Here is a 57281-nt window from a genome sequence, read left to right as displayed (position 1 = left end):
TCTCAAGGCGCCGGACAAAAGGTTGATCAAGGTCGACTTTCCGGCGCCGTTCTCGCCGAGCAGCGCATGCACGCGGCCCGGCTGGAGAGCGATTGAAACGTCGCGCAGGACGGGGTTGCCGAAGAAAGACTTCGACACACCCCGCGCCGCGAGCAGCGGAGCCATGGTTGTCAACGCTACAACCCTTCAGGCTTATTTCTGAGCCAGCAGCTTCTTGAACAGCTCCTCATCGTAAGGAGAAAAGATGTAGCCGTCAGCCGGGAAGTCCTTGGCCCGGGCGAGGTATTCGTCGATGTTGGAATTGTCGATTACCGGCAGCGGAATCTTGACGAAAGCCGGCACATCCTTGCCTTCCAGCGCCTGGACGGCAGTGTAGGTGGCGAAGGCGCCGAGCCAGTTCGGCTGCATCGTCGCCCAGCTCTTCAAGCCCTTTTCTTTCCAGAGTTCCAAAAACTGCCGGGCGTTCTCACCGGTGATCGGCACCTGTTCACGGCCCTGCTTGTCGAGGGCCAGCACGGCGCCTGCCGACAGAGCGCCGCCGAGCGACAGGATGCCGTCGATCTCGGGGTTGGCGAAGAGGAGGCTGGTGACGGCTTCCTGTGCCGGCGCGACGTTGTAGGGCGTGTTGGTCTCGGCAAGCACCGTCACGTCGGGATGGGCCTTGAGCTCAGCGTCGGCGCCTTTGCGCCTGTCATCGCTGACCGAAACCCCGGCGGGGCCATTGAGGATCAGGATCTTGCCCTTGCCGCCGATGGCGTCGATCAGGAACTTGGCGGCCTGGTCGCCCCACTGCGAAGAATCGGTGTTGACCTTGGCGGTGACCTTGTCGGTGTCGACGAGGCTGTCGAAGTTGATGATGGCGATGCCCTTGGCGCAGGCGTCGGCCAGAACGCGTGCCGGTGCGGTCGACGAACCGGCGATCAGGATGATGGCGTCGACATCGGAATCGATCATCGACTGAATCTGCTGGATCTGGACGTTGGCATCGCCCTGAGCGTCGGTGACGACGAGCTTGTCGACCAGTCCCTGCTTCTTCAGGGTCTCGACTTCGGCTTCGATCGTGCCTTGGGTCTGCTTCATCCAGGTCGGCACGGAATAGATGTTGGCCCAGCCGATCGTGTACGGCGCCTTGCGGTCGCCCTTGATGCAGTTGGCGGCGGCATTGGCCTGCGAGGCGACGCCAAAGCTCAGCACGAGACCGAGGCAAAGCGCGCTGGCGGATGCGAAAAACGGTGATTTCATCATGACTGTTCCCTTCAGAGGTTGTGGCCTCGACGTGCAGAACAAGGGCGAGGAAACCCGTCGGTCGCCGGGTCTTGGAAACCGTGTGTCCTCTCGGGATTTGTCTGCGTCAGGCTCGTTAGTTTGTCTGGTATTTCAGACAATGTGTCTGTATATCGGACAAATTGGATGCTAGACCGAGCCTTGACATCTTTCAAGCGCCTTGAGACGAGAACCGAAATGATTTTGGCGGATGGTCATGAGCGACGGCACTAACGATGCGATCGGGAAGGAAGCCGGCGCGGAGCCGCGCAACGGCGAACGACGACGCGGCATTGACCGCGTCATCATGCTGCTCGAGGCGTTGCTGCGGCACCGCGCGCCAATGCGCGTCGGCGACATCGCCAAAATGATCGGCGCGCCGCGTTCGACCACCTACGAGATCGTCAACAGCCTGCTCGACGCCGAAATGCTCGAAAACGTCGGCGGTGAAGGTTACGTCTATTTCGGACGCGCCATGCATCTGTTCGGCTGGGCCTACTCACATCACAATGCCCATTACCGTCGCATCATCGAGACCTTGGATAAGTTGGCCGCCGAGACAGGCGAGACGGTCCAGCTATGCGGCCTGCGTGGCAACAAATACGTCGTTCTTGACTGCCGAGATTCCCCAGGCCCGTTCCGGATCTCAAGCGATGTTGGGGTTGAGGTGCCGATCCCATGGACGGCATCCGGACGGCTGCTCCTCGGCCATATGAACGAGCAAGAGTTGAGGGATTTCATCCCATCTGGCGACTACAGGCTTCCCGACGGCCGCATCATTGCACCAGCCGAATTCTTTGCCGATGTTGCCTTGGCCCACCGGCAGGGTTTCAGCGAGACCACAGCCTTGGCCGACCGTTTCACCTGGTGCATGGCGGCCCCCATCCGTGACGGCCACGGCGCCATCAAAAGGACCTTGTGTTTGGTGTTACCCGTCGACACGCCGGAGCCACGGCGCGACGAACTGCTTGCGTTGCTGCGCGAGCGCGCCCGTGGACTGTCTCTGGCGGGAGGCTGACGATCAGCCGTCGTGCCCTCTGGTTGAAGCCTCTTAAAGGCACATGGATTCCGCTCTTCCCCATTGGTTCCATTTAGGTTCGGGACCTTAGTCCCATAGTCGGTGGATAAGGTCCGAACCAGGGAACACGCAACCGGAAGCCACATTAGGAGAAGACCGTCGATCAAAGTCCCTTCATCGCCGGTTGAGGATCCCGCCGCTCTTACTGTCGAGAGCGCGGCGGGATCCTTACGCGCGGAGCGAGCACATGAGATTTGTCGAAATTTTCACAGATGTGCTTACGGCCCTGCTTCTCGCTTTATTCGTGTGCGGGATATTCGCTGTTTTCGGAGGCCATCTGGTTCCTCCACGCTACGCAAAGATGGTGTTGCTGCCGGACCTGGATAAGATGACGACTGCATCATCTACACCCAGCTTGCCCGATTCCATCGACTTGCAACTCCAAAAGCGCCCAGAGGTGCAAAGGTCTGCCGGCGTGACACAGCGCGCAGTCGGTCTGGAGCCGCCAGTGCCATCCAGCAAGCGGTAAGAATCAGCGGAGGTTTTGTGGCTCCCCAGCTATCAGAGAGCGCCGGCGATTATTGACAGACCTACCCGGCTCTTGAAATTGGCTGAAATCGCCGCTCCACATTTCCGCATCTGTTTGAATTGTGTTTATCAACTAGTGCGAACGCTATGGCGAAGCAGGTTGAGCTGGCGGCGTTCCTGGCTGATCCCCGCCAGTGCTTGATCGCGGCGTGGGATCCTTGTCGAGCTTGGGATTTCGGTCCACCGGTTCGCCATTCACATCATCGGCCTTGGAGTTTGCAGGGTCCGTTTGGCCAGGATTTGGGCTGTAAGTATCTGGCGATGGAACCCGGCTGTTTTGCTGTGTCGCCGGTGTCTTAGCCTGCTCGCCATAGATTTCAGCGATCCCCCAGGCAACGAGCGCCAAGACAAGGCCTGCCAAGAGCACGCCAAGGACCGGTCGCCCCAAGCCACCCTGCCTGGCCCGCTTTTCCGGAATGTTTCTGCTCATGATCGCAACCTTGGGCTAAGAGGAGTGGCCCGCGCTCCAGGAGCGAAGACGCGGGCAGTCAAGAGCTCCGGATGTTGGCCATGCGGCGAACAGGGAACTCGCTGCACATACCGAACTCGCTGGCGCTGTTGATGTTCCCATGGAATCCAAACAGCGCGCCGCCGGGAGCCGGACTGGCAATTTGGGTTGGAGTGGCTGGAACGAGCCAGCTCAAGGTCAACGAGCGGCGGTGTGCGTAAGCGGGCATTGCGAGCCAGACTGGAACTTTGCCGAATTTGCCGCGCTGCCGACCATGGCCGATTACAACGAGACCACCAATCCGGTGCTGACTGGTTGCAAGGCCCGCGTTGCCACCAGGGACATCTGTTTGAAGGCTATCTGAAATTTGCTCCTGGTTGTTGGCGATTCCGCCCGATGGAACATCCTGATCCGCTCGCGGTTGGGGAAGCCCGGGCCAGCGGCAGGAGCATCATCATGAACGTCGAACGTAACCCGGCCGAAGACAGAGGCGATATTCAGTCTGGGGTGACAGAGGACAAGACGCCGGGATTCGACCCGGCGGCGGCGCCTATGGAAACCGATGCCGAAGCGGCAGACACCGGCGCCGTGCCGGTTCCCGCAGCGACGGGCACGCCGGCTTTCGCTAATCAAGCAAGCTTCGCCAATGCAATGCGGCGGCCGGACGACGAGCGCGCTCCGGCCCCGAGTAAAAACGGCCCGGTGCTGGCCATTGTCGCGCTTGTCGTCGTTGCCGCCGTCGTGTTCGTTGTCGCCGCGATGCTGGCGCGATAGCAGATCCTGCGCTTGCGCCAAACCTCTGCCCTGCGAAGCGATCAGGGATGCGGTCGTGGCAGCAGGCGATCAGCGGCTGGAAAAACAAGCTGCAGGTTGCAGCGGCGCATGGAACGCCGGCCGGCACCCTGGCCGAGCAGCATTGCGGCATGGCCGAACCCGGCTCGGCCGCCAAGGGTTGAGGCCGGATGCTCGTTCGAAGCGGGAACATTTCACATCAAGCCAAGTTCGGGCTTGCAGAGCTTGTCGTCAAGGAACAGCACATGCAGGCCCTCACATGGCACGGCAAAGGCGACATACGCTGCGATCAGGTGGCCGATCCGACGATCCAGGATGAACGCGACATCGCTGCAGAAAGTTCACAACAGCGATATCGACCCGTCATTCGTGATCACCCATCCGGCTGGCCTCGAGGCCGGGCCCGAGCTTTACAAAACCTTCCGCGACAAGGAGGACGGCTGCATCAAAGTGGTGATGCGCCCGCACGGCTGACCGTTCTATCCAATGGCCCGACTTTGTTGTCCGGCCGTCTGCATGCTGAAAAGGCGAGAGTTGAAAATGGCCAAGGATAAACCCGCATCGACAAACCCGGCCGCCACACCCCCGGTCAGGTCGCCTGACGCCGCCGGCCTGCCACATCCCCGTCGCGATGCTGAAGACAGCGATTCCGGCGCCAAGCCGACGGCACCCAAGACCGCTGGCGCCCAGCAAGCGTCCAGATCGCCGCTCGACAGCCGTATTGCAAATCGCAATGCCGGCCGTCCTCGTCAGGCAGGCACGACGCCTCGGCCGACCGACGAACCGCTGGAGTAAGATGAAACCTAAGCTGCGGCGCGGGTATCCGCACCGCGGTGTGTGTGTGCAGTCAGGGTCTTCCTGCCCTGCCGACAGCGCCATACAGGTCTTGATCTCCCGTGGATCGCCGGGATCGGCAATCAAGACTTTAGCGGGAAATTCGATGGTACCGTTGGCTGGATCGGCTTCGGCTCTACACGATTGTATTTACTATGTTTTTTTCGTAACGGTGGGCAATTTGTATCACAATAGGTATCGTAACGCGTAACACATTTTCTGCTACTTCATGGTACATAACCACACGCGGTTAAAGCCGGCGCTACGATGCCGCTTCTCGGCCGCTTTCATCAATTGATCTGCCAAGTCGCTGGCGGCGATCGGATCGTCTCGCGCCGCAATGGGGAGTTGCTCGGCAACCCACCCTGTCCAAAAACTTCAGTCCGGGAACACTCAAAATTCCAAGCGGGGTGCGCACCGGGCTGAAAGTCCGGCGTTTTTGTCCATATCTCGTCGTACCAACGACAGAGATACATTGATGCCGAAATTCTTATCACCGGTGCTTCGTCGGGTTTCGGTCTCGCCACGGCAGAACTCTTCCTTGCTCGGGGTTGGGAGGTCGTCGCGACCATGCGCACCCCCACGCACACACACTTCAGCCTCGGCGAATGCGTTGGCGATGCTATTTCCAACGCTTTCCATAACCCGCGACCTGATCGTGAACGACCTCGTTTCGGAGTCAGCCCTTGCGCTCCTGAAGACTGTTGCCGCCGTCGACCACCAACAGGGCGCCGTTGACGTAACTCGCGCCTTCCGATGCCAGGAACACCACCGCTGCGGCAACCTCGTCCGGTCGCCCGGCCCGCGCCGGTGGCGTGTGCAGGGCAGCTTGCCGCTCCATTGCGCTAGACGAGCCCGTTTCGATCCAGCCGGGGGCCACGGCATTGGCCGTGATGCCGCTTTTTGCCACTTCGAGCGCCAGCGTGCGCGTCAGGCCGACCATGCCGGCCTTGGCGGCGGAATAGGCTGCTGTGCCTTCGAAAGACACCAGCGGCCCGGTAACCGACGCCACATTGACGATGCGCCCATAGCCTGCCTCTACCATCGCCGGCAAAAACGCGCGGGTGACCAGGAATACGGTCTTCAGGCTGACGTCGATCCCTTGGTCCCAGTCTGCCTCGGTCATGGCAAGAAACGCCTTATCGGACGAGGGCGATGCCAGCGAACCCATGCCGGCATTGTTGACCAGGATGTCGACAGCGCCGACATCAGCCCGCAGCCGCGCGACTTCGGCCGCGATGGTGAGATCGGCGACCGCAGCTTTGGCATTGATGCCCTCGGCGCAAAGTTCGGCGGCGCGATCGAGTACACGCGCGCTGGCACCGTTCAGGAAAACGGCATGACCGGCAAGACCGAGCTGCCGCGCTATGGCAAAGCCGATGCCGTCGGCAGCACCCGCCCCGGTGATCAGTGCTCGCTTGATGATAGAAGAAGGCATGGTCAAATCAGAACTCCGCTGGTTGCTACGAGGATGAGCCCATAGGCCCAAGTATGCGAGATGGCCGGACAGTGGCCTCGACCTTTGTTCCTCGTCCAACACCTGTGTAGCGTTCTAAATGCCGATTGCGCAGCCGTCCTTGCGTGGGTCTGAACCGCCCTGCAGCGTTCCATTCATCCAGTCGATCATGATCGCTTGGGCGCCCCCGATCGGCTCTGCCGCCGGGACGATGCGGAATCCGCGACCGGCCAGTTCCTCCTGAATCGCGACTGGAAGCGTGCTCTCGACCTCCACGTCCATCGTGCCAGGAATTGGAAAGATGCGGGGCAGATCAATGGCTTGCTGAAGGTCGAGGCCAAAATCAAGAACTTTTGACAGGAAGTGCGCGTGACCCATGGCCTGATACGCTCCACCCATCACACCGAAAGGCATAACAACGCGCCCATCCTTCACCAGCATGCCCGGAATGATCGTGTTCAGCGGGCGCTTGCCTGGTTCGATAACGTTTGGATGGTTGGGATCCAGCGAAAAACTTATACCGCGATTGTTGAGTATCACGCCCGAGCGCGCCCCGACGATGCCGGAGCCAAAACCATAATAGATCGAGTTGATGAAACTGACGGCGTTGCGATCCTTGTCGACGACGGAAATATAGACCGTGTCGCGATGCACCGGCATATCGAATGAAGGAAGATCCGCGCGCGCGCGCCCAAGATCAATCATCCCCGCCAGACGATCCGCCGTTGCGCTTGAAAGCAGTTGCTCGACCGGCACCGCCACCTTCGCCGGGTCGGCGAGCAAAGCATCGCGCGCTGCATAAGCAAGTCGCGTCGCCTCGATCTCGATGTGCAGCCGGTCGGCGGATTGAGGGTCACCCTTGGCCTCGAAGCGCGACAGGATATTGAGGATCATGAGCGCTATGACGCCTTGGCCATTTGGCGGACATTCGTAGACGTCGTGGCCGCGGAAACTTGTCTTTATCGGCGCCACATACTCGCCCCTGGCGCCCATGAAATCATCCAGTGTGTGCAAACCGCCGAGGCTTCGCAGGCGCGAAACCATGTCCTCGGCGACCTCCCCCATGTAGAAGGCGTTGCGTCCGTCCGTCGCGATCTTGCGGAATGTTGCGGCGAGTTCTGGTTGCCGGTGCACCTCGCCGATCCTCGGCGCCCGCCCCCCGGGGAGAAAGATGCTTCTCGTGGCAGGATCGGCGGAAAGCAGCGCCGCCTCCTGTTCCCAGTCGAAATGCACGCGTGGGGAGATGGCGTAACCGCTTTCGGCGAACTCGATCGCAGGAGCGAAAAGCTTGCCCAGCGCCAGTTTTCCATGATCGGCGTTGAGCTGGGTCCAGGCGTCAACCGCACCGGGAACCGTTACCGCATGCGGTGAGTGACGCTCGATTTCTGTGATGCCCTGAGATGCATACCAATCGGCTGTTGCAGCCGCAGGGGCACGGCCGGATCCGTTGTAGGCGATGATCTCGCTGGAGCCTTCCTTCGACATCAGTACGAAACAATCTCCGCCGATGCCGGTCGATCCCGGTTCGACCACGCACTGGACGGCGCTGGCGGCGATGGCCGCGTCGAGTGCGTTGCCGCCCGCCTCCAGGATCCGGATGGCCGCAAGCGTGGCCGACGGATGGGACGTCGCGGCCATGCCATGCTGTGCGACTACGACCGACCGGTTTGGCTTCTCGAAATCCCTCATATGCAAAAAAACTCCCTAAAACGAATGCTGTGAGCGCCAGCCATCACGTTGGACCGGTCGAAAGGCCCGATGCAGGGCGCAGATGCCGTGACAGATTGTATTCGAGCCGGCCCAGCGTCCGGGTGATGATGAAATTGAGGATCAGGTAGATAGCGCCGGCGCAGACGAAAACTTCCATGGCCCGGTAGGTTTGCGAGATGATGCCCTGGGCGATGCCGGTGATTTCCATCAGCGTAACGATGGATGCAAGTGAGGTTCCCTTGACCATCAAAATGATTTCGTTGCCGTAGCTTGGCAAAGCCTGGCGCAGTGCGATCGGCAGGACGATGCGGCGCAAGGTCATCAGTCGCGTCATGCCAAAGGCCTGCGCCGCCTCAATCTGGCCGGACGGGACCGACTGCATGGCGCCGCGGAGGATTTCACTGCCATAGGCTGCGGTGTTGAGGGTTAGCGCGAGGATGGCACACCAATAAGGGTCGCGGAAAAGGCCCCACAAACCAAGTTCCTGCAATGTCGGCCGAAACTGGCCAAGGCCGTAGTAAATCAGGAATATCTGGACCAACAGGGGCGTGCCGCGAAACACCGCGACGAAGCCCTTGATTGGCCAGTCAATCAAGGGCTGGCGGAGGCGCTGGGCGAGCGCCAAAGCCAAGGCGAGGATGGCGCCGAGCAGGATGGACGTGCCGGCCAGCTCAAGCGTCAGCGGCAGGCCGGCAAGCAGCTTCGGTAGTATTTCGGCGAAAAAGGCGAAATCCATCACACTCTCCGAATGCCCCGAAGCGCGCGGCGTTCAGCGCGCTTGAACAGCAACCCTGTCGCTGAGGCGATGGCCAGGTAAAGCGCGGCGGCAGCTGTGTAGAAGAGAAACGGCTCGCGAGTCGATCCGGCCCCGATCTGTGCCTGACGCATCAGTTCGACAAGCCCGATTACCGAAATCAGCGCTGAATCCTTGAGCACCAGTTGCCACACATTCCCTAGGCCCGGGATGGCGTAGCGCATAAGCTGGGGTGCGATCACCCGGCGCAACATGAGCGCAGGCGGCATGCCATAGGCGCGCGCTGCTTCGATCTGGCCGCGGTCGATGGCGATGTAGGCACCGCGAAACACCTCCGCCTGATAGGCACCCGAAATTATGCCGATTGCCGTGGTGCCTGTGGCGAAAGCCGGCAATCCAAGGAATCCTTGGGCGCCAAACCAATGGCCGACCGCAGTCAGCGCCATGCTACCGCCGAAATACAGGAGATAGATGGTCAAGAGGTCGGGAACGCCCCTGAATACCGTGGAATAGGCATCGGCGAGCAGGCGGAGGGAGCGCGACCCGCTGACCCGGGCCGCAGCTGCCAAGGCGCCGATCACCGAGCCGACCATAAATCCGGCGACCGAAAGCAGAAGCGTTACTAACGCAGCGCTGAGCAGCGCCACCGCCCAGCCGCCGTCGCCAAACCCTAGCAGACGAACGCTATCCAGCATCGGCTAGTTCGCGCTCCGGGAAGGGCTTCTCACTTGGGCGGCGTGACGTCGGCCTTCAGCCATTTCAGCGAAAGCTTTTTGATGGTGCCGTCGGCAATGGCTTCATCGATCGCCTTGTTGAACATCGCCTTGAGCACGGTATCCTGCTTGCGCAGCCCTGCCCCAGTGCCCCGTCCGAAAACCCCGCCGAGAAAGCCGGGACCAGCGACCGTGTAGCCTGAGAATTCCGGCTTGGCCAAGGTTGCCGCCAAAGCGGTCTGCTGTGCAAACAGGGCATCCACACGGCCGGCCGCGAGATCGAGGTCGTGCTGTTCCGTGGTTTTGTACTCGCGGATTTCGACGGCGCCGTCGAAATACTTTTTCAGGAACTCCAAGTTCGCCGTCGCAGCCTGGACGCCGACGATCTTGCCGGCGATCAGCGGCTTGATCTTGTCGATTGCCGCCTTGGCAGGGGCCTCGTCTTCCAGTTTTATCTTCTCGGTCGAACCGGCCAACGCACCGAGCGCGCTGTCCTTCGCCACGGCGAACCCGGAAGGATCGATCGCATAGGGTTGAGTGAAGTCTATGACTTCAAGTCGTTTGTCGGTGATAAACATGCTCGCCATGATGACGTCGAACTTGCCAACTGTCAGCGCCGGGATGAGCCCATCCCAGTCCTGCGTAATGATGGTGCATTCAATTTTCATACGCTCACAGAGATTGCGCGCGAGCTCGACCTCCATGCCGTCAGGCTTTCCATCAGCGGTGGTAAAGTTCCAGGGCGCATAGGCGCCCTCCGTCGCTATGGTGATCTTCTTTGGCGCATCCTCGGCCGAAGCCGACAAAGCGGCAGCTAAGCTCAATCCGGCCGCAAGACATGCAATGGGCAATAGTTTCATGGTTCTGTTCCCCTTTTTTTCGGCCCTGCGAGGGCACTTTGTAGAAATCGAATATCCCTCTTGCCCGACTACCTCAACGTCGGCTCGGGCTCGCGAACTCGGCCAGCAGCGGCGCCGTGTCGAGAATGTGTCTGCGCATCACGGCTTCGGCAGCTTCGGCATCGCCGCCGCGTAGCGAATCGATCACTGCCGAATGCTCCTCCGCGGCGCTGAGCGGTTTTTCGACATAGTCGAACCAGATGCGCAGATAGGGTTCGATGGTCACATGCAGTGATGCGATTTGCCGAATAAGCTTCGGGCGGCCGCTTAGATTGCAAATGTAGCCGTGAAATTCCTGGTGCCGTGTCACCCAATCGGCGCCGCCGGCAGCGCCACTGCGCTCCATACGGGCCAAAAGGCGCTCAAGTTCGGCAATGGTTTCGGCGTTCATCCGAGGCATTGCCAGGCGAACGGCAAGCCCCTCAAGCACCGAGCGGATCTCGAACGTCTCGTAGATCTCGTCCAGCGTCAGACCAGCGACGATACAGCCACGATTGGGGCGGATCACCACCAGCCCATCGACTGCCAGCCGCTGGAAGGCCTCCCGCACAGGCATCCGGCTCATGCCGATCTCGGCCGCGATCTCTTCCGGGATGAGCCGGTCGCCTGCACGGTAACGCCCGAGGCGTATTGCAGATTGCAGATGCAGAAAAGCTTCCTGCTCCGCAGTGGCCGGCGTCTGGGCGTAGGGAATTGCCGAATGGCTCATCTGGGGATCTTTTTTGCTGAATTTTCTGATCAACGCAAAATTGGATTTTTGTATCCACAAATACAATAGAATTCTGTCGCGCAGTCAAGGCAAATCGTCAAGAGCCCTTAGAGGCCGGCGCGGTCCCCTGATACCGCCTCGTATCGCGCGCCCGAACTTGGCGCAAACGCGGCACGGCTTCTCATCGAAAGGATTAAGGGACGTACGAAAAGCGTGTTCGTGACGGTCGCGCTGAAAGTCGTGGCACGTGGCAACACAAAGATGCCTGGAGCGTTTCCCAAGGCCTCGCGCCAATATCCCTAGTCGAGTTCGATGATGCTGCAGCCATAGGCCGGGAGCGACAGCCTACCGCCGCGTAGTTTGCCATCGCCGAGCAAATCCTTGCCCGCGGGGACATTGCCGATGCTTGCCGGCTCGCCCAGCGTGTTGAGGATGAACAGCAGGCGGCGGTCCTTGCTCTCGCGGATGGTCGCTTCGACGCCGGCCGGCATGTCTGCGATGAGCGGCACGATACCGGCGGGCGCCAGCACTTGATCGGCCAGCACCTCGACCAGAGCGTCGCTGAGGTACGTGCCGAGGTAGATCACCTTGCCCTTGCCGACTTTGCGCGAAGTTATCGCGGCTTGGCCCTCGGCGAAGCGGCTGGCCCAGCTGCCGATAACCTCCGTGCCGGGCGCGACGTTAAGCAGCTCATAAAGATGCGCCGCCGTCACCTGCGCATTCCCGATCTTGAGCTCGTATTGGCGGCTCGCCGACGTCGCTGGCAGCTTCTTGCGCACCGTATTGGCGCCGAAGCGGCCGCCATGCTCGAACAGGCCCTCGCCGCCGATCGGCGTCAGCAACCCGAACTCCTCGACCGTGATCCCGGCCAGCGCCGAGAGCGTCTTGCCCGGCGAGGTGTCGCGGATGACGTGGTTGTTAACGTCGCGTGATCCGGTGCGGCCGCCCAGGATTACCGTTCCACCCGCCTTGGCGAAGGCCTCGATCCGCGCCGTCCACGCATCGGTCCATTTCAGCCAATGCGGCACGTAGAGCGCCTTGAGCTTGCTGAGATCATCCTCGGGATGGATGAAGCCGCAGGCGATGTTGTGGCGGTAGCAATAGCGGTGCAGCAGCGTCGCATCGTCCTGCGGGCTCGGCATGCCGATGGGGCAGGAGCGGTGCATCTCTTGATTGTCGAAATCTGATCCGGCGATGCCCAAATCCATGCGCACATGCGTGCCGAGGATCTTGTCCTTGAGCGCCGTGACCTCGCCCGCAAACTGCTTGGCCTCGTCATAGCGCCGCCGCGGGATGTCGTCGTGATCGATGATGCCCATCCAATAGATCTCGGCGCCGAAATGCGCCGGCCGCCAGCGGAAGAACATCACGCCATCGGCGCCGCGCGCTACTGACGTATAGGCCATGCGGCGCATCTCGCCGGGTTCGGGCGTCAGCGTCGAGAAGTTCGGCTGCGCACCGAAACCCGATTGCTGCTCAGGCACGATGAAGTTGCCGGTGAAGCCGCGGCAGATGTCGAGACGCAACGCCTGTACCTCGCCGACGCTGCCGACCCGCTGCATCTCGTCATCGAGATGCGGGTAGATGTCGAAGCCGAGAAAATCGAGATCGGTCGAGAACTCGCCGCGGAAGTCGATGTCGTCGATCCGCCCCAGATTGTGGAAGACGAACCAGTCTGGATTGGTCTCGCGCAGGATCAGCACCTGATCGTGCTGGAACCGCGCCGTGACGAAGGCGAGGAAGCGGTGATAGTCGACCACATGGGTCGGCCCGACCGGGGCAGGCGCGTAGTCGAGGGGCAGCACCACTTGATCGAAATCGTCGTAGGCGGTGGCCCAGAAATGCCCGCCCCACGCATCGTTGAGCGCGGCGATGGTCTCGTACTTGTCCTTGAGGAAGGCCTGGAACTCGGCCAGCGTCACCTGACCGTAGGACAGCGATCCAGAGGTATTGAGCTCATTGTCCGTCTGCCAGCCGATGATGTGCGAATTGCCGCGATAATGCTGGGCCATCGCTTTGGTGATGCGCTTCGAATGCTCGCGGAACACTCCGCTCGCAAGATTGCTGTGCTGGCGCGAGCCATGGCTCATGGCGCGGCCATTGGCATCGACGCGCAACACTTCGGGATAACGCGCCGTCAGCCAGCGCGGCGGCGTCGCCGTCGGCGTGCACATGATGGTCTTGATGCCAGCCTTGCCCAGCACATCTATGGCGCGGTCGAACAAAACGAAGTCGAACGTCCCCTCACGCGGCTCGATAATATGCCAGGCGAATTCCGCAAGTCGCACCGCGTTGAAGCCCGCGGCTGCCATGCGGTCGGCGTCGCGCTGCCAATAGCTCTCATCGACATGCTCCGGGTAATGCGGGGTACCGACGAGGAAAGTGTCGGTCGCGATCGGCCGCCAGACAGAGAGCGGCGCGGATTTCGAGGCAGTCGTCATAGTCGGAAAACTCCAGGCGATAGTCTACTTGATGGCGCCGGCGGTGAGGCCGCCCTGCCAGAACCGCTGCAGCAGCAGGAATACCACGATGACCGGGATGATGCTGACCAGAGCGCCGGTTATGATGATCGAGAACAGCACCTGTCCTCCGCCACCGCCCTGCTGCGCGAGCTGATACCAGGTCGCAAGGCCCACCGTGATCGGCTGATATTCCGGCGTGCGCAGCACGATGAGCGGCAGGAAGTAATTGTTCCAGGTCCCGACGAATGAGAGCAGCGCCACGGTCACCATGCCCGGTGCCACCAGCCGCAGCACGATGGCGCGGAAGATCACGAACTCGCCGGCGCCATCGAGACGCGCTGCGTCGAGCAGTTCGTCGTCGACGCCCTGCTCGATATAGACGCGCATCAGATAGACGCCGATCGGCGAGATCATCGAGGGCAGGATCACGCCCAGCGGGTTGTCGCTGAGTCCCGAAAGCGCCAGCAGCAGGAAGGTCGGCACGACGAGGGCCGTCTGCGGGATCATCACAGCGCCCAAGACCAGCGCAAACAGCAGATTGCGGCCGACGAATTTGAATTTGGCTAACGCATAGCCTGCCGCGGTAGCCAAGATCGCGGCACCGAGCCCGGCGACGCTCGAATAGAGCACGCTGTTGAACATCCAGCGCATGAAGACGCCGTTGTCGCGCGCCAGAAGATCGCTCAGATTCCGCCAGAGGTTGAACTCCGTGCCGAAGCCGAAGCCGAACGTGGTGAACAGGTCGCCATTCGTCTTCGTTGCCGACAGGACCAGATAGGCCAGCGGCATGAAGCTGTAGAGGAGGAACAGTGACAGCAGCAGCGTGAGCATGATCCGCGAGCGCCGCCGTTCGCCGGGCCGGCGCTTGGCAGCCTCGAAAGTGGCGATGTCGGTGGTCGCAGTCATCATTGCTCCGACCGACGGCGGTTGGCGATCAGGGTGAAGATGTAGGAGGCACCGGCGATCACGATGCCAAGCACGAACGAAACGGCGGCCGCATAGCCATACTGCTGGTTCTTAGTCGCCAGAGAATAGGCATAGAGGTTCGGCGTGTAGCTCGAATTGATGGTGTTACTGGCGAGCGCGCGCATCAAATACGGCTCATTGAACAGCTGCAGTGTGCCGTTGATCGAAAAGATGATGGTGAGCAGGATCGCCGGCCACAGCAGCGGCAGCTGGATCAGCCGGGCAAATTGCCAGGGCGAGGCGCCGTCCATCCGCGCGGCCTCGGCGAGGTCCGACGGGATCGCCTTCAGCGCGGCGTAGTAGATCACCATATTGTAGCCGACATATTCCCACGTCACGATATTGGCCAATGAGAAGATCATCGCGCCCGGCGATAGGAAGTCCGGCGGCGGCAGGTTGAACGCCTTGGCAATCTGCGTGAACGGGCCGAAGGTGGGGCCGTAGAGATAACCCCAGATGATCGTCGCGATCACGCTCGGCACAGCGTAGGGGAGGAAGAAGCCGAGCCGGAAGACGCCCTTGGCATAGACCTGGCCACGATCGAGCACGATGGCGAACAACAACGCCAGGGCCAGCATGATCGGCACCTGCACGATGCCGAACAAAACGAGGTTCCACACGCCGCCCCAGAATTTGGCGTCGTCCGCGACCTTGATGTAGCTGGCTGCACCCGCGAACTGCCGTCCGCCCACCAGCGTGTCGCGGTAGAGGCTCATGTAGAACGCATAGACCAGCGGCGCGACGATGAAGGCGATAAACAGCAGCATGAAGGGCGCCAGGAACAGATAGGGCGCCAGCTTTCGTGACGTAAAACCGCCCGATCGCGCTCGGCGCGTCGCTGCGGCTGGCGAGTTCGACAATGCCCTGGTCCCCATCCTGCAAGATAAAGAGATCGGGCGCGCCGATCAAGGCGCGCCCGGCCGGTGCCCGGGAGGAGTTAGGCCACGGTGAAGCCTTGGTCCTTCGCGTAGGTGACCACGGCATCCTGGACACGGTCGAACGCATCCGACAGCGTGCCGTTGCCGCTGATCGAAGCGCCGAATTCATCGGACATCGACTGGTAGAGGAAGCCCTGGAACGGGCTCCACTCAAACGGCGCCACGGCACTCGCTGATTTGGCAAACACTTTGTTCACCTCCTGGCCGCCAAAGAATTCCGGCTTGGCGCTCGCCCATTCCGGGCTCGACAGCAGCGCGTTGGTGCAGGGAAAGAAGTTTTGCTTGGTGGTGTAGAGCTTTGTGGCTTCGGGATTCGTATTCAGCCAGATCGCGACTTCGGCGGCCTCGGGCAGATGCTGGGTCGCTTTCATCACGGCCAGCGCTGAGCCACCCCAAGCGCCAGTCACGAACTTGCTCGCGTCCCACTGCGGCAGATCGGCGGCACGCCACTTGCCCACGCTGGTCTTGGCGACCGAGGTCAGGAACAGCGGACCCCAGCCCGCAGCAAGCCAGGTGGCATAGCGACCCGAGTCGAGGCCGGTGTACCACTCATTGTTGAAGCCCGGCTTGGTCTCGATAACACCCGCGGTGATAAGGTCCTGCCAATAGGCGGCGAAGTCCTTAGCAATCTTGTCGTTGATCCTGATCACGAGCTTGTCGCCATCGCGGCTGACCGGCTTCCAGCCCATCGGCCACAACAGACCCAAGACCCAGTCGGCGTTGGCTCCGAACGGCGCGTCGGTCATGAACACATTCGGATCGGCCGCATGGATCTTCTTGCCCGCATCGGCAAACTCGGCCCAGGTGGTGGGCGGCGTGATCCCATGCTCGTCGAAGACGTCCTTGCGATAGAGCATCGCCATCGGACCGTAATCCTGCGGCGTGGCGTTGACCACATCGCCCATGGCGACCTGCGCCCATAGGCCTTCGGGGAACTCGCCCTGATGGGCATTGGCGTACTGGCCGATGTCTGCGAGGGCGTCGACCTGGCGGAAGCTCTCGAGGTGCTGGTATTCGATCTGGGCGACGTCCGGAAGGCCGCTGCCCGCCTGCAGGCCCGCGCGGAGCGCGTTATACAACGGGTCCCCCTGGCCGGGATTCACGAGTTCGATCTGGATGCCTGGATGCGCGGCGTTGAACATGTCTACCTCAAGCTGGAGATTCGGCACCCAAGACCACACAAGCACCTTGACGGGCTCGGCACCGCGAACTGCGGCAGGCAGACCCGCTACCGCAACGCTCGCGCCCGCAACTTTCAAGAAGTCACGACGCTGCATCATCCGCCCAAGCGGATTGAAAATCTTCGTCATTGAAGTCCTCCCACGAAAGATACGCTCCCACACGACGCAGGGCGCGGTTTTTCTTTCAGTCAGAAACTTAATGCCGACATACAGTCGCTGTCAATCGCGATCGATTGATCTTCAGTCGGCCATCACCAGGCTGTCGGCAGGGTTGAGCGTCGTCGCATCAAGCACCAGACGCACCGCGCCCAGGACGATATCGCGGTGCCCCAGCGCGCCTATCACGAGGCGCGGCGGGTCGTACACATTCCCCTTGAGGCGATGTCGCAGCACATCGAGCACCAGATCACCACCGCCGACGACCCGGCCCGCCAGTACGATGATTTCGGGGTTCATGAAGGCAGCAACACTGCCCACCGCCATCGTCGCATAGTCCAGCAACTCGGTGACAACCGGCGCGATTTTGTCCGCCTGCCGGTCGGTGACAGCGGCCAGGGTGAGCTTTCCCGCCGCATACTGGGTGTTGGCCTCTTCGAGCATCTTGGTCGCCTGTTCGGGGATGCCGAAAAAGCGCAGCGATTGCTTGTCGCCCAGATATTCGAACGGCCGCCCGGTAAGGAGGGGGTCGTCGAGATACCAGCCGAGCTCGCCCGCCGCATGCGAATGCCCGCCATAGAGCTTGCCGTCGATCACGACGCCCGCGCCCGCGCCGGGCCCGATCGAAAGGCTCACGACGCTGTCGGCGCCACGCCCGGCCCCGAATCCCCATTCGCCCACGGCGGCGAGGTTGCGCCCGTTTTCGACGACGATAGGTATCTGAATATGCTCGCTGAGCCGCGCCCGCAACGGCATGTCGCGCCAGCCGAGCCCGAGCGTCAGCACCACTTCGCCCTCCGGCTGCCTGACGATCGAGGGCACGCCAATGCCGATGCCGCGAATAGTCTGGCCGCGCGGGCGGGGGGCCGCCATAAGCCGGCGGATCAGGCCGACCAGCTTTTCGAAATTGCGCTCGCCATCATCGTCGGCGGTCTCGTGCATTTCTGTCTGCACGACGCCTTCGAGATTGGCCACGGCGCCGTAGAACTCGCCCTTGCCGGCCTCGATGCCAATGATCGCATGCGCCGCACCGCGGAACTTGATGCGCGCCCGCGGCCGGCCCCGGACATTGGCCTCGTCAAACCCGTCATACGCAACCAAATCCTCGGCAATCAGATCCTCGATCACCCGCATCACCGTCGGCAGGCTGATGTTCAGCCGCTCGGCGAGGCTCGATGGCGAAATCACTCCTTGGGTGCGGATCAAATCCACCACGGCCGAACGATTGAGTCGGCGTAACAGGCTCGACGTCGTGGGCTGGCGCTTCATTCATGGACCAGTTGCAAAAGGCCGGCGGACCGGCAACGAGCGTCGGCATAGACCAGAACCGTGCCAGAGTCCGCCTTTTTCTGATGACGCCGAACGTCAGTTGTCGCTCGGCAGGGAAAGCTACGCGGTAGCCCGTTCGATGATTACGGCGCTCCGTGGCGGGCGCCCAAGCCCTCTGAAGTCACTGCGCTACTTGTGCAAATAACTGACGCCGGTCGCTTCAATCGGTTACGAGCTCGTCCGCCCAACATCAATGACCGCTTTTGGCGGCGGGTTCAACCGATCGCTCCGCTAGGGTCTGATAGAGCAAGGTCTTTCTGGGGCGTTCGTTGAGTTGCCGCGCGATGGCGCTGAGCTTTGCCTGGCTGTGCAGGGACAGGTCGGTGCCACGTGGCAGATATTGGCGCAGCAGTCGGTTGGTGTTTTCATTCGAGCCGCGCTGCCAGGGTGATCGAGGATCGCAGAAGTAGACCTCGACGTCCGTGGCCAGTGTCAATCGCTGGTGCTCGGCAAGCTCTTTGCCTCGGTCCCAGCGCTGCCATGAAAGGCGCTGTCTTTGTCCCGTGCTTTATCGATGCGTTTTGTCCAGGACGGCATTGCGACGCTCGAATTGCTGGAGCGCCTGAGTCTCGACGTGGACTATCTGAAGAGCAGACCTGCTGCGGTCAGCCGATGGCCAACAGCGGCGCGCACAAGGAGGCGGCAGGGGCCGAGGCGGTCTTCGTCGCCAATTTTGCCGGCGACGATATATCGTTGGACCTTCGGCGAGCTGCATCCACCATGTCCGCTCCCAGCCAGCGTTCTGGAATCGACAGATCAGGCTCTCGCTCGCCGGAAGATTGTCGGTCCCACACACGCGTGGTGGACACGAATCCGGCGAGCCCGGCGACGTCTTTCATGGCCTGTACGAAATGCACCCCTCGAGGTGTTCGATGAGGCGGAAGACGTCCCCCTTCCCGTCCGACAGCGGATCGAACCAACGCATCGCGCCGAAATTTCATCGCTCGCGCGTGCTCTCCTTGACGTCGAGCGCGAATCCGGCGCGCTCGAGCACCGCGGCGCAGTGCACCTTGTCCTTCAGCTCTTCCAGCTCTGCTTTTTTCATCTTCGCCTGCGCCTCGTCGCGCTCCCTCCCTCGATTCCGCCCCGGATTTTTCAGTGCAGGAACCGGATGCCGCGAAGAGCAGGGCGGGCAAGGGCGCGGCCAGCAAGCCGGCGTTTGTGCCGGGTGGCGCGAACGATGCCCATGTCGGTCATCAAGCCGCGCCCCGCCGCTTCGCCGGCATGGCGGTTGCCCGCGACCATGATTGTCAGTCCCAAAAAGCTGGCACCTAGGGCGCGGTCGCTCTTGAGATAATCATCGCGCCGGCAACATGCCTGTTATCGCGTCGGCGACAAAGGCTGGATCTTCCCAATGCGGGTTGTGGCCGCAATCCTGCGCCCACACCAGACGCGATCCGACGAGTGCATCGGTCAGCGTGCGCTGGTGCGCCGCGCCGAAAAGCGGATCGCGCCCGCCGGCGATGATCAGCGTCGGGGCCTCCACCGCCCGCGCCGCGGCGGTCAGATCGGTGCGGCGGACTTCTTCGAGAATGGCGCGCCAGCGCGCAGCCGGGATCGCGGACGCGTCCTTCGCGAGGCCGGCGAGAAAAGCCCGCGGCACGCCCGGTCGACAGGCATGCCACCAGTCGTAGAACGGATCGGACGGCGAGATCGGGTCGCGCAAGGCTGCAACGCCGTCGATCAGCTGATGATCCGATCCGAAATCGGGCTTCAGCGTGCTGGCCAGGATCACCAGCCCACCGATCAGCTCCGGACGACGCGCGGCCAGCATGATCGACACCATGCCGCCCAGCGAATGGCCGACAACGATCGGCCGGCCGAGCCGCAGGCGTTGGATCAGCCCGGCCATATCCTCGGCAAAATCGGCGGCGCGATAACCCTCGCCCGCCTGCGAACCGCCGTGGCCACGCAGGTCCGGCATGATAAGCCGGCGCCCGGTAAGATGCGGCGCCAGCAGCAAAAAACTGCGGCTGGTGTCGGTGAAGCCATGAACCAAGAGCAACGGCGGCTCCGAACCGGCGATCTCGACATAGGTAAGCTCGAGACTGCCGACATCGACGATGCGCTTACGTCCGGCCCAAGACGCCTGTTCGGCCTCCTGATCCGTCAGCTCCAAAACTGCCGGCCTCACAGTCCGAGCTTTTCCTTGACCGCGGCAAGGCCGGGTTTGCCATCGAAGGTGGCGACGCCGGCAAGCCAGGCATCGAGCCGATCCTTGTGCAGGGCGATCGACTTCAGAGCCCCGTCCTCCGGCTTCATGCCGTCGTTAATGAGGTAGCCCATGCCGACATTTTCCATGTCGATGTCGAAGGCGAGGTTTTTCAGGAACTGCGCCACATTCGGGCATTCCTGCAGAAAACCCTTGCGAACCTGCGTGGTCACGGTGGCGGCGCCGAAATTCGGACCGAAGAACTTGTCACCGCCAGTCAGGTACTTGAAGTCGTACATCGTGTTCATCGGGTGCGGCGCCCAGCCCTGGAAGACGATGAACTGCTTCTCCTTGATCTCGTAGCCGACCTCCGAGAGCATGCCGGCCTCGCTCAATTCGACCACCTGCCAGCCGTCGAGGCCGAAATTGGGATCGGCAATGGCGTCCATCATCAGCTGATTGGATCCGGGCTCGATCCCGTACATCTTCTTGCCGAACTTGTCGGCGAATTTGTGCAGGTCCGACAGGTCCTTGACGCCGGCGTCCCAGACATAGGTCGGCACGGCAAAGGTGTATTTGGCGCCGACCAGATTGACGCGCACATTCTCGATGGAGCCGTCCTTCTTGTAGGGCTCGTAATAGGTGACCATGGCCGGATCCCAGTAGCCGAGGAACAGGTCGAGGTCTTTGTTCTTCATCCCCTCGTAGATGACGTTGATGCCGAGCACCTCGCTCTGCGGCTCGTAGTCGAGCGCCTGAAGCAATACCTTGGCCACGCCGGTGGTGAAGGCGAGATCGTTCCAGCCGGGCTCGGCCATGCGGACCGTTTTGCAGCTTTCGACTTCGGCGGCCCGGGCCGCCTGCGAAGCCAGCGTCAGGGCCGCGACACAGACGCCATTCGCAAGCATGCGCAACATTCCGGTTCTCCTCTTTCCGACTTTGACCTATTGGTCACTTTATTGTCCTGCTGGTCAATTGTTGATCTGAACGGACGAAGATGTCAACATGGATTCGCAATGGATGGGTCGACCCAGTGAAGCTCACGCGTCTCAGCGACATTCGCCGGAAGGAATTGCGCCAGGCGGCGTTCGCCGTTCTGGAGCGCGAAGGCATCGCCGGTGCGACGCTGGAAAAGGTCGCGGCCCAGGCCGGCGCCTCCAAGGGCATCGTGCTGCATTATTTCCGCAACAAGCAGGAGTTGTTCGAGCACGCCATGCGCGAGGCGAACGCCGTGCTCTGCCACGCCGTGGTCGCCCGGCTGCAGCGGGCGCGCACGCCGATGGAACGGCTGGACGCGGTGATCGAGGGCAATTTCGAGGAGCATCTGTTCCTGCCGCCGCTCTGCCATGCCTGGCTGTCGCTCTGCGCCGAAGTGCCCCGCGACGAGCAGCTGGCGCGCATCCAGAAGGTCATCCATGCGCGCATGCGCTCGAACCTCTTGTCCGGCCTGCGCGGCCTCGCTTCGCCGGAACTGGCCGACGAAATCGTTGTCGGCATCACCGCTTTGATCGACGGGCTATGGCTCAGGCTCGGTCTGCAGCCGGGCAGCGTCACGCGCGAGCAGGCTGTGCGCCAGGTCAAGGATTTCGTCGCGGGGCGGCTTTGCCCCGCGCCAGCCTAGACATCTAGGCCCGTCGGCCTTGCCTCGGTCGGATAAAGTTCATAGCCGGCGGGGTCGTACCCTTGACCGCCCAATTGCGGGAGCTTGGCGATGCGACTCCAAGGTAAGCGGGCGCTGGTCACCGTGGGTCGGACGGCATCGGCCTGGCAATTTGTCGGAAGCTTTCGCCTGCGAAGGCGCGGATGGCTGATCGTGGGGCGCGACCCCGGCAAGCTGGAAACCTTGTGCAACACGCCGCGGTCGAAACGCTGTCGACCGATCTCGCCAGCAGCTAAAAGGAGATCAAGTTCACTTATCCCTTATCTGCATTTGGACAAAGTTGGGGGCACGACCACGGTAGAGAATCCTCGTTACCACTAACAGCCAGATTCGATCCGACGCTAGTTCCCTGACAGAGGAAGCTCCGCGACGCATCAGGTCCGGCGGTAACCAACCCGGACCGTCGTTTCGAGACCGTGCCTCCTACATTGTCCAACTACACGCTCGATCGAATGATTTCTGACGGAATCGGCAGGATCGCGATTACTCCTTGAAGCCGCAAACATGAGAGTGGAATAGTCGGGACTAAAGAGGCCTGTTTGGGATTCCCGCGCTGTTAGAGCGTGCCACACTGCGTGATTTGTCCCTCTTCGAAGCGTCGCGCGAAACGTGGGCTCGATCGCGATCCAGGACTTGCTCGCCGAAGAGCTGTCCGAGATTCTCCTGCCGCTGCTTAGGCTCGGACCCGACAAGCTAAACCCCGAGGCATGGTCGCGAACGGCCTTTTAAACCGGGCGATGGCGGGTCCGAGCGCGGTGCGCAGCATACGCGAGCTGCGCGCGCGTCCCTCGGTATCGTTGTGCGATATAGCCATCCTGTCCCCGTTCGGGCCGGGAACGTGTCAACAACGCCCGGTCGGGGACGATCAAAAGAGCCCTGAAGCGGTCATATTTCGGATGCGCTGGCGCTTGTATTCCGTATCGATCGATGACCAGTTTCGGAATGCCTTTGATCTCCGCGATCGTCCTGCATTTCTCACGGAGCTCGTCTTCAAGCATCTGAAGCCATTGTCGAAGGACGTTGGTGACTTCCTCCTGCTCTTTTTCCGACCAATAGCCCGAGCCGGCGGAAATCAGGCCGCCAGCGAAGGGGATCGCGCCAGCCACCGCATTGATTGCTGCCCTCGCAATCCGCTTTTTGGCATCCGGCTCAAGCTCGGCTTTGTCGATCTCACTACCGTCCAAAAATGCTATCCCCGCCCAATTTTGATTGAACCAACAGCCGGCTTCTCATAGCGCTTTAAAGCCGCGAAAGAGAAGCTATCGCGCTGCGCCCTGCCGCCAGGATCAGTCCATTCGCAAAGAGCCTCTCCCAATTGGGACTTCCCAACATAAATCATCTTCTGCCTGCCGGTCTTGTGCTGAACCTCGTCCCCTTCTTTCAGCTCGTCTTCCGTCATGTTGGGTTCCTTTCGACTCGAATTGGAGAAGGCTGCGCTCACCTGATTTCCCACGCCACAGGTTATTTCCTGCGTCCCCAGAATTCACAGCTGGTCAAATACAGTGCGCGCAATCCGCCTCCCGGGCGAGACTTGCGAACGCCAAGAGGCGGCGGCTATCGCGGGATGTTCGCCGCTATCTAGTGGGGACCCGTTCGTCGTCGTCATCGTCTTTCAGCTTTTTCGGCTCCTCGATCGGCAGATTGAGCTGCTTCATGGCCGGGATATTCTCGAGCACTTTCACCACCGTGTATTCGGTCTTCAGCCCCGAGGCGGTTTGCGTCTGAGTGACTTTGACCTCACACACTAGGACGTCGCCCTTTGAGAATGCGATCTCGTTTCCATCCACGCGCCGCTTGAAATCATCGTCAGCGATCGTTGCGCTGATCTGACTATTGCCGTCGTGCAGGCGCCATTTGTTGTCGTCCTTGAAGGCCAGCGAAACGATAGAGAACGCGGCTTTGCGGATATCATCGAGGACCACGGTGCCTTCGGGTTCAGGGGCAACAAACCAAGTGGCTTCCTGAGACGACACTTCCGCCTGGACCTTCTTCGCCTCGAGGACCTTAAACTTTTGGATTCCTTCTTTCTTGAGGGGTTCGCTGACTACGCCCTCGAGCGCCTTCCTAACGGCGAGATCCTGATAGAGACGCAGCAGCTCCATCGGGACGTCTAGCGATTCACCGTCGATCGTGAGCCGAACCGTATCTGGACTCAGTCGCTCGATGCGGTCAGGCTTGCGACCGCGGAGCTTTCGGATCAGCAGGACTAGGCTGGTGCCAACCGAGCCACCCAGGAAGATAAGACCAGTGAGGTTGAGAGCCGCGGCGACGTCGTCACCGACGAGCAACGAACGCGCATGCTCGTACAGCGATTGGACCACATCGAGCACGATCTCAAACGATCCTGGCGCCGTCGCGACCACGTTCACAGATATCTTTGGAGCATCGGGTCCATTGAGCGTCCGGTTGGCGGCATCAAACAGAGATCCCACCGCAAGCAGCGCCGGTGCGAGGTCGCGCACGTCCATCGTGCCCTCGCGAAGGGCTGTGCCGTCATAGGCTATCGTGAACCGCGACTTGCTCATCTCGTCCAACTTCGGCCCCCGTGACAAAACCTTGCCAGGGCAGGCCTATCACATATAGGGCGCGTCGCTTGCGCCTCATCGGCGCGGGCCGCCTGGGGCAATCAGGACTTGAAGCGGTCGAGCAGCGCGCGAGCGGCTGGCGATACGCGGACGGTGAGCCCGTTGTGACCCCCTGGGAGCGCGTCACGGACCATGTTGACGTCAACCATGAGATCGTTAGCGATTTCCTGAAATAGCAGCATCTGGACCTCGTCCCGGCAATTTGCGAGGATCTCATTCGCGCGATGCTCTATCCGATCGATGATCCTATTTTCATCGGCGACGCGCTGCGCCTTCGCCGGCGCGCCGCCCCGATAGGTCTTTCGAATCGCACGTATCGGAATCGTGGTCATCTATCGGCGAAGCCTCACGCCGGCACCGCCACCGTTCTCCGGGATGAATTCCACGCCGGCGGCCTCGAGGGCGCGGTTCATGACGACGATCGTGGCTCGCTGAGGTGATGACTTCTCGTTCTCGAAATTTCGCACGGTAACCACGCTGACCTTCGCGGCGGTCGCGAGGTCGTCTTGGTTCCATTTGATAAGCCCGCGGGCGGCACGGCATTGAGCTGGCGTCATGGCGTTCAAGTCGTAGCACTCCTGTCGAAAATCACAACGGCTGTTGCAAAACCTATTGACTGTCGAATTCCTTTCTGAACGGTTAGCATCCTGTCGAAAAACGACAGCATTCAGAAGGACAGCGACTATGCGTAACCGTGTTCCTGCGGCTGGCGAAGCCGTGCCCGTCGACCCACCGAACCGAAGCAGGCGCCGCTTCGCTGGCGTCTCTCGCTGGCGGGTTCGCCTGCGCTGGACCGAATTCATCCTGCTCTTTCCAAGCGCCCAATTCGAGGAGAACCGGATATGAAGATCTCTCGACGCACCCTTCTCGGCGGATTGGCCGCCTTGCCAGCCGCAGCGGGCCCAGGACGAGCGTTCAGCCCTTCGGCCGCGCCATCGGGCGTCCACGCGCTGACCGAGGCCCACAGGGCCGCCAGGGCGGCGCTTACCGCGGCCGGCGCCACTTATGAAGACACCCTGGCGCGCACCGATTTGCCAGAACCTCGGTTCTCCCTTACACCATTCGCCACGAGGGCCGTGAGAAAGAGCCGACCCCGCTTTATGCGCGATCCCATGAGCTGATCGATGAGTTCATCGATTGGGCGAATAGCCCTCGCGTGCACCAGGCCAAGCTAGCGGGGTGGCGCGATGAAAAGCGCGCCAAGTTGGAAGAGACGCGGGCAGAACGGAATCGCGCTTACAAGGCGGCCGGCCTCGATCGCCTGGAGGCCGCCGTTGAGGTCGCCAGCGATGCGGAGTGGACCGCGTTCGAGGCGCTGCGCGACTGCCGGCCGGTTAATATGGGCGAGGTCGCCGCGAAGGCACGCTATCTCCTCTCAACGGTGGACGTCGACGACGAGGGCGATCGGATGGCCGACAACGCTGTGGAGCTGCTGCGGTCATTGGTGGCTTGACGAGATCGGCTCGCCGTCGAAACGCGGCGGGCTAGCGTGTTGAGATCCACGACGCGACATCACGATCGTAGAGCCAAGTTGACATGGGGCCGCCACGGCCTTCGGGATAGCCTTCAATGGAGATCTCGGCATGAGCGTGCTTGGCCGCGGTTCGTTCCGCGTTCTGCTGGGCCTCCGACAGATCCGCGAAGAATTTGATTGCTGGATCCGGACGGCTGTCTACGAGTATCAGGTAGCATTCCCTGTCCTTTCATGTCGCGTCGCATGTCGCGTGGACTAGCCGAGTGTCGCAGGAAACCCTTGGAAATCAACGGTAGCCGCTTGCAACACGGCGCGACATGAGCGCGGCAATTCAGCACGATGCCCCTATATCAAGACGTTGATTTTGTTGTGAAAAACCAATGGTACCGTTGGCTGGGATCGAACCAGCGACCTCCGGATCCACAATCCGGCGCTCTAACCATCTGAGCTACAACGGCACGTTCGCCTGAGCCAGATCGTGGTGAAAATTCATTCTCCGAGATCCGCTCTGTCGTTCGGCGATGCGTCCAATACGGTCTATCAGAGACTAATTCAAGGCCTTTGATAAGGCAAAGCCGGTTCCGCCAACAGGCGCCGGTTTCTTCGGCAAAAGAAAAAGGCCGGCGGGAGGAGGTGCCGGCCTTTTCCTGTTACGAGCCAGCGGGAGGAGGTGCTGGCTGGTCATCCCGGAGAGCAGAGGGAGGAGGTTCCACTCGCCGGGTATTCATTTGGACAACTCTATCGCACACCTATTTGTCTGACGAAATGCGACGTTTTGATGCATCGGAGAGTTGTGCGCAATTATTAGGCGGCCTTGATGTCCTTCAGGGCCTTCTCGAAAGCGGTCTTGACCGGCTTGGAGACGTCTTCGGCAGCCTTCGAAGCAACAGCCTGGAAGTCCTTGGCCTGCTCGACCGTGGTCTCGACGCGCTTGCGCAGGAAGGCGGTCTGCAGTTCGACCACTTCCGACAGCGACTTGGCGCCGATGAGGGCCTCGAGATGCGAGAAGCCGGCTTCGGCATTGGCGCGCAGAGCGGCGATGGTCTTGAGCGACAGGTCGCTGGAAACGGTCTTGGCAGTCTCGAAGGTCGATTCCAGGACTTTCTGGGTCTCTTCGGCGCCGGTCTTCAGCTTGGAGTAGGCTTCCTTCGACTGCTCGACGCCCTTTTCGGCGAAAGCGCGGATCTGATCGGTTGCCTTGGAAGCGTCGAAGCTCGGGAATTCGACGTTTTCGATGGTCTCAGCGGTCTTGGCCTTGGTCATTTTCCATCCTTTCGGGGTAGCGGCTTTGACAAAAAGCCGTCTCGTTCATGTATGATGGCAATATAGCGGTTTTTTTGTGCGATGCAATATCTTTGTTGCAGTGCACCATAAATTTCTTCCCATGCGTCACCCAAGAGGTTATCCAGGGACATTCCGAGAGGCTGTTAACCAAGTGGCCAGAGATTCCACCTGCTTCCCGCCATGGCTTGTGGACCTTCGCCGCGCGGGCTTTTATTAACAAAGCGTTAACTGCAAATTGCCCGCCTTGTAGGTTCGCCAAGAGGGGTTCGCCAAGAGGTTTCACCGAAAGGGTCCGCCAAGCGCATGCCTTCCGAGAACTACTCTTTCCTCGATGTCGCCGTGCTTGATGCGGTTCGCCAGCGCTTCGCCGCCGGCGACGCGATCGCGATTCTGTCGGCCGACCTCGAACAGGTGATCTGGGCCAACGGCCCGGGCGCTGCGGTGTTCGGCTATCCCGATATCGAGGCCATCATCGGCGCCTCGGCTCAGCTGCCGCTGATCGCCAGGCGCCAGATCATGGCGACCGCGGGCTTCCCGCAGATCGGCAGCGACCGCGCCATTACGGTACGGCTGGCGACCGGCATCACCAGCCGCGCCGTCGGCTTCCTGGCCAGTGCGGTGACTATGCCGGACGGCGAAAGCGCCATCATGCTGGTGGTGCCGGCAGCGCAGGCCGGCTCGCGCAGTGCTGCCGACATTGCGGCCCGCGCCATCAGCGGCATTACCGAAGACGGCCATTTCATCGCCTTTGTCGACGCCGCCGGCACTGTCGAGGCGGCTTCCGATGGCTTTGGCGCGCTCGCCATCCGGCCTGAGACGCTGGCCGCGCTTGTCGCCGACGTGGCGAGCCAGGACGACCGCATCGTCAAGCGGCTGGTCCCCGGCGGCGCCACGTCCTATCCGGCCGGCTTCGCGCGCCTGACCGAGTCCAGGCATCTGCTGGTGGTCATCGACGAGGATCAGCTCGGTGAGGAAAATCCTGTCGGCGAGCTGGATGCCGAACCTGCTGCAGCGCAGGTCGACGATGGCCCGGCGCAAGCCGCCGCGGAGAACGCGGTAACGGTGGATGCGGTGGCTGACCACCCCACCGCAAGCGGGAATCAGGGCGCCCCACTCGCGGCCGCACCTGATGTCGGGGAGACAGGTCCGGCTGCCACCAAGCATGATGCTTCGGCGTCAACCGATACAAAGGCGGACCATCGCGAGCAGACGACCTGCCGCGAGCAGGCGGCGAATGACAGCGCGCCGGCGCAACATGATCATTGGTACTTCCATGCCGGCGAAGAGCCGCAGGCGGGCGAGCCGGACAGTCCGGCGCAGGCCGAGCCGGACTCTGTTTCCCCGGCCGAGAGTGCGCAGTTGGACAGCAGTGCCGCTGCGCCCGCCCTGCCGTCTGACGCAGCCCCACCGGCTGCGCCTCCCGCCAAACGTGAGGTCGACCGCTCGGCGCCGCCGCTGCGCTTCGTCTGGCGCACCGACGCCGAGGGCAAGTTCAGCGCGCTGTCGCCGGAATTCGGCGACATTGTCGGCAAAGCCGCCGCCGACGTGATCGGCCGCCGCTTCAAGGACGTCGCGACAATTTTCGGCCTCGACGCCTCGGGCGAGATCGCGGGCCTGCTTGAACGGCGCGACACCTGGTCGGGCCGCTCGGTACTGTGGCCGGTTGCCGGCTCCGACCTGAAGATACCGGTCGATCTGGCAGCACTGCCTGTCTATGGCCGCAGCCGCGCCTTCGAAGGTTTTCGTGGTTTCGGCGTCGCCCGCGCCGGCGATGCGGTGGTCGATCCGGAAGCAATCGGCATGGCGCTGGTCCCCAATGGCGCGCCACCGGCAGCAGCCGAGCCGGCCCCGGAACAGCCCGTGGCGGAAGCTCCCAAGGCGGCCGATCCGTTCGAGGGCGAAGTGCCGGCACTGACCATCGTGCCGAAGCAGGAACGTCGTTTTGCCGATAAGGTCATCCGGCTGGCCGAGCATCGGCAGCCCGCCAACGACAAGCAGCCGACAAGCGAGAGGGGCCTGTCGACGCTGGAGCGCAGCGCTTTCCGCGAAATCGGCGAGCGGCTGAAGAAGGACAATCCCCCGCCGGAGCAGCCGGAGACTGCCAAGCAGGCCGAACCGGCCAATCCGGATCAGGTAACGCCAGACCAGGCCAAGGCAGATGAGCCCAAGCCGGATCATGTCGAGGCGGACCAGCCTGAAACAGCCGCGCCAGCCCGACAACCCGCCGAGGTCTCGAGTCCGGGCGAAGCCGGCCCGGCTGCCGTGGCTGAACCATCGGCAGCCGCACCCGAAAGCGAAACGGCTGAGGCCGAACCGCCGGAAAGCGATGCCGAGGACGAAAAGGACCTGACGCAGCTTGACGGCGAGCAGCCGGACGACGGCCTTGCGGACAGCGAAGCAGGCGAGGCGAAGGCGCCGACAGTGTCGCGCTCCCTGCTCGACTATGCCGATCCCGAACCAGGCTCCGTCACCGGAGACAGTACGGAAGCAACGTCGTCCAACGACGAACTTGCGCCGGCTTCCGAACCGGATGATACGCAAGCCCAAGAGATCGTCGAGGCCGCAGAGCCACAGCCGGTTGTTGCCGAGACGCCGGCCAATGCCGGTGAAGACGACAGCATGACGTCGGCCGACTTCCGCGATGCCGAGGACAATGAGGATTGGGCGCCGTCCGACGAGGCGACCGATTCCGCCGTGGAAGACGGGGACAAGGCCGGCGATGCGGACACAGTGCCGGCAGAACCACAGCGCCTGAAAGTGCCGCCGCTCAAGCTTGAGGGGTTCATGCCTTCGGCATTCTCGGCCGGAGATGAACACAAGGCCCCTGACACGTCGATCCTCGGCAAGCTGCCGGTGCCGCTGCTCATCCATTCGGGCGACGAGCTTCATTACGCCAATGAGGAATTCCTCGGCCTGACCGGCTATGACACGCTTGAGGACCTGAGCGACGCCGGCGGGCTCGACGCGCTGTTTGCCGATCCCTATTCAGAAACGGCCGGCGAAAGCGACCACACACTCAAACTGAAGACGCGCGAGGGCCAGGAATTTCCGATCGAAGCCATTTTGCGTTCGGTGCCGTGGCGCGCCGGCAAGGCGCTGATGCTGGTGGTGCGACGTACCGGCGATAACGAGCCGCCGATGGTTGCGCATCTCGCAGCCGAGGAGCAGACGCAGCCCGATGTCTCCGAACTCAAAGCGCGCATTGCCGAGATGCGCACCATCATCGACACCGCGACCGATGGTGTGGTGTTGATCGGCCGCGACGGCGACATCCGCTCGATCAGCCGGCCGGCCGAGGCGCTGTTCGGCTTCGACAGCGACGACGTCACCGGTAAACCGTTCGCCTCGCTGTTTGCCATCGAAAGCCAGCGCGCGGCGCGCGACTATCTGAACGGCCTGTCCGAGCCCGGCGTGGCGAGTGTGATGAACGATGGCCGCGAGGTGATCGGGCGCGAGGCGCAAGGGCGCTTCATCCCGCTGTTCATGACCATCGGCAGGCTGCCCAATGACAGCGGCTTCTGCGCCGTGGTGCGCGACATCACGCAGTGGAAGCGGGCCGAAGAGGATCTGACCCAGGCGCGCGCGGTGGCCGAGCGCGCCTCCTCGCAGAAGACCGATTTCCTCGCCCGCATCAGCCACGAGATCCGCACGCCGCTCAACGCCATTATCGGCTTTTCCGAGCTGATGGTGGACGAGAAGTTCGGCCCGGTAGCCAATGACCGCTACCGCGACTATCTCAGAGACATCAACCGCTCGGGCAACCATGTGCTCGATCTCGTCAATGACCTCCTCGACATTTCGAAGATCGAGGCCGGCCAGCAGGAAATGGACTACGAGGCGGTGTCGCTCAACGATACGCTGGCCGAGACTGTGGCGATGATGCAGCCGCAGGCCAACCGCGAGCGTGTCATCATCCGCTCCAGCTTCGCCTCGCGACTGCCGGAAGTCGTCGCCGACCTCAGAAGCGTGCGCCAGATCGCGCTCAACATCCTGTCCAATGCCATTCGCTATACGCAAGCCGGCGGACAGGTGATCGTGTCGACCGCCTATGAAACCTCCGGCGACGTTGTCATGCGGGTGCGCGATACCGGCATTGGCATGAGCCATGCCGAGATCGAGCAGGCGCTTAAGCCATTCAAGCAGATCAATGCGCTGAAGCGCGGGCGTGGCGACGGCACCGGTCTCGGCCTGCCGCTGACCAAGGCGATGGTGGAAGCCAACCGCGCCCGCTTCACCATCACCTCGACGCCGGGCGAAGGGACGCTGGTCGAGGTCGCCTTCCCGTCGACGCGGGTGCTGGCCGAATAGGGCCGGCCATTCCCGGGCGAGAATCCCGGACAAAGAAAAGGCGTCCAACAGGACGCCTTAAATGGGATTTGCTGTCACAACGGGGGCTTGAGCGAATCTGATCCTCAGGGGACGAGGAGCGGGATTTCTCCCTCAAGTTACGTGCGACTATCGACGCCGGGCCTTAACAACTCCTTACCGGCCGTCCAAAGAATTTACGAATGTGTACCACTCATGAAATCTAGGTAAATTCGACCGACATATCTGGTTAACCATCCCGGCCGCGTCACTCAGCCAGCTGCGGCAGGTTCCTGAACAGCTCCAGCGCCTCTGGATTGGCCAACGCTTCCTTGTTCTTGATGGCGCGGCCATGCACCACGTCGCGCACTGCAAGCTCGGTGATCTTGCCCGATTTGGTGCGCGGAATGTCGCTGACGGCGACGATCCTTGCCGGCACGTGGCGCGGGCTGGCGCCGCTGCGGATCTTGGAACGAATGCGCTTTTCCAGATCCTCGTCCAGCGTCACGCCGGCGGCCAGCCGCACGAACAGCACGACGCGCACGTCATTGTCGAAATCCTGGCCGATGCACAGCGCCTCAAGGATTTCCGGCATCTGTTCGACCTGATTGTAGATCTCCGCCGTGCCGATGCGCACACCGCCCGGATTGAGCGTCGCGTCGGAACGGCCGTGGATGATCATGCCGCCATGCGCGGTCCATTCGGCGAAGTCGCCGTGGCACCAGACATTGTCGAAGCGCTCGAAATAGGCCGCATGGTATTTCTTGCCCTCAGGATCGTTCCAGAAGCCGATCGGCATCGACGGAAACGCCTTGGTGCAAACCAGCTCACCCTTTTGCTCGCGGATCGGCTTGCCGTCATCGTCCCATACATCGACAGCAAGGCCGAGGCCGGGACCCTGGATCTCGCCGGTCCAGACCGGTTGCGTCGGTACGCCGAGCACGAAACAGGAGACGATGTCGGTGCCGCCGGAAACCGAGGCCAGATGTACGTCCTTCTTGATGCCGTCAAAGACGAAGCGGAAATCCTCCGGCGACAACGGTGAGCCGGTCGAGGAAATCGCCCGCACACTCGACAGATCATGGCTGCGGATCGGCTTGAGCCCGGCCTTGCGCACGGAATCGATGAATTTGGCTGAGGTGCCGAAAAAGGTCATCTTCTCGGCATCGGCGAAGCTGAACAGCACATTGCCGTCGGGGTGGAAGGGTGAGCCGTCATAGAGCAGCAGCGTGGCGCCCGAGGCCAGGCCCGACACCAGCCAGTTCCACATCATCCAGCCGCAGGTGGTGAAGTAGAAGAAGCGGTCGCCTTCGATGAGTCCGGCATGCAGCCGGTGTTCCTTGACATGCTGGACCAGCGTGCCGCCGGCCGAATGGACGATGCATTTGGGAATGCCGGTGGTACCTGACGAGAACAGGATGTAGAGCGGGTGCGCGAACGGCAGCCGCTTGAACGTGACCGCTTTGGCGGTAAAGGGTAACAGCGCCTCTTCGAGCGCCACGGCCTTGTCGATGATCGCTGCGATATCGCGCGAGGTACCGAGATAGTCGACGATCAGGACCTTGCGGACGGTTTCGAGCTTCGCCGCAACGGCAGCGATCTTGTCGGCTACCTCGATTGCCTTGCCATTGTACCAATAGCCGTCCGGCGCAATGAATATGACCGGCTCGATCTGGCCGAAACGGTCGAGCACGCCCTGCTCGCCGAAATCGGGGGAACAGGACGACCAGACCGCGCCGATGGAGGCGGCCGCCAGCATGGCGGCGACGGTTTCCGGCATGTTGGGCATCATCGCCGCGATGCGGTCGCCCTTTTTAACCTTGAGCGACAGGAAAAGCTGCTGAAAGCGCGAGGTCAGCTGGTGCAGTTCGCTCCACGACAGCCGCCGCTCGATCTTGTCCTCGCCGCGAAAGACGATCGCGTCACCGGAACCGGTCTTCTTCAGCAGGTTCTCGGCGAAGTTCAGCGTCGCTTCGGGAAAGAACGATGCGCCGGGCATCTTGTCGCCATCGACGAGCACGGGCTCGCCCGCATCGGTCCCTTTGTCGCCGACAATGCCGCAAAAGTCCCACAGCAGGCTCCAGAAGCCCTCGCGATCCTCGACCGACCAGCGGTGCAGTTCGGCGTAGGAGGCGAAGGATGTGCCGCTTTTGGCCGCTGCTGCCTTCATGAACGCGGTCAGTGGTGCTGCGTCGATCTGGTCTTGCGTCGGAGTCCAGAGCGGTGCTTCGGCAGCCATGATCGATCCTCCTTGAAGCCCGTCGCGTCGCAAGATAGATATGCTTTTGTTTGATGCACGTCGTTGTCCCGGAACCGCTGCTCTTCCGGGCGACATGCACTAGCCTCAGCTTTACAGGCGCCGCTGTCCCAAAAACGCCGCGCCTCGTAACAGGCTGAAGCTGCATCGCTTATGCCTACCACCGTGCGGCAGAGCAAGATTTTGTTCCGCTAAACTCGGCCATATGTGCGCAATTGCCATCGCCGGGCCATAAAGACTTGAAATGCCTCAGCCCTAAGTCGTAGTGACGGCTGGAAGGCGTGGTGACGACTGGCGGTTACACCCGTCAGGCGTTTATCGGAATGAAAGCAACCGGGGCAATATGCCATCACCTTTGATCCGGCGCGGAATATGGGCGATCGGCGTTGCCGTGCTCGTCATCGCGCTGGTCGTCGCCGCTCTGCCGCTGTTTGCCTCGACCCGGATCGTGCGCGATCGCATCGCCTGGGAGATGAGCGCGTGGAGCGGTTTCAGGGTCACCATCGCCGGTTCGCCGCGCATCGAGGTGTGGCCGAAGTTCCGCGCCATATTGAGCGACGTCACGCTGTCCCAGTGGACCGAGACCGACGCGCCGCCGGTGATCGAGGCCGAACGGGTCGAGGTCGACCTTTCGGCCATGGCGGCGCTGCAGGGCGATGTGGTGTTTTCGACGGCGCGGCTGGTGCGGCCGACGATCCGGGTCCAGCGCGCCGCAAACGGCATATTCCTGCCCGCCATACCAACGGGCGGACGCATCACCCGCTCCATCGACACGGCGCGCGGCGTGGTCAACGCCGATCCGACGAAGCCGGATCTGAGCAAGCTGCCCGCCGATCCGTTCGGCACCGTGGAATTCAGGGACGGCCGTATGGTCGCCTCCGTCGGCGGCAAGGACGTCGAATTGTTGACCAGCCTGTCCGGCCAGGCGAGCTGGGCAGCGATGAACAGCAACGCGACCTTGTCGGCGACCGGAATCTGGCGCGGCGAGAGCGTCACCGTCGATGCCGCCTCGCCCAAGCCGCTGGTGCTGTTTGCCGGCGGCGCCGCACCGGTCACGTTTTCGTTCAAGGCAGCGCCGGCCAGCTTCTCGTTCGACGGCACGGCCAGCATGTCGCAAAACGCCTATTTCGATGGCCAGGCGAAATTCGCCGCGCCCTCGCTGCGGCGCGTGCTGGAATGGTCGCAGGCCGGCATTGCCCCTGGTACGGCGATCGGTTCGGTCTCGATTTCGAGCAAGATCACGGCGACCGCCGGCCGCGTCAAATTCGAAAACACCGCGGTGACGCTCGACAGCAACCCGGGAATGGGGGCCCTGGATTTTTCGTTCGGCGACGCCTTGCCGGTGATATCAGGCACACTCGCCTTCGATACGCTCGACCTCAGGTCGCTGTTTTCGGCCTTCACGCCGCTGGCGCCGACCGGCGAGACCGGTCCCGGCGAAATCGACACCAGCTTCGCCGACCGGATCAATCTCGATCTGAGGCTGTCAGCGGCACATGCCTCGGCCGGCGCAATCCAGCTTGCCGACGTCGCCGCTACGGCGCAGGTGAAGAACGGGCTTGCCGTCTTCGATATCTCCGATGCGTCGGCCTTTGGCGGCAACGTGCAAAGTAGCCTGCGTTTCGACCGCAAACCGGAGGGCTCGCAGGTCGAGATCCGGCTGCTCGCCTCCGACATTGACGGCGCCGCTTTCGGCACCGCGGCCGGAATGACGCGGCTGGTGCCGGCCAGCACCGGCACTGTCTCGGTCATTCTCAAAGGGCCGGGCAAATCCTGGGACTCGATCTTCGAGAACGCGGACGGCTCGGTCTCTGCGACGTTCGGGCCGGGCGCGCTGAGCGGGCTCAATTTGCCGGCATTTCTGAAGCACACGGAACAGGGCGGCTTCTTCGCGCTCGACGACGTCTCGGACGGGACACTGCCGATGGACGGCGCCGAGCTCAAGGCCACCATCTCGAAGGGTGTGGCAAGGCTGGACAAGGCCGAGGCCAATTCGGCGAAATACAAGGTCTGGCTGTCCGGCATCGCCTCTTACGGCGGACGCGGGCTGGCGCTTTCGGGGGGTGTCACCCAGGCCGACCCGGCAGCGGCACCGGTCAATGGCCAGCAGGGATCCAACCAGTCGTCATTCTTCGTCGGCGGCACCTGGAGCACGCCGTTCATCTCGCCGATCAGCCGCGGCGTCTCAGGCGAATAGCCGGACCCTTACCGGGACCGCTCTATCCCTCGTTTGACGCAATCAACCGCGCTGCGCGGCCTGTTCGTCGAGCTGGCGCTGCACCTCACGCCGCTTGTTGGCGACCGAAGCGATGATGACGCCTACCGCCACGACGGCGATCAGGATGGTGCAGGCGGCGTTGATTTCCGGCGTCACGCCGAGACGCACCTGGCTGTAGATCTTCATCGGCAGCGTGGTGGCGCCAGGCCCGGAGGTGAAGGAGGCGATGACCAGGTCGTCAAGCGACAGGGTGAAGGCCAGCATCCAGCCGGAGACGATGGCCGGCATGATGACCGGCAGCGTGATCTGAAAGAAGGTCTTTACCGGCGTTGCGCCGAGGTCCAAGGCAGCTTCTTCCAGCGAACGATCGAACGACACCAGGCGCGACTGCACGACGACAGCCACGAAGCACATGGTCAAGGTGATGTGAGCAAGCGTCACGGTCAGGAAGCCACGGTCGAGACCGACGGCAACGAACAGCAGCAACAGCGACAGGCCGGTGATGACTTCCGGCATGACCAGCGGCGCAAACACCATGCCGGAAAACAGGATGCGGCCGCGGAAGCGGGTGTAGCGGGTCAAGGTCAGTGCCGCCAGCGTGCCGAGCACGGTTGCCACAGTGGCGGAGATGAGAGCCACACGCGCGGTCACCCAGGTGGCGTCCATCAGCCCCTGATTGTGGAACAGCGAGGCATACCATTTGGTCGAGAAGCCGCCCCAGACGGTGACCAGCTTCGACTCGTTGAAGGAGAAGATGACGAGCAGCACGATGGGCAGATAGAGGAAGGCAAAGCCCAGCACGACCGAGGTGACGTTGAAGCGGCTCCAGCTGGTGTTCATTTGTCTTGCTCCTGGGCGCGCGCCTGGGCTCGCTGGAATAGCATGATCGGCACGATCAGCAGCAATAGCAGGATCACCGCCACCGACGACGATACCGGCCAGTCGCGGTTGCTGTTGAATTCGTTCCAGAGCGTCTTGCCGATCATCAGCGTCTGCGATCCGCCGAGCAGGTCGGGAATGACGAACTCGCCGACCGCGGGAATGAACACCAACAGGCAGCCGGCAATGACACCGGGCAGCGACAGCGGGAAGGTGATTTTCCAGAAGGCTGATGTCGGCGGGCAGCCGAGATCCTTGGCCGCCTCGATCAGCGAATAATCCATTTTTTCCAGCGAGGAATAGAGCGGCAGCACCATGAATGGCAGGTAGGAATAGACGATGCCGATGAAGATCGCATAGTAGGTGTTGAGAATGATCAAGCGTTCGTCGATGATGCCGGTGGCGAGCAGCAGCTGGTTGAGCAGGCCTTCAGGTTTGAGGATGCCAATCCAGGCGTAGACGCGGATCAGGAACGACGTCCAAAACGGCAGGATCACCAGCATCATCAAGGTCGGGCGGATCGTTGCCGGCGCACGCGCCATGCCATAGGCGATCGGGTAGCCGACGAGCAGCGTAAGGACCGTCGATATCGCGGCGATGATGACGCTGGTCACATAGGCTTTGAAGTAAAGCGCGTCTTGCGCCAGCAAGGTATAATTGTCGAAGTTGAGTTCGCGGAAGCCGGCGAAGAAACCGGACATGCCGTCCCTGAAATCGAGCACGGGCGTGTAGGGAGGCATGGCGATCGCCGTCTGCGACAGCGAGATCTTGAAAACGATGATGAACGGGATGAGGAAGAAGAACAGCAGCCAGAGATAGGGCACGATGATGACGAGCCGGCTGACGAAGCCGGCGCCGAGCCGTGTCAGAAACGGTTTGGCCGCTGTCGATGGGCCGGTGCCGGTGATGGCGATGTTGGACATGCCCGCCCCCTACCGCGTCAGCACGACGCCGGCATCCGGCCGGAAGGAGACCCAGGCGCGGTCGTTCCAGGTCAGCGGGTCCTCGGTGACTCGCGCCGCGTTGAGCGCGCTTGCCCTGATGATCTGGCCGTCATCCAGCCGGATGTGGTAGACGGTCATGTCGCCGAGATAGGCAACGTCGTAGACCTCGCCCTCAAGCGCATTGACTGCGTCGGCCGGTTTCTTCGACGACACCTTGATCTTCTCCGGCCTGATGGCGAAGACGATGTCGGAACCGGCCTTTGTATCGGTGCTGTTTTCGACGACGATCTGGGCCCCTGTCGCGCCGGTAATGCGCGTGGTGTTTGCCGCACGCTCGGCGACCTTGCCTTCGAACATGTTCACATTGCCGACGAAGTGGGCAACGAAGCGTGAGCTCGGCGCCTCATAGACTTCCGCCGGCGTCGCCACCTGCATCACCTCGCCCTTGTCGATGATGGCGATGCGGTCGGCCATGGTCATCGCCTCTTCCTGGTCGTGGGTGACGACGACGAAGGTAAGGCCGAGATTTTGCTGCAGGTCCATCAGCTCGAACTGCGTTTCCTCGCGCAGCTTCTTGTCGAGCGCGCCGAGCGGCTCATCGAGCAGCAAGACTTTTGGCCGCTTGGCAACCGAGCGGGCGAGCGCGACGCGCTGGCGCTGGCCGCCCGACAATTGGTGCGGCTTGCGCTTGGCGAACTGCTCTAGCTTCACCAGCTTCAGCATCTCGGCGACGCGCTTTTCGATATCCGGTCCCGGCATGCCTTCCTGCTTGAGGCCGAAGGCAATGTTCTTTTCCACGCTCATATGCGGGAACAGCGCATAGGACTGGAACATCATGTTGACCGGGCGGCGGTAGGGCGGGATGCCGCGCAAGTCCTGGCCGTCGAGAAGGATACGGCCGGCGGTGGGCTCCTCGAAGCCGGCAAGCATCCGCAGCAACGTCGACTTTCCGCAGCCCGACGCGCCGAGCAGGGCGAAGAACTCGCGCTCGAAAATGGTCAGCGACAGATTGTTGACGGCGGTGAAGTCACCGAACTTCTTGGTGACGTTCTCGAATTGGATATATGGCTTGGCGTTCGGGTCGTTCCATGGCGCGAAATCCCTGCGGATGCTGCCAAGCGATTTCATGTCCCACTCCGTCCTATTTTTTTGCTTCTTGCCCCAGAGAAGAATGGTCCCGGCAGGTGGCTGCCGGGACCATGTCGCATTGCTTACTGGCCGGTGACGATCTTGGTCCAGCTGCGCGTGATCAGGCGCTGGGTCTTGGGATCGTAGGGCTGGACCGTATAGAGCTTTTTCAAGGTCTCGGCGTCCGGATAGACCGCCGGATCATCCAGCAGCGCCTTGTCGACGAACTGCTGCGAAGCCTTGTTGCCGTTGGCATACAGCACATAGTTGGACGACTTGGCGATCACTTCCGGCTTCATCATGTAGTTGAGAAATTCGAGTGCCTCGGCGGCATGCGGCGCATCGGCGGGAATCGCCATCTGGTCGAACCACATCTGGGCGCCTTCCTTGGGCACGGAATAGCCGATCTCGACGCCTTGCTTGGCCTCGACCGCGCGGTTGCGTGCCTGGAAGACGTCACCCGACCAGCCGACCGCCAGGCAGATGTCGCCGTTGGCGAGCGCGTTGATGTATTCGGACGAATGGAATTTGCGGATATACGGCCGCACCTTCAGCAACGTCTCCTCGGCCTTTGCGATGTCGTCAGGTGAGGTGCTGTTCGGATCGAGGCCGAGATATTTGAGCGCCGCCGGGATGATGTCGGCCGGCGAGTCCAGCACATAGACGCCGCAATCCTTCAGCTTGGCCAGGCTGTCGGGATTGAAGAAAATATCCCAGCTGTCGATCTTGTCGGTGCCGAGTGCAGCCTGCACCTTCTTGATGTTGTAGCCGATGCCGACCGTGCCCCACATGTAGTTGATCGAATATTCGTTGCCCGGATCGTATTTGGCGGTGCGCTCCGAAACCGTGTCCCACATGTTGGAAATGTTGGGCAGCTTCGACTTGTCGAGCTTCTGGAACACGCCGGCCTGGATCTGGCGGGCCAGGAAGTTGCCGCTGGGCACGACGACGTCATAGCCGCTGCCGCCGGCAAGCAGCTTGGTTTCGAGGATTTCATTGGAATCGAAGGTGTCGTAGACGACCTTGATGCCGGTCTCCTTGGTGAAGTCGTCAATGATCGAACTGTCGATGTAATCCGACCAGTTGAAGACGTTGACGACGCGATCCTCGGCATGGCCGCCGACGGCGAAAAGCGTCAGAAATGCCGAGGTTGCCGAAAGCCAGAGCGCTTTGCGGATCATGCTGTTCTCCTTTGATGAGTGTTCCTTCGCCAAGTCGTCGCTGTTCGAGCGCGATTGGGCATTTGCTTCAGAGTATTGAGCTTTCCGGGCAGCCACAAGCATGAACTGCCGGCGCCATCCGGGCGGTTCGACGAGCGGCAGATGATGGCTCTGTGTGCCCGCATGGCGGGCGCGCTGACGCCGTCAGAGGCTTTCGCCGCGGCGCGGGCAGGGATACGACGCTGTGGTCCGGTCTTGGTCCGACCGGCGGGGACACTTGGCAAGATAAGCCTGTCTTGTTGTTGCCGTGCCCCCAGCCTGCCCGTGCCGCAGCAAGGTTGTCAATGGCCCGCGCGGGGAAGCTCGGTCAATAGGGCGTGCGGCTTCGCTAATTGGGGAAAGACGGGCGTAATTAGGGAAGACGGGCTCAACCAAGGGAAAGGCGGGTCAATTAGGGGATGGCAGGCCGGTGGTCCCCGGCCGTGCAGGTCTCGCCTGGCGCTTGAATTCAAGCGCGATATGGACGAGCAGCGCGGCGACCACCACCGCGCCGCCGATGATGGTGCGCACCGAGGGCACCTCGCCATGAACGAGCCAGACCCAGATCGGTCCGAGGATCGGCTCGAACGTGCCGAGGAGTGCTGCGATCGCCGCCGGAACCAGCCTCGCGCCGGTGGCGAAGAAGGCAAGGCCCAGGCCGAGATTGATGACGCCGAAGGCAAACAGGAAAGCCATGTCGTGGGCCGACGTGGCAAACTGCGTGGCTTGCGATGCGGCGAAAGCCGCTGCCAGCATCGTGCCGAGGCACGTCGCCGGCGTCATGCGCACATGGGCGAAGCGCCGGGTGATGACGGTGGCAATCGAGAACATGACGGCGATCAGCAGCGACAGCCCGTCGCCAATGGGCGATACGGCGCCGTCGAGCGATTCCGACACCATGATGGCGACGCCGGCGATGACGGCGGCGATCGCCACCCAGGTCGCGACGGCGACGCGTTCGCGAAACAGCACCCAGGCAAGCAATGCCGCCAGCAGCGGCACACCGGCCTGCATCAACAGGATATTGGCAACGGTGGTGTAGGCGAGCGCGACAACGAAGCACGTCGACGCCGTGGCGAAACAGACGGCCACGGCAAGGCCGGGCAGGCCCATGTCGCGAAACAGCCGCAACATGCCGCGCCAGCCGTCGCGCCAGGCCATGAAGCAAATCAGGAACACAGCCGCCCACAGCGAGCGCCAGAACACCACCGTCCAACTGTCAGCGGTGTCGATGAAGCGGGCGATGGTGCCGCCAAAGCTCCACATCAGCGCCGACAGGAACACCAGCAGCAAGCCGACCCGCTCTTCGCGCGGCGAGACGATCGGCGATGCGGCGATTGGAGAAGATGCGGTATCGGTCATGGGGCGCGACTGTCGGCTATCTCGGGGCGGCATGATGCACAATGGACGACAGAAACGTGCCGCATTCTCTAGCGCATAGGCTACCGCCGGAGGTGATCCAGCCCGGCATTCCCTTTGGCGCACCGCCAACCGGCAGCCATACGGGCAAACACCGCCGTTTCTAGGACGTGCCCTTGTTGCCGCGGATAAAGCGCCAAAGACCGGCCAACGGTACCAGCAGCAGAATGCCGAACTTTTTCAGGGCGATGAGCGCGACCGCAATCAGGCCGGCCTTTGCCGCGAGTTTTCCGGCGATGAGGCCGCCAATGCCAACCGCGGCGACCGTGTCGGTGCCTGGCAGAAAATCGGTGTATTTCTTGCCGGTGTTGAAGTCCGCCACGCCCAGCACTTCGTCCAGGCTCTGCTTGATCTCCGGCAATTGTTCAACCGTAGCGATGTAGCTCATCACGAAGACGCCTTCCCGGCCGAGGAAACGGACGTCGTAATTGAGCGTGTGGACGGTATCGTCTCCGAACTGCAGTTCCTTGGCCCAGTGCAGCCGCTTGTGGACGAAATCATAGACCGGCGGCGAGGCCCAGCCGATCAGCTTGATCGGGGGAAAGCCGCCCTTCACCCGCTGATCGTTGGCCGACAATGTGTCCGCCTGCATGCTGCTCAGCAATTCGGTATAGTCGATGGATGCGGCGTCGGCGTCATCGACATGGCCGATCTTTTCATAGCGCAATTCGATGCCCCAACCGTTGCCGGCGATGGGCTCGTACTTGGCCGGGAAGATCATGCCGATTGCTTCGGACGCGGTATCAGGCGGATTGCCCCAGGCCTCGGTCAGGACGGACGTCGCGTCCTTCTTGCCCAGAAAATAGAACTTGTCCTTGAGATCGAGATGGATGCCTTCGGGAAGGTCGACCGCGCCGGTCTTTGGATCGATTTTGTCCAGGAATGCCTTGCCGTCGTCACTATACTGTTGATAGTCCTTGAAGAATTCCGAGGATTTTTCTGCCAGAACAGGCCCCGCCAAAAGGGCAAGCGCCACGCCAAGCCACAAAGCTTTCCTGTTCATAAGCCATCCCCCCCTTGGCTGCCCTGCAGCTCACCTTCGATAGCGCAGCGCCGATGCTTAATCAATATTTGGTTCGGCGACGGTTCGGGCAGCGCTCTATTGCTTAGCGCAAACAGCTGCGGTCTTCCGCGACCTCCAGCCCGAGAAGCATCACTGGAAATCGAAGGCGCTCAGGCCCGTCGCCATCTCGTCCAGGCCCAGCGGACGGGTCACCGGCGGCTCGGCGCGGGCGAGGCAGCCGATGCGTTCGCACAGCCGGCAAGCGGGACCGACCGGCGTGGCGGCGCCCTGTCCGGCCTTTGCCGGCAGCCCGGCGCCATAGACGCTCTCGTCGCGAAAGCCGATATCGCAGCCCAACAGCAGCGCGGTGCGGCGCGGGCGCTCGGAGAACGAACCCTGCGGCCCCTCGAGCGTGCGTGCGATGCAGAGGAACTCGGCGCCGTCGGGCATTTCCACCGCCTCGACCAGGATCTGGCCAGGCGAAGCGAAAGCGGCATGGACCGGCAGTTTCGGGCAGCCGCCGCCAAAGCGGCTTTGCGGAAAGCCCTGGCCGCCGGCCTTGCGGAAGCGGTTGCCGGCATTGTCGACCTCGAGCATGAAGAACGGCACTCCGGACAAGCCAGGACGCTGCAGCATGGTCAGGCGGTTCGCCGCCTGTTCGAAGGAGACGCCGAAACGCGAGCGCAGCACATCGATATCGTAACGAGCCCGCACGGCGGCGGCATGAAAGGCCTGATAGGGCATCATCAAGGCATTGGCGGCGTAGCGGCCGAACTCGAAGCGGGCGAGCCGGCGGGCTTCGTCCGTACCGAGCTTCAGCGCCTGAATTTCGCCGGCGATCGCGACCGTCATGCGGATCAGGCAGGCCTCCATGGCGACTTCGCGCAACTGGTCGAACGGCGACAGCCGCTCCGATAGAAAAAGACGCTGCGAATGACGGTCATAACGGCGGCGCCAGTTCGGCATGGTGGCGACCGGCAGCACTTTAACGACAATGCCATACTCGCGCTTCAGCCACGCCTTCAGCGCGCCGAACAGATCGTCGCCGGGGTCGAGCACCGAGGTGAAGGCCTCGGCCTCTTCCTCCAGTGCTGCAAAATGGTTCGGCCGGCGCTCGAAAATCTCGTGCACTTCGTCGATCGGCAGCCGCGCACCGGACAGCGCCGTGGCGCGGCCCTCGCGCGCCAGAAGCTCGTTGAGATCGGACAGCCGCTCGGCCTGCTCGCGGTAAGCGCGAAACAGTTTTATCATCGCAGCCGATGCGTTGGGGGCTGCCTCGGCCAGTTCGATCAGTTCCTGGTCGCCCGGCAGCTCACCGGCAAGCAGCGGGTCGCCGAACACTTCCTTCAAGGCCGAGATCGACCCTCTCGCCTCACCCTGCAATTCATGCGGGTCGACCTTGTAGACAGAGGCCAGCTTCAGGATCAGTTGCACCGTCAGCGGCCGCTGGTTGCGCTCGATCAGGTTGAGATAGGACGGCGAGATGCCGAGCCCTTCGGCCATCGCCGTCTGGGTCAGGCCTCTGGCGATGCGGATGCGGCGGATGCGCGGCCCGGCGAATATCTTCTGGTCGGCCATCGGCTTTCCTTGACAGGAATTTACACGACTTGCGAGCGATGAACGGCGCACCATCTTTTACAATCATGACAGATTTACCGCGATAAGCAGTCAAACACAACACAGGTTTTCTCTTATTTTCTACCAGAAATAGCGGTTTTCCTCGCTCTCGTCGCGGCGCAGTGTAAATGATGTCACACACAGACGACGCACACTGTCCCAGGGCGCGGCGTTTCAAGACACTGAGATCGATTGATCTGGAGTGACCAATGACTGATTTTTACAATCTTGTCCCATCCGCGCCCGAAGGCCGCTTCGACGGCATCGAACGAGCCTATTCGCCGGACGATGTGAAGCGGCTGCGCGGGTCGGTCCAGATACGCCAGAGTCTTGCCGAAATGGGCGCCAACCGGCTGTGGAAGCTCATCCACGAGGAAGACTTCGTCAATGCACTCGGCGCCATGTCGGGCAACCAGGCGATGCAGCAGGTGCGTGCCGGGCTGAAGGCAATCTATCTCTCGGGCTGGCAGGTCGCCGCCGACGCCAACACCGCGTCGGCCATGTATCCGGACCAGTCGCTCTATCCCGCCAATGCGGCGCCCGAACTGGTCAAGCGCATCAACCGCACGCTGCAGCGCGCCGATCAGATCGAGACCTCGGAAGGCAACGGCCTGTCGGTCGAAACCTGGTTCGCGCCGATCGTCGCCGATGCCGAGGCCGGCTTCGGCGGACCGCTCAACGCCTTCGAGATCATGAAGGCGTTCATCGAGGCGGGCGCTGCCGGCGTCCACTATGAGGACCAGCTGGCCTCTGAGAAGAAGTGCGGCCATCTCGGCGGCAAAGTGCTGATCCCGACCGCCGCGCATATCCGCAACCTCAACGCGGCGCGTCTGGCGGCCGACGTGATGGGCACGCCGACGCTAGTCGTGGCACGCACCGATGCGGAAGCGGCAAAGCTTCTGACCTCCGACATTGACGAGCGCGACCAGCCTTTCGTCGACTACGATGCCGGCCGCACGGTTGAAGGCTTCTACCAGGTCAGGAACGGCATCGAACCGTGCATCGCGCGCGCCATTGCCTATGCGCCGCATGCCGACCTGATCTGGTGCGAAACATCCAAGCCCGATCTGGCGCAGGCCAAGAAATTCGCCGAAGGCGTGCGCAGGCATCATCCGGGCAAGCTGCTCGCCTATAATTGCTCGCCGTCGTTCAACTGGAAGAAGAACCTCGACGACGCGACGATCGCCAAGTTCCAGCGCGAGCTCGGCGCCATGGGCTACAAGTTCCAGTTCATCACATTGGCCGGGTTCCACCAGCTCAATTTCGGCATGTTCGAGCTGGCCCGCGGCTACAAGGCGCGGCAGATGGCCGCCTATTCCGAGCTGCAGGAAGCCGAGTTCGCGGCCGAAGTCCACGGCTACACCGCGACCAAGCACCAGCGCGAGGTCGGCACCGGTTATTTCGACGCCGTGTCGATGGCGATCAGCGGCGGCCAGTCCTCGACCACCGCCATGCATGAATCGACCGAGCACGCGCAGTTCAAACCGGCGGCGGAATAACAGAAAACAACCAGAGGAAACGCCCAACAGGGCAAAGGGACATAGGAGAAGAAAAATGGCATCGATAAGCCGCGTCAAGGAACGTGCAGAAGAGCAGTCGACCACGATGAGCGTCGACCAGCAGGCGACGATCCGCATGCTGGCCAACGACCTGCACAGGCTCAATCAATCGGTGATGAAGGCAGTCGAGGCCGGCGTCTCGGTGGAACTGGTGCGCTCGGCCCGGCATCATGGCGGCGACGGCAATTGGGGCGACCTGCTGATCCCGGTGATCGTCACGCAGAAGAGTCACGGCTGATCTTCCCTTACGGAAGCTTTGTGCTTGTGGAACCTATGGGCCCCGCCGCTCACTGGCCGATTTCAACGTCACCCGCGAGTTTTCAGCGCGGGTGACTTTCGCTTTTGAGCGTGAACTTAACTACAGTTCGAAAACAGAACTTGTCTCCGGGGTTTAATATTTCCGGCTATATTTCGCAGGTCCGTCATTTCAGCTTGACATGGCGGGCGATCTCACGCCAATTGGCTCTCGGATTTCAACCCTGCATTGAAGCAGCGCCGAGTGCCCGCCCCGCCCATGTGCCCTGTGAACCGCGAGACCGACACCGCCAAACATCTGAATTCGTCAAGCAGGGACGCGAACTCCGAGATATCAACGGATTTCTCCCACGTGCTGGTCGTTGGAAAATCGCCGATCAACCGGGTGGTGGTGTCGAAGATCGTCGAGAAGTCCGGACTGAAGCCGATCTCCGAGTCGCCCGAGATGGCGGCCAAGACATTGCGAACCCTCATTCCGGGCGCCGTCGTTCTCGATGGCGGCCCCGACAACGAGGACTGCCGCGCGCTGATGGCGGCCATCGACGCCTTGCGGCGGACATCTGGGCGGTCGCTCCCCAAGGTGATCCTGCTTTCAACCAAGACCGGCACGCCCGACAGCCTGGGTCTGTCGAGCGTGGTCGATGTGGTGGTAACCAAGCCGATCACCACCGAAAGGCTGCAGCCGGTGGTCGACCGGCTGATCAGTCTCGGGCGCGGCTGATCGCAATCCGCCCGAACGCGTGTGGGGCGGTCAGCCTTCCTTGCCGATGCTCTCGATCAAAGCCGGCAGTTCGCCAAGATCGACAAGCTGACGAAAACGCGGTGCCTCGACCGGCGGCTCGACGTGTTCGAGCACCCAGGTCAGCTCGTGCGGCACATACACACCCCAGCTGCCGGCCTCGATGGCCGGCACCACGTCCGACTTGAGCGAATTGCCGACCATCATGCTGGTCTGCGGGCTGCCGTGACGGCCAAAGATCCTGGCATAGGTGGCGGCGCTCTTGTCGCTGACGATCTCGACGGCATCGAACAGGTCGCCAAGGCCGGACGCCGCCAGCTTGCGCTCCTGGTCGAACAGATCGCCCTTGGTGATCAGCACCAGATGGTAGGCGCCGGCGAGCTTTTCGACTGTCTCGCGCGCATGCGGCAGCGCCTCGACAGGATGGCCGAGCATGTCGCGGCCGGCGGCAAGGATTTCGGCGATCGTCGAGGCCGGCACACGGCCCTCGGTCACTTCTATCGCCGTTTCGATCATCGACAAGGTAAAGCCCTTGATGCCGAAGCCGTAGACGGCAAGGTTGCGCTTCTCGGCCTCCAGCAGCCGTGCCGAAATGTGCTCGGCCTCGCCATGGTCGGCGAGCAGGGTTGCAAAATGCTTCTCGGTCAGGCGGAAGAACTGTTCGTTCTGCCATAGGGTATCGTCGGCGTCGAAGCCGATAGTGGTCAGGGGCATGGTCGACTGTCCCGTTCAAGTGAAGGCAATGATGTAGACGTTGTCGCCGCACACTGCTAGCTACGGCAAGGGAATGGTGGGAAGCAATGCCGGAATTGGGCGCCTGGAAGCGTGAACTGGAGCAAATTGTGGGCTCCTTGCCAGGGCGTACTCCGACTGAACTCATAAATGCCATCCGAGATCTTGGCATCGCCATGGGACACGATACCGGCGAGGCGTTGCTTGAAACCTACCCGGAGATCCTTTCGTACCGACCGGCGCTGACCGCCGCATTCGGCAAGATGGTGCAGGAGCAAGATACCGCCGAGATCAGGCACATGCTGGATCAGGATCTGAGCGGTCCGGCATCCTTCGGGCAGATCGCAGCGGGAAAAACAAGCATCGGCGTGCTGTCATCCAGGGATGCGTATAATCGCCTGAACGAAGTCTTCGATCAGGTCGATTTCGGCAGCTGCTGCCGCGCTGTCATGGTCGGCTGCGGAGGGCGTCCGTTTACGATGTTCCGCATACACGACCAGACTGTCGTCCCCGAAATCATCGGTCTCGATATTGTGCCTGAAGCGGTCGAAACGGCAAACAGGCTTGCGGCCAAGCTCGGCTATGTGCGGATGCGGGCCGAGCTTTGCGACGGCCGCGACTATGACTATGGCGAGGCGCAGGTCGTTTACGTCGCCAGCATGGTATCGCCCAAGGCAGCGGTGGTTTCTCGCATAGCCGATACCGCGCCTCAAGGTGTGCAGATCGTCTTGTGGGAGCCGGTCTCGCTTGGCAGGCTGTGGGCGGAAAGCGTAGAAAGAACGCTTGATCCCCGGCTTGCGGTTACCGGCCGCACGAGCATCCATCGAAATATGACGCGGGACGTGTTCGTTGCACGCGGGAGTGTTCCCAGGCCAGCAAGCTGATCATGCCAGGGCTGCGGATGAGCGACCGCGTGCTGCTTACCCTGGTACAGGCATGGTGCCTTGTCCGCCATCCGATGATTTGCGCCCGCACCTTCAATCATAGCGGCGTGCTGCCCGATCCGGCAAGGCCCGCTTCCTATGCAGACAAGTTCCTGTGGCGCAAGATTTTCGACCACAATCCCTTCTTCACCACGGCTTGCGACAAGCTCGCCTCGAAAGCCTACGCTCTGTCCACCTGTCCAGAACTCAAGACCGCTGCGGTTCTGTGGTCCGGATATGACGCGGCAGAACTTCCGGCGGAGCTGCTCACCGGCAATGTCATGGTGAAGGCCAATCATGGCTGCCGCTGGAACATGATGGTGCGCAACGGTGAGGTAGACAGAGCTAGGCTGCGCCGGCGTACGGCACGCTGGATGCGCCACCGCTACGGCAGGAAGCTCGGCGAATGGGGCTACAAGCACGCCAGCAGGCGCATCCTCGTGGAAGAGATGCTCCTCGAGGACGGTCAGCCCGTTGCTTTGGAGTACAAATTCCACGTGTCTAACGGGACGACGGCCTATGTCTATGCCGCGCGTCGGGATGAGCACGGCAACGAACAGAAATGTCATTTCGACCGTGACGGAACCTACGCGCCGCCACCGCCAGGCAGCGGCCCCCAGTGGGTCCGGATCGACCTGCCGGCATCCTTCCCGCGCATGCTTGCCATCGCCGAGCGGCTGACCGCGCCGTTCGATCACATGCGATGCGATTTCTACGAAATCGAAGGCGCGATCTTCTTTTCCGAATTCTCGGTCTATCCGCTATCCGGCAAAGGCATCATCAACACAAGGCTCAGGGATCTGTGCGCAGACAGCTGGAACCTCAGCCAATCCTGGTTCCTGACCGCGCCGCAAAGCGGATGGCGCAGGCGCTATGCCGGTGCCTTGCGCAGATGGCTGGGCGCAAATGCGCCGCCCGGCAAGGCCGTCTGACATAGGCCGTTCAGCCTCGTTGCCGCACCTATCGGGCCGGCTCCCCTTCCCTTCCATCACCGGCAACGGCTATACTCCCAAATCCGCAACCCAAACTGGTGAATGATGCCGCCTGCGAAAAAGGAAGTCCGTCCGTCGACCCGCGGAGGACGCGTCCGAACGCCTGCCTTCGTGAAAAATCAACGCGGCGTGAAGAACTGGAAGGAAGTCAGCGCCTGGCTGGAATGGCGCGGCATCGAAGACATAGAATGCATCACGCCTGATCAGGCTGGCGTCGCGCGCGGCAAGATGATGCCGTCGAAGAAATTCACTTCCAACACCTCGCTGGCGCTGCCATCGGCAGTGTTCATGACGACGATTTCGGGCGGCTATCCCGAGGACGGCAACGGTTTCCACTATCCGGAGGATGATGGCGACCTGAAGCTGATGCCGGATCTGTCGACGTTGACCGTCGTGCCCTGGGAAGAAGACCCGACGGCCGCCGTCATCTGCGACCTCGTCCATCAGGATGGCCGTTCGGTCGAGTTCACGCCGCGCAACGTCCTGAAGCGCGTGGTAGCAGCCTATGACAAGCGCGGGCTGAAGCCGGTGGTGGCGCCCGAGATCGAATTCTATCTGGTGCGCAAGAACCCCGACCCGGATTATCCGCTGACCCCACCCGTCGGGCGTTCCGGACGGGCAATCGGCGGCGGCGCCGGCTATTCGATCGCCGGCGTCAACGAGTTCGACGAACTGATCGACGACATCTACCATTTCTCCGAAAGCCAGGGCCTGGAGATCGACACGCTGATCCACGAGGAAGGCGCCGGCCAGCTCGAGATCAATCTGCGTCACGGCGATCCGGTCGAGCTCGCCGATCAGGTGTTCATGTTCAAACGCACCATTCGCGAGGCAGCGCTGAAGCATGAGATCTATGCCACCTTCATGGCCAAGCCGATCCAGGGCCAGCCAGGTTCTGCCATGCACATCCACCAGTCGATCATCGACAAGAAGACCGGGCTGAATATCTTTTCGGCGAAGGACGGCTCGGAAACCGACGACTTCTTCCATTTCATCGGCGGCATGCAGAAGCATGTGCCGAACGCACTGGTGATGTTTGCTCCCTACGTCAATTCCTACCGCCGGCTGACGCAGTCGGCCTCGGCGCCGGTCAACAACAAATGGGGCTATGACAACCGCACCACGGCGTTCCGCGTGCCGCGCTCGGATCCGGCGGCGCGGCGTGTCGAAAACCGCATCCCGTCTTCCGACGCCAACCCCTATCTGGCGCTGGCGGCCTCACTTGCCTGCGGGCTGATCGGCATCACCAACAAGATCAAGGCCGAGCCTCCGGTGCTGACCACCGCAAACGCCGATGAGATCGACCTGCCACGCGGCCTGCTCGAAGCCGTCGATCTTTTCGAAGGCGACGAGGAACTATGCGCTCTTCTGGGCAAGTCCTTCGCCGCAACCTATGCAGCGATCAAGCGGGCGGAGTTCGAGACCTTCATGGAAGTGATCAGCCCGTGGGAGCGGGAGTATCTGTTGCTCAACGTGTGAGCGGCGACTTCGTCGTGTGAATGGTGAATAGTGAATGGTGAGTAGTTTCATATTGGATGGATGAGCGCAGACGTCGTGCGTCTCGCAGCCATTCACCATTCACCATTCACCATTGGCTGGTGTCCCCATGCCTTACCAATCACCTATCTCCCCCGGTCGCTCCTGGTACGAAGACACAGCCGGACCACGCCCTGAGTACCCTGCCCTGGACGGCGACCGCAGCTGCGACGTCGTCGTCGTCGGCGGTGGCTTCACCGGGCTGTCGGCGGCCGCTCATTTGGCGAAGGCGGGAGCCCACGTCGTTCTGATCGAGGCGCATCGCTTCGGCGACGGCGCTTCAGGGCGCAATGGCGGCCAGCTCGGCACGGGCCAGCGCGCCTGGGCCGAAGAGATGGAGGCCGAATACGGCTTCTCCCGCGCCAAGGCGCTGTTCGACCTTGCCGAGGAGGCGAAAGCGCACCTGCTCGAATTCGCCGCCGTCAACCAGATCGACATCGACTATATGCCCGGCCAGTTGTCCGTGGCGCACAAGCCGCGTTATCTCGACGACTACAAGGCGCATGCCGAGATCATGGCGGGCCGCTTCAATTATCCGCACATCGCCTTCATGGATGCCAGGGAAACGGCCGAACGGCTGGGCTCCACACGCTACTTCGGCGGCACCCGCGACACCGGCACCGGACACATCCACCCGATGAAGCTGGTGATCGGCACGGCAAAGGTGGCGGCAGCGGCCGGCGCGCACCTGTTCGAGCAGACACTATCGACCGGTGTTACCTCCAGCGGCGGCAAGGTCAGGGTGACGACTTCGAGAGGAACCATCACCGCCCAGAAATGCCTGATCGGTGTAAATGCCTATGGCGGCACGCTCGAGCCGGTGAGTGCCGCGCACATCATGCCCATCGGTTCCTTCATCGGCGCGACGGTGCCGCTGGGCGTCGATTCGAAAGTGCTGCCGGGCGGCGAGGCGGTCGACGATTCGCGTTTCGTCGTGCGTTATTTCCGCAAATCCACGGATGGAAGGCTGCTGTTCGGCGGGCGCGAGGTCTATGGCGTCAACGATCCGAAGGACATCCATGTCCATATCCGCCGGCAGATAGCCGAGCTTTATCCGGAACTGAGCGATGTCGAGATCACCCATGGCTGGGGCGGCTATGTCGGCATCACCATGCCCAGGAAACCGTTCGTGCGCGAGGTGATGCCCAATGTGATCTCGGCCGGAGGCTATTCCGGCCACGGCGTGATGCTGTCGAACTTCTTCGGCAAGCTCTATGCCCAGACCGTCGCCGGCAACCGCGACAGACTGAAGCTGATCGAGGACCTGAACATCCCGGCTTTTCCCGGCGGCCGGCGATTTAGAACGCCATTATTGTTCTTGGCACTGAACTGGTTTGCCCTGAGGGACCGAATATAGGGAAAGTATCTCATATCAGCCGTGGCTGGTACTGAGCTGATTCTATTGAGCTGTTGGTTGCCGCAGCGAGACGTTGCAGAATCCTTAGCAAGAGCGCACAATTCCCCTGAGGGCGCACTGATGCCACAATCAAGGGCAAAGGATGCCGGTTCTGGGCGATTGAACGGGGATTTCTGCGGGCCTGCCCGCTTTGTTGTTGGGACCGATGCCGATCGAATGCCGGGCTGCCGGCGCCGATCGAAAGAACACCGGCTCATCTTTTGGAGGTGGCAAGAGTGAACGAGCCCTTCAGTTTCGGCGCGCCGGAACGTCGGCGCTTCGCCATGCAATTCGGCTATGACATGCGGCCCTCCTTCTGGCAGGGGGTGCGCACGAATTCGCATCTGGTGATCGCCGCGGTCGGCACCGCAGCGCTGCTTGGCGTGGCGGGCATAGCGCTTTGGCTGGCGTTGCCGGCCAGCGACCGGCAAGCGATCGCCAGCACACAGCAGAACGTTCCGACTTTTCCGGTAAAGACGACCAAGATTGCCCCGGTCGCGGCCACGGCTGCCGCGGTAGCGGCGCCACAAGCCGCGCGCAAGGGCGATGCGGTTTCATCGACGGTCGCTGCCGGTGGGGCTGCCATGCCGCCGCTGTCGGCCAACGATCCGCGCTGGACTGCGGCGCAATCCAACAGCGACCCTGCCGCGACGCCATCCGATCAGGCGCCTGCCGAGCAGGCTGCCGCCAAACCGTCCGATGCCGCGGCATTCGAAGAACCGGCGGCGCAGAGCGACGCCACGACGCAGCTGTCAAAGGTCGCTGCTCCCGCCAATGACGACGACGCCGAGACCGCCGCCATACCGACGCCAAAACCGCAACTTCCAAACGAGCAATCTTCCGCCGCAACGGACGATACCCAGGCCAAGGCCAAGCCACAGAAGGTGGCTGCTGCCGCCGGCACCGGACGCATCCTCAGGGCGGTGACAATGCGCAGCGGTCCGCAGAAAAACGCCGCCGCCATGGGGACCGTGCCCGCCAAGTCGTCGGTGCAGGTGATGAGTTGCAAGAAATGGTGCCAGATCGTCTACAACGGCAAGCGCGGCTGGATCTACAAGAGCTACATCAAGACCGGGGCTTGAGACGCAAGCCGCCAGATCTGGTCAGCCGCCGAGCAACCACCTGAAACGGTGTCTTCTGCGAGCAAGTTTGCGCTTCGCCAGGAAATCCCGGTGTTCCTCGAACGGCACCTCATAGAGGCCGCACATTTGGCAGCTTTCCGACTTGCGGCATATCGGGACCCAGCATTTGACGTCGTGTGTCCAGGCGAGCGCGATCCTTTCCAGATGAAGGTTGGACGAACTTTTCAGCAGAATCAGTTCTCCTGGGACTGCCGTCCGTTTGATATGATCCGAAACTTCCTTGGCAGTGCGAAGCTCAATGAAACGGCCGCTGTCGCGGTCGGCCTGGCTGGCGCGCGAGCGATGCGCATTGTCGCCGGTATAAATGACCTCATCGGCGATTTCGCGCGCGATGTTGTAGGCGGCGCCGTATTTCCTCGACGAGCCGGCGTAGTCCGATATCTGCCCCAGCACAATGCGCTTGCGAGCACCCTTGGCCTTTGCAATCATCTCCAGGGCAATGTTGAGCGAATGCCAGGGCGCTTTGGCCGTATCGACCAGGAATTTCGGACCCGCGGATACCTCTTGCACCGTAGAGCGGTTGGGCAGTGGTGCAAACGATGCCGTTCTCGCTACGACTTGCTCTGGCGGGACGCCAAGTTCCAAGGCGGCGGCAACAGCCGCTGCAGTCGGCAGCCAGAATTGCTCGCCGGGAAAAGGCGCTTGAATATTCAGGCTGCCACCGCGCCAATGAAGGGTGAACCGCAGCAATTCCGGATACGCGGCATGCACGTCACTCACGCGGTAGTCTGCCTCGCCGGACTGGCCGAAGGTCGCAATCCGGCATTTCGCGCCAGACGCCATGCCGATCACCAGTGGGTCATCGCAATTGAGAACCGCAAGTCCATCAGGTTGGAGTGCCCCGACCAGCGCCCGCTTCTCTCCCGCCACAGCTTCCAGAGTCTTGAACTTGCCGAAATGCTCCAGACGTATCATCGTAACCACCGCCACACTCGGCTTCAGCATCTGCGCCATGGCGCTGATCGTGCCGAAGTCGGAAGCGCCGGCTTCGAAAACGACGTAATCGACTTTGCCGGCCTTCCTCAGGCGCTTGTAAAGCGTTCGGATGAGCGCAGGCATTGTATTGGCCTGGGCCTGTAGATGCACCTTGCCTTGGGCGGCCAGTATGTGTGCAAGCAGGCTGGTGGATGTGGATTTGCCGGAGCTGCCGGTAATGCCGATGAACGTCGCCTTGTTACGCGCCCGCACCCAGCGCGCCTGCAGCCGTCGCAGCGCCCAGCCCAAGTCCTTGCGAATTTTCAGCAATTCCAGTTTCACACCCCGCCAGCTTTTAGCCCAGCCTAATATGCGTCGTGCCAAGTTCCAGAGTCAAACGGGCGCTGGCGTGCTTCAGCCAAAGATTCTAGCGGCCGAGGAGCCGCAGCAGTCTGTGCTTGCGGCGCTTCGATTTTCTCTGCGCCACAAACTCACGGTGCTGCTCAAACGGCACTTCATAGAGGCCGCATTGCTCGCATCCCTCGGTCTTGCCGCATACCGAAACCCAGCACTGGACGTCGTGGGTCCAGGCAAGAGCGACACGCTCGAGGTGCAGATTGGACGAGCTCTTGAGCAGGATCAACTCGTCAGGCTGCGCGGTTTGGGCGATGTAGTCCGACACTTCCCTGGCCGTGCGCAATTCGATGAAGCGGCCGCTGTCGCGATCTGCCTGGTTCGCCTTGGAGCGATGGGCATGATCGCCGGCATAAATCACCTGGTCTGCAATCTCGCGCGCGCTGCTGTAGGCTTGGGCATATCTGTTATTCGAGCCGGAAAAATCCGATAGCTGGCCAAGAACGATACGTTTTCGCCCGAATGTCGATCCGGCTACCATGTCGAAGGCAAGGCTCAGCGAATGCCAGGGCGCCTTTGCGGCATCCACGATGAAGTGGGGGCCACCCGCGGGGACGAGCACCTGGCCGCGATTTTCCAGAGGCTGGAACGTCGCGGTTCTGTCCTTGACCATCTGCGCAGGCACGCCCAGTTCAAGAGCGGTTGCAACCGCCGCTGACGTCGGCAGCCAGAAATGCTGGCCGGGGAACGACGTCTCGATATCGAGCACACCGCCGCGCCAGTGGAGCGAGAACCGCAACGGCTTGGGATAGGCTGCCTCGATATCGCTGACGCGATAATCCGCCTGCTCCGATGTGCCGAATGTGACGGAACGGCAATAGCTCGCCGAGGCCATGCCCATCACAAGAGGGTCATCGGCATTGAGCATCGCGAAGCCGCCCGGCTCCAGCGCCGCGACTAGGGCGCTCTTTTCTCGAGCGACGTTTTCCACAGTCTTGAAACTGGCCCGATGCTCCAGCCGGACCATTGTGACAACAGCCACGTCGGGGCGAAGCAACTCGGCCATTGGCTTCATTGTATCCGGGCCGAATGCAGCAGCCTCGAAGACGACGTAGTCGGTTTTGCCGCCCTTTCCCATTCGCCTGGATAGGGTCGAGACCAACAGTTTCATAGTGTTGGCCAGAACCTGTGTGTGGACCGAACCCTGGCCAGCCAGGATGTGTCCAAGCAGGCTTCCCGCCGTCGTCTTGCCGGAGCTTCCGGTAACACCGATGAAAATTGCCTTGCTTCGCGCCCGCGCACGCTTGGCCAGGTAAAGCCGCAGCCGCCATCCCAGATCGTAGCGACTTTTCTGCTGCCTGATCTTCATCACCCGCCAACACTATCCACGATCCGTTATGCCTTTCGGGGGATCGAGAAGTCAAACTGGGGTCCGGCGTGACGACGTCAACTGTTCGTTCCTCGGCCGGCCGGCGCACCGATGCGAACTCTTGCCGACATTGCTCTGTCTGCCATGCATTGCGAACAGCGAGGTACTTCCCGAATTGCTCAAATGCAGCGGCCGCCGTCGACCTCCAGCGCCACACCGGTGATGAAGGCGGCTTCGTCCGACGCAAGCCAAAGCGCAGCGTTGGCGATATCGAGCGGCGTCGACAGACGGCCGAGCGGTATCGAGGCACGGAATTTCTCGCGGATCTCCGGCGTGTCAGTGCCCATGAATTTCTCCAGCATGCCGGTCTCGCCGGCGACCGGGCAAAGGCAGTTAACGCGGATGTTCTTGGGCGCGAGTTCGACCGCCATCGACTTGGTCGCGGTGATCGCCCAGCCCTTCGAGGCATTGTACCAGGTGAGCCCCGGCCGCGGCCGCAGACCGGCGGTCGAAGCCGTGGTCAGGATGACGCCGCCGCCCTGCCGCTCCATGATCGGCACCACGGCAAGTGCGGCGTGGTAGATCGCCTTCATGTTGACTGAAGTGATCAGGTCGAAGGTCGCCTCGTCGACGTCGAGCATGTCGCCATTGCGATGGGTGTAGCCGGCATTGTTGACCATGATATCGATGCGGCCGAAGGCGCTTTTTGCGGCATAGACCATCTCGTCGAATTCGGAACGCTGCGAAACGTCGGTCTGGGTCCAGATCGCGGCCTGGCCGATCTCTGCTGCAACGCGCTCCGCGCCCTTGGCGTTGAGGTCGGCGACGACGACCTTGGCGCCCTCTTCGGCAAAGCGCCTGGCCATGCCTTCGCCGAAACCTGACGCAGCACCCGTGATGACGGCAACCTTGTTTTCCAGACGCATGCTTTTTCCGCTCATTGAAGACCCACCTCGCAAGCGCATTCTTCTTTTTTGTTTGATGCGTGTCTGTCTCCCAGAACCGCTTCGCACTTCTGGGCGACACGCA

At 61.9% G+C, this 57281-nt stretch carries 49 protein-coding genes, 1 tRNA gene and 4 pseudogenes (1 of these 54 cut by a window edge); 18 read left to right on the top strand and 36 right to left on the bottom strand.

Features of this window, described 5'->3' with window-relative positions:
* Together ACYG9V_RS09360 and ACYG9V_RS09355 are read right to left on the bottom strand one after the other, a co-directional pair.
* On the bottom strand, positions 1–165 hold the beginning of the coding sequence (locus ACYG9V_RS09360; RefSeq protein ID WP_198028928.1) for a sugar ABC transporter ATP-binding protein. The gene continues 1335 nt to the left of window position 1, outside the view; only the first 165 of its 1500 coding nucleotides appear in the window; its start codon is at positions 163–165; its stop codon lies off the left edge, out of view.
* Between the two features lie 27 nt (positions 166–192).
* The gene (locus tag ACYG9V_RS09355) at positions 193–1245 is read right to left on the bottom strand and encodes an ABC transporter substrate-binding protein (protein ID WP_023748647.1); all 1053 of its coding nucleotides are present in this window, start codon (positions 1243–1245) and stop codon (positions 193–195) included.
* A 229-nt stretch (positions 1246–1474) separates the two neighbouring features.
* On the opposite strand from ACYG9V_RS09355, the gene ACYG9V_RS09350 reads away from it, so the two are divergent.
* The 6 genes and pseudogenes from ACYG9V_RS09350 to ACYG9V_RS09325 all read left to right on the top strand — a co-directional run.
* On the top strand, positions 1475–2281 hold the full coding sequence (locus tag ACYG9V_RS09350; RefSeq protein WP_023723361.1) for an IclR family transcriptional regulator: 807 nt from the start codon (positions 1475–1477) through the stop codon (positions 2279–2281).
* Between the two features lie 1157 nt (positions 2282–3438).
* The gene (locus ACYG9V_RS09345; protein ID WP_460221941.1) at positions 3439–3681 is read left to right on the top strand and encodes a hypothetical protein; all 243 of its coding nucleotides are present in this window, start codon (positions 3439–3441) and stop codon (positions 3679–3681) included.
* A gap of 32 nt (positions 3682–3713) precedes the next feature.
* Complete coding sequence (locus tag ACYG9V_RS09340; protein WP_023807591.1) at positions 3714–4091, top strand: hypothetical protein; 378 nt, start codon at positions 3714–3716, stop codon at positions 4089–4091.
* A gap of 68 nt (positions 4092–4159) precedes the next feature.
* Positions 4160–4273, top strand: a pseudogene (locus tag ACYG9V_RS09335) (SDR family NAD(P)-dependent oxidoreductase); the annotation flags it as partial.
* 187 nt (positions 4274–4460) lie between these two features.
* Positions 4461–4583, top strand: a pseudogene (locus ACYG9V_RS09330) (glutathione-dependent formaldehyde dehydrogenase); the annotation flags it as partial.
* A gap of 834 nt (positions 4584–5417) precedes the next feature.
* Positions 5418–5525 (top strand): annotated as a pseudogene (locus ACYG9V_RS09325) (SDR family NAD(P)-dependent oxidoreductase); the annotation flags it as partial.
* Between the two features lie 97 nt (positions 5526–5622).
* Here ACYG9V_RS09325 and ACYG9V_RS09320 read toward each other — a convergent pair.
* From ACYG9V_RS09320 to choX, 15 genes and pseudogenes are all read right to left on the bottom strand, one after another.
* Positions 5623–6381, bottom strand: coding sequence for an SDR family oxidoreductase (locus ACYG9V_RS09320; protein WP_023697267.1), 759 nt, complete (start codon positions 6379–6381; stop codon positions 5623–5625).
* A 114-nt stretch (positions 6382–6495) separates the two neighbouring features.
* The gene (gene ggt / locus ACYG9V_RS09315) at positions 6496–8088 is read right to left on the bottom strand and encodes a gamma-glutamyltransferase (protein ID WP_352765744.1); all 1593 of its coding nucleotides are present in this window, start codon (positions 8086–8088) and stop codon (positions 6496–6498) included.
* A gap of 43 nt (positions 8089–8131) precedes the next feature.
* On the bottom strand, positions 8132–8845 hold the full coding sequence (locus tag ACYG9V_RS09310; protein ID WP_027049016.1) for an ABC transporter permease: 714 nt from the start codon (positions 8843–8845) through the stop codon (positions 8132–8134).
* Positions 8845–9558 (bottom strand): ABC transporter permease, encoded by a 714-nt coding sequence (locus ACYG9V_RS09305; protein ID WP_352765746.1) that lies wholly within the window; start codon positions 9556–9558, stop codon positions 8845–8847. Before ACYG9V_RS09305 ends, ACYG9V_RS09310 begins: the two co-directional genes overlap by 1 nt.
* Before the next feature lie 29 nt (positions 9559–9587).
* A complete protein-coding gene (locus ACYG9V_RS09300) occupies positions 9588–10436 on the bottom strand; it encodes a transporter substrate-binding domain-containing protein (protein WP_023669343.1) in 849 nt (282 codons plus the stop codon).
* 73 nt (positions 10437–10509) lie between these two features.
* Positions 10510–11184 (bottom strand): GntR family transcriptional regulator, encoded by a 675-nt coding sequence (locus ACYG9V_RS09295; RefSeq protein WP_352765748.1) that lies wholly within the window; start codon positions 11182–11184, stop codon positions 10510–10512.
* 299 nt (positions 11185–11483) lie between these two features.
* Positions 11484–13625 carry a beta-galactosidase gene (locus ACYG9V_RS09290; RefSeq protein WP_352765750.1) on the bottom strand — a complete coding sequence of 714 codons (2142 nt, stop codon included), beginning with the start codon at positions 13623–13625 and terminating at the stop codon, positions 11484–11486.
* Positions 13626–13649: 24 nt separating this feature from the next.
* Positions 13650–14552: a carbohydrate ABC transporter permease gene (locus tag ACYG9V_RS09285; RefSeq protein ID WP_023735739.1), complete on the bottom strand. Its 903-nt coding sequence runs from the start codon at positions 14550–14552 to the stop codon at positions 13650–13652.
* Complete coding sequence (locus tag ACYG9V_RS09280; RefSeq protein ID WP_352765752.1) at positions 14552–15472, bottom strand: carbohydrate ABC transporter permease; 921 nt, start codon at positions 15470–15472, stop codon at positions 14552–14554. Before ACYG9V_RS09280 ends, ACYG9V_RS09285 begins: the two co-directional genes overlap by 1 nt.
* A 77-nt stretch (positions 15473–15549) precedes the next feature.
* Complete coding sequence (locus ACYG9V_RS09275; RefSeq protein ID WP_023669337.1) at positions 15550–16860, bottom strand: ABC transporter substrate-binding protein; 1311 nt, start codon at positions 16858–16860, stop codon at positions 15550–15552.
* 111 nt (positions 16861–16971) lie between these two features.
* Entirely contained in the window at positions 16972–18156 is a 1185-nt protein-coding gene (locus ACYG9V_RS09270; protein WP_352765645.1) for an ROK family transcriptional regulator, read from the bottom strand.
* 250 nt (positions 18157–18406) lie between these two features.
* Positions 18407–18688, bottom strand: a pseudogene (locus ACYG9V_RS09265) (IS30 family transposase); the annotation flags it as partial.
* A gap of 623 nt (positions 18689–19311) precedes the next feature.
* Positions 19312–19476 (bottom strand): hypothetical protein, encoded by a 165-nt coding sequence (locus tag ACYG9V_RS09260; protein ID WP_023712999.1) that lies wholly within the window; start codon positions 19474–19476, stop codon positions 19312–19314.
* A 37-nt stretch (positions 19477–19513) separates the two neighbouring features.
* On the bottom strand, positions 19514–20350 hold the full coding sequence (locus tag ACYG9V_RS09255; protein WP_352765647.1) for an alpha/beta fold hydrolase: 837 nt from the start codon (positions 20348–20350) through the stop codon (positions 19514–19516).
* Entirely contained in the window at positions 20347–21285 is a 939-nt protein-coding gene (gene choX / locus ACYG9V_RS09250) for a choline ABC transporter substrate-binding protein (protein ID WP_460221940.1), read from the bottom strand. The genes ACYG9V_RS09255 and choX overlap by 4 nt, the downstream gene beginning before the upstream one ends.
* Positions 21286–21365: 80 nt before the next feature.
* Between choX and betI the strand changes: the two genes are divergently transcribed.
* Positions 21366–21989 (top strand): choline-binding transcriptional repressor BetI, encoded by a 624-nt coding sequence (gene betI, locus ACYG9V_RS09245; protein ID WP_081726832.1) that lies wholly within the window; start codon positions 21366–21368, stop codon positions 21987–21989.
* Positions 21990–22753: 764 nt separating this feature from the next.
* On the opposite strand, the gene ACYG9V_RS09240 is transcribed toward betI, so the two are convergent.
* The 5 genes from ACYG9V_RS09240 to ACYG9V_RS09220 all read right to left on the bottom strand — a co-directional run bounded on the left by ACYG9V_RS09240 (position 22754) and on the right by ACYG9V_RS09220 (position 25170).
* Entirely contained in the window at positions 22754–23212 is a 459-nt protein-coding gene (locus tag ACYG9V_RS09240; protein ID WP_352765673.1) for a hypothetical protein, read from the bottom strand.
* A 5-nt stretch (positions 23213–23217) separates the two neighbouring features.
* Complete coding sequence (locus tag ACYG9V_RS09235; RefSeq protein WP_352765649.1) at positions 23218–23427, bottom strand: hypothetical protein; 210 nt, start codon at positions 23425–23427, stop codon at positions 23218–23220.
* 175 nt (positions 23428–23602) lie between these two features.
* Positions 23603–24562, bottom strand: coding sequence for a hypothetical protein (locus ACYG9V_RS09230; protein WP_352765651.1), 960 nt, complete (start codon positions 24560–24562; stop codon positions 23603–23605).
* Positions 24563–24654: 92 nt separating this feature from the next.
* Entirely contained in the window at positions 24655–24945 is a 291-nt protein-coding gene (locus ACYG9V_RS09225; protein WP_352765652.1) for a hypothetical protein, read from the bottom strand.
* On the bottom strand, positions 24946–25170 hold the full coding sequence (locus ACYG9V_RS09220; protein ID WP_352765671.1) for a helix-turn-helix transcriptional regulator: 225 nt from the start codon (positions 25168–25170) through the stop codon (positions 24946–24948). It abuts the gene before it with no gap.
* 599 nt (positions 25171–25769) lie between these two features.
* On the opposite strand from ACYG9V_RS09220, the gene ACYG9V_RS09215 reads away from it, so the two are divergent.
* Positions 25770–26066: a hypothetical protein gene (locus tag ACYG9V_RS09215; protein WP_352765654.1), complete on the top strand. Its 297-nt coding sequence runs from the start codon at positions 25770–25772 to the stop codon at positions 26064–26066.
* A 402-nt stretch (positions 26067–26468) separates the two neighbouring features.
* Here the strand turns inward: ACYG9V_RS09215 and ACYG9V_RS09210 are convergent.
* Together ACYG9V_RS09210 and ACYG9V_RS09205 are read right to left on the bottom strand one after the other, a co-directional pair.
* Positions 26469–26545 (bottom strand) — tRNA-His (locus tag ACYG9V_RS09210).
* Between the two features lie 346 nt (positions 26546–26891).
* Positions 26892–27350 (bottom strand): phasin, encoded by a 459-nt coding sequence (locus ACYG9V_RS09205; RefSeq protein WP_023669330.1) that lies wholly within the window; start codon positions 27348–27350, stop codon positions 26892–26894.
* A gap of 324 nt (positions 27351–27674) precedes the next feature.
* On the opposite strand from ACYG9V_RS09205, the gene ACYG9V_RS09200 reads away from it, so the two are divergent.
* Positions 27675–31679: a PAS domain S-box protein gene (locus ACYG9V_RS09200; RefSeq protein ID WP_352765656.1), complete on the top strand. Its 4005-nt coding sequence runs from the start codon at positions 27675–27677 to the stop codon at positions 31677–31679.
* Positions 31680–31944: 265 nt separating this feature from the next.
* On the opposite strand, the gene ACYG9V_RS09195 is transcribed toward ACYG9V_RS09200, so the two are convergent.
* Positions 31945–33915: an acetoacetate--CoA ligase gene (locus tag ACYG9V_RS09195; RefSeq protein WP_023825875.1), complete on the bottom strand. Its 1971-nt coding sequence runs from the start codon at positions 33913–33915 to the stop codon at positions 31945–31947.
* 361 nt (positions 33916–34276) lie between these two features.
* Between ACYG9V_RS09195 and ACYG9V_RS09190 the strand changes: the two genes are divergently transcribed.
* Positions 34277–36130 carry an AsmA family protein gene (locus tag ACYG9V_RS09190; protein ID WP_352626314.1) on the top strand — a complete coding sequence of 618 codons (1854 nt, stop codon included), beginning with the start codon at positions 34277–34279 and terminating at the stop codon, positions 36128–36130.
* A 42-nt stretch (positions 36131–36172) separates the two neighbouring features.
* Here the strand turns inward: ACYG9V_RS09190 and ACYG9V_RS09185 are convergent, their stop codons facing one another.
* From ACYG9V_RS09185 to ACYG9V_RS09155, 7 genes are all read right to left on the bottom strand, one after another.
* Positions 36173–36991, bottom strand: a complete 819-nt coding sequence (locus tag ACYG9V_RS09185; RefSeq protein ID WP_023689320.1) for an ABC transporter permease — start codon at positions 36989–36991, stop codon at positions 36173–36175.
* Positions 36988–37953: an ABC transporter permease subunit gene (locus ACYG9V_RS09180; RefSeq protein ID WP_031199416.1), complete on the bottom strand. Its 966-nt coding sequence runs from the start codon at positions 37951–37953 to the stop codon at positions 36988–36990. Before ACYG9V_RS09180 ends, ACYG9V_RS09185 begins: the two co-directional genes overlap by 4 nt.
* 9 nt (positions 37954–37962) lie before the next feature.
* A complete protein-coding gene (locus tag ACYG9V_RS09175) occupies positions 37963–39102 on the bottom strand; it encodes an ABC transporter ATP-binding protein (protein ID WP_023697298.1) in 1140 nt (379 codons plus the stop codon).
* Positions 39103–39185: 83 nt separating this feature from the next.
* A complete protein-coding gene (locus tag ACYG9V_RS09170; RefSeq protein WP_023689323.1) occupies positions 39186–40283 on the bottom strand; it encodes a polyamine ABC transporter substrate-binding protein in 1098 nt (365 codons plus the stop codon).
* A gap of 426 nt (positions 40284–40709) precedes the next feature.
* The gene (locus tag ACYG9V_RS09165; RefSeq protein WP_023689324.1) at positions 40710–41663 is read right to left on the bottom strand and encodes a DMT family transporter; all 954 of its coding nucleotides are present in this window, start codon (positions 41661–41663) and stop codon (positions 40710–40712) included.
* 160 nt (positions 41664–41823) lie between these two features.
* A complete protein-coding gene (locus ACYG9V_RS09160) occupies positions 41824–42723 on the bottom strand; it encodes a DUF2167 domain-containing protein (protein WP_031261879.1) in 900 nt (299 codons plus the stop codon).
* A gap of 150 nt (positions 42724–42873) precedes the next feature.
* Positions 42874–44301 (bottom strand): helix-turn-helix domain-containing protein, encoded by a 1428-nt coding sequence (locus ACYG9V_RS09155; protein WP_352765659.1) that lies wholly within the window; start codon positions 44299–44301, stop codon positions 42874–42876.
* Positions 44302–44549: 248 nt separating this feature from the next.
* Between ACYG9V_RS09155 and aceA the strand changes: the two genes are divergently transcribed.
* The 3 genes from aceA (at position 44550) to ACYG9V_RS09140 (ending at position 46875) form a co-directional block, all read left to right on the top strand.
* Positions 44550–45839, top strand: a complete 1290-nt coding sequence (gene aceA, locus ACYG9V_RS09150; protein WP_023701808.1) for an isocitrate lyase — start codon at positions 44550–44552, stop codon at positions 45837–45839.
* A 55-nt stretch (positions 45840–45894) separates the two neighbouring features.
* The gene (locus ACYG9V_RS09145; RefSeq protein ID WP_023669318.1) at positions 45895–46137 is read left to right on the top strand and encodes an SMc00767 family acetate metabolism repressor; all 243 of its coding nucleotides are present in this window, start codon (positions 45895–45897) and stop codon (positions 46135–46137) included.
* A 276-nt stretch (positions 46138–46413) separates the two neighbouring features.
* On the top strand, positions 46414–46875 hold the full coding sequence (locus ACYG9V_RS09140) for a response regulator (protein ID WP_023669317.1): 462 nt from the start codon (positions 46414–46416) through the stop codon (positions 46873–46875).
* Between the two features lie 30 nt (positions 46876–46905).
* On the opposite strand, the gene ACYG9V_RS09135 is transcribed toward ACYG9V_RS09140, so the two are convergent.
* Positions 46906–47607 (bottom strand): HAD family hydrolase, encoded by a 702-nt coding sequence (locus tag ACYG9V_RS09135; protein ID WP_031196692.1) that lies wholly within the window; start codon positions 47605–47607, stop codon positions 46906–46908.
* Between the two features lie 86 nt (positions 47608–47693).
* On the opposite strand from ACYG9V_RS09135, the gene ACYG9V_RS09130 reads away from it, so the two are divergent.
* From ACYG9V_RS09130 to ACYG9V_RS09110, 5 genes are all read left to right on the top strand, one after another.
* Complete coding sequence (locus ACYG9V_RS09130; protein WP_155922418.1) at positions 47694–48509, top strand: class I SAM-dependent methyltransferase; 816 nt, start codon at positions 47694–47696, stop codon at positions 48507–48509.
* 2 nt (positions 48510–48511) lie between these two features.
* On the top strand, positions 48512–49480 hold the full coding sequence (locus ACYG9V_RS09125; RefSeq protein WP_050588078.1) for an ATP-grasp fold amidoligase family protein: 969 nt from the start codon (positions 48512–48514) through the stop codon (positions 49478–49480).
* 102 nt (positions 49481–49582) lie between these two features.
* Positions 49583–51019 carry a glutamine synthetase family protein gene (locus ACYG9V_RS09120; protein WP_023669313.1) on the top strand — a complete coding sequence of 479 codons (1437 nt, stop codon included), beginning with the start codon at positions 49583–49585 and terminating at the stop codon, positions 51017–51019.
* A gap of 127 nt (positions 51020–51146) precedes the next feature.
* Positions 51147–52433, top strand: a complete 1287-nt coding sequence (locus ACYG9V_RS09115; protein ID WP_023806620.1) for an NAD(P)/FAD-dependent oxidoreductase — start codon at positions 51147–51149, stop codon at positions 52431–52433.
* Positions 52434–52708: 275 nt separating this feature from the next.
* The gene (locus tag ACYG9V_RS09110) at positions 52709–53554 is read left to right on the top strand and encodes an SH3 domain-containing protein (protein WP_352765663.1); all 846 of its coding nucleotides are present in this window, start codon (positions 52709–52711) and stop codon (positions 53552–53554) included.
* A gap of 21 nt (positions 53555–53575) precedes the next feature.
* On the opposite strand, the gene ACYG9V_RS09105 is transcribed toward ACYG9V_RS09110, so the two are convergent.
* The 3 genes from ACYG9V_RS09105 to ACYG9V_RS09095 all read right to left on the bottom strand — a co-directional run bounded on the left by ACYG9V_RS09105 (position 53576) and on the right by ACYG9V_RS09095 (position 57178).
* Positions 53576–54871 (bottom strand): Mur ligase family protein, encoded by a 1296-nt coding sequence (locus ACYG9V_RS09105; protein ID WP_023753883.1) that lies wholly within the window; start codon positions 54869–54871, stop codon positions 53576–53578.
* A gap of 85 nt (positions 54872–54956) precedes the next feature.
* A complete protein-coding gene (locus ACYG9V_RS09100) occupies positions 54957–56252 on the bottom strand; it encodes a Mur ligase family protein (RefSeq protein WP_023704507.1) in 1296 nt (431 codons plus the stop codon).
* A 179-nt stretch (positions 56253–56431) separates the two neighbouring features.
* Positions 56432–57178, bottom strand: a complete 747-nt coding sequence (locus ACYG9V_RS09095; RefSeq protein WP_027049416.1) for an SDR family oxidoreductase — start codon at positions 57176–57178, stop codon at positions 56432–56434.
* Positions 57179–57281: the final 103 nt, after the last annotated feature.

The organism is Mesorhizobium sp. W016 (genome assembly GCF_054719485.1).
This window is presented reverse-complemented; position numbering and strand designations above follow the sequence as displayed.

What these genes read in the sequence shown, in the direction of transcription:
- ACYG9V_RS09200 (WP_352765656.1), top strand. Translation starts at nt 27,675, where the DNA reads ATGCCTTCCGAGAACTACTCTTTCCTCGATGTCGCCGTGCTTGATGCG.
- ACYG9V_RS09220 (WP_352765671.1), bottom strand. Translation starts at nt 25,170, where the DNA reads ATGACGCCAGCTCAATGCCGTGCCGCCCGCGGGCTTATCAAATGGAAC.
- ACYG9V_RS09345 (WP_460221941.1), top strand. Translation starts at nt 3,439, where the DNA reads ATGGAATCCAAACAGCGCGCCGCCGGGAGCCGGACTGGCAATTTGGGT.
- ACYG9V_RS09320 (WP_023697267.1), bottom strand. Translation starts at nt 6,381, where the DNA reads ATGCCTTCTTCTATCATCAAGCGAGCACTGATCACCGGGGCGGGTGCT.
- ACYG9V_RS09350 (WP_023723361.1), top strand. Translation starts at nt 1,475, where the DNA reads ATGGTCATGAGCGACGGCACTAACGATGCGATCGGGAAGGAAGCCGGC.
- ACYG9V_RS09355 (WP_023748647.1), bottom strand. Translation starts at nt 1,245, where the DNA reads ATGATGAAATCACCGTTTTTCGCATCCGCCAGCGCGCTTTGCCTCGGT.
- ACYG9V_RS09115 (WP_023806620.1), top strand. Translation starts at nt 51,147, where the DNA reads ATGCCTTACCAATCACCTATCTCCCCCGGTCGCTCCTGGTACGAAGAC.
- ACYG9V_RS09180 (WP_031199416.1), bottom strand. Translation starts at nt 37,953, where the DNA reads ATGTCCAACATCGCCATCACCGGCACCGGCCCATCGACAGCGGCCAAA.
- ACYG9V_RS09340 (WP_023807591.1), top strand. Translation starts at nt 3,714, where the DNA reads ATGGAACATCCTGATCCGCTCGCGGTTGGGGAAGCCCGGGCCAGCGGC.
- ACYG9V_RS09205 (WP_023669330.1), bottom strand. Translation starts at nt 27,350, where the DNA reads ATGACCAAGGCCAAGACCGCTGAGACCATCGAAAACGTCGAATTCCCG.
- ACYG9V_RS09140 (WP_023669317.1), top strand. Translation starts at nt 46,414, where the DNA reads ATGTGCCCTGTGAACCGCGAGACCGACACCGCCAAACATCTGAATTCG.
- ACYG9V_RS09165 (WP_023689324.1), bottom strand. Translation starts at nt 41,663, where the DNA reads ATGACCGATACCGCATCTTCTCCAATCGCCGCATCGCCGATCGTCTCG.
- ACYG9V_RS09235 (WP_352765649.1), bottom strand. Translation starts at nt 23,427, where the DNA reads ATGACGGAAGACGAGCTGAAAGAAGGGGACGAGGTTCAGCACAAGACC.
- betI (WP_081726832.1), top strand. Translation starts at nt 21,366, where the DNA reads ATGTCAACATGGATTCGCAATGGATGGGTCGACCCAGTGAAGCTCACG.
- ACYG9V_RS09275 (WP_023669337.1), bottom strand. Translation starts at nt 16,860, where the DNA reads ATGACGAAGATTTTCAATCCGCTTGGGCGGATGATGCAGCGTCGTGAC.
- ACYG9V_RS09120 (WP_023669313.1), top strand. Translation starts at nt 49,583, where the DNA reads ATGATGCCGCCTGCGAAAAAGGAAGTCCGTCCGTCGACCCGCGGAGGA.
- ACYG9V_RS09175 (WP_023697298.1), bottom strand. Translation starts at nt 39,102, where the DNA reads ATGAAATCGCTTGGCAGCATCCGCAGGGATTTCGCGCCATGGAACGAC.
- choX (WP_460221940.1), bottom strand. Translation starts at nt 21,285, where the DNA reads ATGTTGCGCATGCTTGCGAATGGCGTCTGTGTCGCGGCCCTGACGCTG.
- ACYG9V_RS09155 (WP_352765659.1), bottom strand. Translation starts at nt 44,301, where the DNA reads ATGGCCGACCAGAAGATATTCGCCGGGCCGCGCATCCGCCGCATCCGC.
- ACYG9V_RS09135 (WP_031196692.1), bottom strand. Translation starts at nt 47,607, where the DNA reads ATGCCCCTGACCACTATCGGCTTCGACGCCGACGATACCCTATGGCAG.
- ACYG9V_RS09225 (WP_352765652.1), bottom strand. Translation starts at nt 24,945, where the DNA reads ATGACCACGATTCCGATACGTGCGATTCGAAAGACCTATCGGGGCGGC.
- ACYG9V_RS09295 (WP_352765748.1), bottom strand. Translation starts at nt 11,184, where the DNA reads ATGAGCCATTCGGCAATTCCCTACGCCCAGACGCCGGCCACTGCGGAG.
- ACYG9V_RS09300 (WP_023669343.1), bottom strand. Translation starts at nt 10,436, where the DNA reads ATGAAACTATTGCCCATTGCATGTCTTGCGGCCGGATTGAGCTTAGCT.
- ACYG9V_RS09290 (WP_352765750.1), bottom strand. Translation starts at nt 13,625, where the DNA reads ATGACGACTGCCTCGAAATCCGCGCCGCTCTCTGTCTGGCGGCCGATC.
- ACYG9V_RS09310 (WP_027049016.1), bottom strand. Translation starts at nt 8,845, where the DNA reads ATGGATTTCGCCTTTTTCGCCGAAATACTACCGAAGCTGCTTGCCGGC.
- ACYG9V_RS09285 (WP_023735739.1), bottom strand. Translation starts at nt 14,552, where the DNA reads ATGACTGCGACCACCGACATCGCCACTTTCGAGGCTGCCAAGCGCCGG.
- ACYG9V_RS09095 (WP_027049416.1), bottom strand. Translation starts at nt 57,178, where the DNA reads ATGCGTCTGGAAAACAAGGTTGCCGTCATCACGGGTGCTGCGTCAGGT.
- ACYG9V_RS09270 (WP_352765645.1), bottom strand. Translation starts at nt 18,156, where the DNA reads ATGAAGCGCCAGCCCACGACGTCGAGCCTGTTACGCCGACTCAATCGT.
- ACYG9V_RS09125 (WP_050588078.1), top strand. Translation starts at nt 48,512, where the DNA reads ATGCCAGGGCTGCGGATGAGCGACCGCGTGCTGCTTACCCTGGTACAG.
- ACYG9V_RS09100 (WP_023704507.1), bottom strand. Translation starts at nt 56,252, where the DNA reads ATGAAGATCAGGCAGCAGAAAAGTCGCTACGATCTGGGATGGCGGCTG.
- aceA (WP_023701808.1), top strand. Translation starts at nt 44,550, where the DNA reads ATGACTGATTTTTACAATCTTGTCCCATCCGCGCCCGAAGGCCGCTTC.
- ACYG9V_RS09190 (WP_352626314.1), top strand. Translation starts at nt 34,277, where the DNA reads ATGCCATCACCTTTGATCCGGCGCGGAATATGGGCGATCGGCGTTGCC.
- ACYG9V_RS09170 (WP_023689323.1), bottom strand. Translation starts at nt 40,283, where the DNA reads ATGATCCGCAAAGCGCTCTGGCTTTCGGCAACCTCGGCATTTCTGACG.
- ACYG9V_RS09305 (WP_352765746.1), bottom strand. Translation starts at nt 9,558, where the DNA reads ATGCTGGATAGCGTTCGTCTGCTAGGGTTTGGCGACGGCGGCTGGGCG.
- ACYG9V_RS09145 (WP_023669318.1), top strand. Translation starts at nt 45,895, where the DNA reads ATGGCATCGATAAGCCGCGTCAAGGAACGTGCAGAAGAGCAGTCGACC.
- ACYG9V_RS09185 (WP_023689320.1), bottom strand. Translation starts at nt 36,991, where the DNA reads ATGAACACCAGCTGGAGCCGCTTCAACGTCACCTCGGTCGTGCTGGGC.
- ACYG9V_RS09195 (WP_023825875.1), bottom strand. Translation starts at nt 33,915, where the DNA reads ATGGCTGCCGAAGCACCGCTCTGGACTCCGACGCAAGACCAGATCGAC.
- ACYG9V_RS09160 (WP_031261879.1), bottom strand. Translation starts at nt 42,723, where the DNA reads ATGAACAGGAAAGCTTTGTGGCTTGGCGTGGCGCTTGCCCTTTTGGCG.
- ACYG9V_RS09130 (WP_155922418.1), top strand. Translation starts at nt 47,694, where the DNA reads ATGCCGGAATTGGGCGCCTGGAAGCGTGAACTGGAGCAAATTGTGGGC.
- ggt (WP_352765744.1), bottom strand. Translation starts at nt 8,088, where the DNA reads ATGAGGGATTTCGAGAAGCCAAACCGGTCGGTCGTAGTCGCACAGCAT.